Below are 56829 nucleotides of genomic sequence, written 5' to 3' on the forward strand. Positions count from 1 at the left end.
GCTGGTCGGCCTCGACCCCTCGGCGGCCGCTCGCCGCCCGCGCGCCTTCTCCGGAGGACAGCGCCAACGCATCGGCATCGCCCGCGCGCTGGCCCCGGAACCGTCCGTCCTCCTCTGCGACGAACCGGTCTCCGCACTCGACGTCTCCGTCCAGGCCCAGATCGTCAACCTCCTCGCCGAGCTCCAGCGCGAACTCGGCCTCGCCATGCTCTTCATAGCCCACGACCTCGCGGTGGTACGGCAGGTGAGCCACCGCATAGCGGTCATGCGAGAGGGCTGCATCGTGGAGACGGGCCCAGCAGACGAGCTCTGCACCGATCCCCAACACCCGTACACCCGAACCCTGCTGGCAGCCGCCCCCGAACCGGAACCGCGCGCGGCGACCGCACCCGCCGAGGGAGTCCCCGCATGAGCGTCCCGAGCCCTTCCCGCCGCCCGGAGCACGGGAGCCCGCGCCGTGACCCGTACGAAGGCTTTCCCGGACGCGTCGGGCGCACCTTCGCCGAATCCGAACCGGCCTGGCCGCAACCCCGCAGCGCCCCGCCCGGATCGCCCAACATCGTCGTGGTCTACCTGGACGACATGGGCTTCGGGGACGTCGGCCCGTTCGGGTCCGAGGTGCCGACGCCCGTGCTGGACCGGGTCGCCGAGCGCGGGGTGCGGCTGACCAACTACCACACGCAGCCGCTGTGTTCGCCGGCGCGCGCCGCGCTGCTCACCGGCTGCAACCCGCACCGCGTCGGCTACGCGATGGTGGCGAACGCGGATCCAGGCTTCCCCGGCTACGGGATGGAGATCGCCGATGATCTCCCGACCCTCGCCGAGACGCTGCGCGGCGCCGGGTACGCCACGTACGCCGTCGGCAAGTGGCACCTCGCGCGGGACTCCTCCTCGCACGCGGCCGCCGACCGCGCCAACTGGCCGCTGCAGAAGGGCTTCGACCAGTACTACGGGGTGCTGGAGGGGCTCACGAACCTCTTCCACCCGCATCAGCTCGTACGCGACAACAGCCCGCTGGACATCGACGAATTCCCGGACGGCTACTACTACACCGACGACCTCACCGACCAGGCCATCGGCATGATCAAGTCGCTGCGCGCCCACGACGCCGACAAGCCCTTCTTCCTCTATCTCGCGCACAACGCCGTGCACGCCCCGCTCCAGGCCAGGCCGGAGGACATCGCGCGGCACCGCGGCCGCTACGACGCGGGCTGGGACGCGCTGCGCGAGGAGCGCTTCGCCGCGCAGAAGCGCGCCGGGCTGTTCCCCCAGGACACCGAACTGCCGCCGCGCAACGCCGAGTACGGCCTCGACGTACCGGCATGGGAGGACCTGGACGAGGAGGAGCGGCGGCTCTATGCGCGCTACATGGAGGTGTACGCCGCGATGGTCGACAACGTCGACCAGAACCTCGGCCGCCTCCTCGACACCCTCAGCGCCCTCGGCGAACTGGACAACACCATCGTCGTGTTCAGCGCCGACAACGGCGGCAGCGGCGAGGGCGGCGCCGAGGGCTCGCGCAGCTACTTCAGCCGCTTCGCGCACCACCCCGCGCTGCCCGGCGACTGGGAGCCCGACGTGGCCCGCGACCCCGAGCTGATCGGCGGGCCGCGCAGCCTGGTGCACTACCCGCGCGGCTGGGCGATGGCCTCGAACACGCCGTTCCGGCTCTACAAGCGGCACACGTACGCGGGCGGGGTGCGGGTGCCCTTCGTGCTCTCCTGGCCGGCGGGGCTGCCGCGCGACACCGGCCGCGGGGGTGACGACGGGATTCGGGAGCAGTATCAGTACGTGACCGACGTGGCTCCGACCCTGCTGGAGCTGGCGGGTGTCGAGCGCCCCGCGACCCTCGGCGGCCGGCCCGTACAGGAGCAGGACGGCGTGAGCTTCGCGCGGGTGCTCGCCGACCCGGACGCCCCGAGCACGCACGGCGAGCAGTACTGCGAGATGACCGGCAACCGCAGCTACTACCGCGACGGCCACAAGATCGTCACGCTGCACCGGCCAGGCGACCCGTACGACGACGGCGAATGGGCGCTGTACGACATCCGCACCGACCCCACCGAGATCCACGACCTGTCCGGCGAACGCCCCGAACTGGTCGCGGAGTTGGCCGCGGCCTGGGAGAAGGCGGCCTGGCGCAACGGGGTCTTCCCGCTGCCCGACACCTCCGGCGCGCTGGCACGGCGCGGCCCCGGCGAGGAGGGGCTGTCCCGCCCCGTCACGCTCCTGCCCGGCACCCCTGAGCTGGAGCGCTACCGTTCCTCGCGGCTCATCGCCTTCCGCTCCTTCACGGTGGAGGCCGAGCTGGGCCCGTACCGCGCCGGCGAGGAGGGCGTGCTGGTCTCGCACGGCGACCAGGGCGGCGGGTACGGCCTGTACGTGGAGGACGGCCGCCTCCACTTCGCGTACAACGCGTACGGCGCACTCCACGAGACCGACGCGGGACCGCTCGCACCCGGCGACCGCCTGATCCGCCTGACCGCGACCGCCGAGCACGGGCTGCGCTGGCGCTTCACCCTCACCGTCGACGGCACGGAGCGCGCACGCACGGGCCCTGTGCACCAGCTCATCGGCATGGCCCCCTTCCAGGGCATCAGCATCGGCATCGACCGCAAGTCCCCGGTCTCCTGGCCCCTGTACGAACGCCACGGCACCCACCCCTGGACCGGAACCCTGCGCGCGGTGACCTACCGCCCGGGCCCGCTCGGCCCCGACGCGCCGGAGGCACGGGCCGAGGCGCTGCGGGAGGCGGCGGGGGCCTTCGAGTAGGGGCGCGGGCCCTCCGGGGACGCGGGTCCTCCGGCCACTTCCCGCCACCTCCGGGAGGAGGGGAGTGGCCGGTTCCGCGGCTTTGGGCGCGGAGTGCCGGCTGCGAGGATTCCGCTGACGACCCGTCATGGCGCCTGCCGCGCCGCCCCGTTCCCGCCCCTCCGGCCCTTCACGTGCCGAGTGGGGCCCGCTCGTCGCATCGCACGGTGTACCCGAGTCTGTGCCGAGTGCGCGCTCGGCCGCGTGAGGGGAGAGACCGTTGACCGGTTCCGCGCACCACACGCCCCAGCCCGCGACCTCCTTGACGCGGGATCTGAACGCCGCGGTGCACGTCCCGCCACCCGATGAGGACGCCGAGGTCGGACTCGCCAAGCGCGGACAGCTCGTGCCGCTGCCGGCCGACTTCACCGTGCAGCGGGCCGGCGGCCACGCGACGGCCTGGAGCCTGGAGCCGTACGGGTTCCTGACCGGGGACGCCCCGGACACGGTCAACCCGAGCCTGTGGCGCAACGCGAAGCTGAACATGGTGACCGGCCTGTTCGAGGTCGTGCCCGACGCGGTGTACCAGGTGCGCGGCATGGACCTGTCCAACATCTCCTTCCTGGAGGACCCGCGCCGCGTCTCCCGCGAGGTCGTGGTGGTCGACCCGCTGATCAGCGAGGAGTGCGCCGCGGCCGCCTGGCGGCTCTACCGCGAACACCGCGGCGAGCACCGCACCATCCGCGCCGTGATCTTCACCCACTCCCACCTGGACCACTACGGCGGCGTGCTCGGCCTGTTCGAGAACGGCCGGCTGCCCGAGGGCGTGGACATCATCGCCCCCGAGGGCTTCCTGGAGCACTCGGTGAGCGAGAACGTCTACGCGGGCAACGCCATGCAGCGCCGCGCGATGTTCATGTACGGGCCCCTGCTGGAGCGGTCGGCGCAGGGCCAGGTCGACGCGGGGCTGGGCAAGAGCATGTCGGCGGGCTCCTCGGGCCTGCTGCCGCCGACGTACACGGTCACCCCGCGCGTGGCGAGGCCCGGACACGTGGTGCCGTTCGGTCCGGTGAACCTGGAGTTCCAGCTCACGCCCGGCACCGAGGCACCGGCCGAGATGAACTTCTACCTGCCCGACGTGCAGGCGGTCTGCATGGCGGAGAACGCCACGCCCACCCTGCACAACCTCTACAGCCTGCGCGGCGCGCAGGTCCGCGACGCCAAGGCGTGGTCGCAGTATCTGAACGAGTCCGTCGAGTGGTACGCGGGCCGCTCCGAGACCCTCTTCGCCTCGCACTTCTGGCCGCGCTGGAACACCGCGCAGGAGCCCGACGCGATCACCTCGTACCTGACCAGCCAGGCCGACCTCTACCGCTTCCTGCACGACCAGGCGCTGCGGCTGGCCAACCACGGCCGCACCATGACCGAGATCGCCGAGGACCTGGACGCGCAGGTGCCGCGGAGCCTGGCGGAGCACTGGTTCAACCGCGGTTACTACGGCACCGTCAACCATGACCTCAAGGCCGTCTACCAGCGCTATCTGGGCTGGTACGACGGCAACGCGGCCCATCTGCACACCCTGCCGCCCGAGCAGGCCGGTCCCCGGTACGTGGACGCGATGGGCGGCGCGGCGAAGGTCGTGCGGCTCGCCCGGGAGGCGTACGAGAACGCCAAGAGCGCGGAGGACTACCGGTGGGCGGCCGAACTGCTGAGCCACGCCGTGTTCGCCGACCCCACCGGCACCGAGGCGCGCGAACTGGAGGCCGACGTCCTGGAACAGCTCGGCTACCAGGCCGAGAGCGGACCGTGGCGCAACTTCTATCTGGCCGCGGCCCACGAGCTGCGCACACGGCCCGCCGACGGGAGCGCGGACGGGCTGCCCTCGCCGCAGATCATCACCGAGCCCGTGCTGGAGGCGATGCCGCTGGAGATGCTCTTCGACTACCTCGGCATCCGGCTCAACGGCCCCGAGGCGGCGCACCACTCGCTCGCGCTCGGCCTCACCGTCAGCGGCGGTCTGGAGGGCGACCCCAGCCAGTGCGTGGTGCGGGTGCGCAACGGTGTCCTGGTCTTCACCGCAGGTCTCGTCGACGCGGAGAGTACGGACGCCTCGTACACCGTCACCCGCGCGGGCCTGAACCGCCTCGCCGTCGGCGACGCCACCCCCGAACAGCTCCTCGCCGACGGCGAACTGACCGTGACCCAGGGCGCGCTGCGGCCGCTGAACACGCTGAACGGGCTGCTGGAGACGTTCGAGTACTGGTTCGGCCTGAGCACGCCCTGAGCCGGCCGCGTTGGCCGCACCCTTGATCACTCCCCGACCCCGGCACCACCGACCCCGCAGAGGAGAGCCCCATGAGCGGCACCGTCGTCGACGTCACCGACGCGGACTTCGAAGAGAAGGTCGTCAAGGCTTCCGGCCCCGTCCTCGCGGTGTTCCGCACCGAGTGGAGCGCCGTGTGCCGGGCGCTGGACCCGATCCTGGCGGACGTCGCCGAGGAGTATGCGAACCGTCTGACCGTCGCCCGGCTCGACATCGACCAGAGCCCGTTGACGGGCCCGAAGCACAACGTCACCGCGGTCCCCACGCTGTACGTGTTCAAGGGCGGGGCGAAGGTCGGCACCCGCATCGGGCCGTCCACCAAGAACGACGTGGTCAGGCTGGTAACGCCGCACCTGTGACGGCCGTCCCGCACGCGCTGAGGGCGCCGGACCCGCCCGCGACGCGCTACCGTCGGGCCTCGTGATCGTATGGCTGAACGGGACACACGGCGCGGGCAAGACCACGACCAGCGCGCTGGTGCGGGAACTCCTGCCGGAGTCGCGGGTGTTCGATGCCGAGAAGGTCGGCGAGACGCTCATGGACATCACGCCGGGCCTGCCCTGGACGGGCAACTTCCAGGACTGGCCCCCGTGGCGGCCGCTCGTCGTCGACACCGCGCGCCGGGTGCTCGACTACACCGGCGGCACCCTGGTGATGCCCATGACCGTGCTGGTCGAGGCGTACTGGAGGGAGATCAGCGCGGGCCTCGCCGAGCACGGCATCCCCGTACGGCACTTCGTGCTCCACGCCGACCAGGACACCCTCCGCGACCGGATCATGGGGGACACCGTCATGGGCCCTCGGAATTCCGCCTCCACTATCTGGAGCCGTACGCCGAGGCGGCCCGTACGTGGCTGCACGGCGAGGCCGAGGTCGTCGACACCACGCACATCACGCCTGACCAGGCGGCACAGCGGATCGCCAAGGCGGTCCAGGGGTGATGCCCCGTCAGCCCGCCCGTACCCGTCAGTCAGCACGCGGTGCCGCCTCGATGAGGGAGAAGGGGCTGGGCGCCGGCAGCGGGGTGATGGCCGGCGGGCCGAAGCCCGTGGCCTCGCAGAGCGCCGCGAAGTCCTCGGCCGTGCGTTCCCTGCCGCCCAGGTTGACCAGCATGTTGAGGTCGCTGAGGTAGCCGACCACCGCACGCGGGTCGGCGGCAGGGGGCAGCACGGGCTCGATCAGGAGGAGCCTGCCGTGCGGCGGGAGGGCCGCGCGGACGGTACGGAGGATGGTGCGGCACCGGTCGTCGTTCCAGTCGTGGACGACGCTCTTGAGGAGATAGACGTCGGCCTCCTCCGGCACGGAGTCGAAGAAGTCGCCGACGACCGGGGTGAACCGCTCGCTCAGCCCCGCCTCCTCCATCGTCCCCGCCGCCTGCGCCAGCCCCCGGGCGGTGTCGTACACGATCCCGTTCAGCCCGGGGTGCGCCCGCAGCACGGCGGCCAGCAGCGTGCCGTCACCGCCGCCCACGTCGACGACCGTGTGCGCCGCGGAGAAGTCGTAGCCCTCGCACAGCACCGCGGCCGTGGCCCGGGTGACCTCGCCCATGGCCGCGTTGAACCGCGCGGACAGCTCGGGCCGCTGCTCCAGGTACGCGAAGAACGGAACGTCGAAGACCTGCTGGAACGCGGGGTCGCCGGTGCGCACGCTCTCGGCGAGCCACGCGAAGGAGCGCCCCAGGAGCGGTTCGGTGAACAGCCGCGCGAGGCCGGCGAAGGAGTCCGCGGCGTCCTGCCGGAGCAGTTGCCCGGTCGATGTGAGCGCGAAGCGGCCCGGGCGCGTCTCGCGCATCAGCCCGAGCCCCGCCAGGGCGCGCACCAGCCGCAGCAGCGCGTCGGGGTCGGCCCCGCACTCGGCGGCCACTTCGTCGGTGGTCCGCTCCGCGTCCGCGAAGCGGTCGGGCACGCCGAGCCGCACGGCCGCGCCGACCGCGTGCGCGGCGGCGGCGCCGAAGATCAGCCGCATGAGCGCGAGCCGGTCCTCCGCTTCCTGGCCCCTCGAACCCGCCCGGGAATCCGGCATGTCGGCCCCCTGCCACCCGTCGCCCGGACGCCCGGTGCGTCGGGCCGGCCCGGTACCGAGGCTAACCAGGTGCCCCTGAGCGCTCCAGCCCGAAGTGCTCAGGACCGGCGCGGCCACCGCGTGCCGCGGAGCCCGCATGGGAGAGGCTGGGCCGCGTGATGGACAACGAACACGACGACGGACACGACGACGGACACGACAAAGAGCACGCGTATCTCCGACGCTGTGTGGAGCTCGCCGCCGAGGCGTTGGAAGCGGGCGACGAGCCCTTCGGTTCGCTGCTGGCGGCGGCTGACGGCAGCGTCCTCTTCGAGGACCGGAACCGCATCGCCTCGGGCGACCGCACGCGGCACCCCGAATTCGCCCTCGCCCGCTGGGCGGCCGAGCACCTGAGCCCGGAGGAGCGCGCAGCAGCCACCGTCTACACCTCGGGCGAGCACTGCCCGATGTGCTCGGCCGCGCACGCCTGGGTGGGCCTCGGCCGGATCGTGTACGTCAGCTCCGCCCGGCAACTGGCGCGGTGGCTCGGCGCATTGGGGGTGCCGCCCGCACCCGTGGCCGTCCTCCCGATCCAGGAGGTCGCACCCGGAGTGCCCGTGGAGGGCCCCGTACCGGAGCTGGACGAGGAGGTGCACGCGCTGCACCGGCGCTACCACGGCGCGGGCTGGCGGACCCGGGCCAGCGGACCCGGGTGAGCGGGGACCGGGCGCGCGCCTCCGCCGGGGCCGCGCCTAGGAAGACGCCGTGCGGAACCCCGTATGCCCCGAGCTGCTGTCCCCGGTGTTGGCTGTGCGGGCGGCGACCCGGTAGCGGTTGCAGTACGAGCGGTGGCACAGGTACGAGCCGCCGCGCAGCACCCGCGGCGTGTCCGCCGGAGCGCCGGCCGCCTCCGCCGCGCCGTCCCACCGGTCGGCGCACCACTCCCACACGTTGCCCGACACGTTGTGCAGGCCGAAGCCGTTGGGAGGGAACGCGTCGACGGGGGCGGTGCCGCGGTAGCCGTCCTCGGCGGTGTTGCGGGTGGGGAAGGTGCCCTGCCAGATGTTGCAGCGGTGCTCGCCGCCGGGCTCCAGCTCGTCGCCCCAGGGGTATCGCCGCCGGTCGAGGCCGCCGCGCGCCGCGTACTCCCACTCGGTCTCGGTGGGCAGCCGTGTGCCCTCCCAGGCGCAGAACGCCTGCGCGTCGTCCCAGGAGACGTGCACGACGGGGTGGTCCTCGCGGCCTTCGACGCCGCTGCCAGGACCCTCCGGAGCGTCCCAGCGCGCGCCCTCCACGGCGCACCACCACGGCGCGGCGTCCATCCGCGGGGAGATCCGCCGCAGCCTCCCGGGCAGGAACGAGGCGAACACGAAGGACCAGCCGAAGCGTTCGGCCGCCGTGCGGTGCCCCGTCGCCTCCACGAAGGCGGCGAAGCGCGCGGTGGTCACGCAGTGCGCGTCGATCGCGAACGGCGCGACCCGCGCCTCGCGCACCGGCCCCTCGGAGTCCTCCGGGTTCACGTCCCGGTCCTCGCTGCCCATGAGGAAGGTGCCGCCGGGGAGGGCGAGCAGCGAGCCCCCGGCGGTATCAACTGCCTTGTCCAGTACGGGAGTTGGTACGGAAACGGGCTCGGGCCCAGCAGGCTCGGGAGCCCCCGCCGCGCCCCGCCCCGGGGCACAGCACGCGCGCGTACCGCTCACTGCACGGGCCCGTCCTGCTCGAAGGACGACAGGGTCGTGTCGTAGTCGGTCTCGACGTCGTACATCGGCGTCATCCAGTGGTAGAAGTTGTCGCCGCGCTCCCGCAGCAGCCCGTACAGGCGCTGCGTCAGCTCGATCCGTACGGGCTCCATCTCGGGGTGCTCGTAGCGGTTGTGCAGCTCGTCGGGGTCGGCGTGCAGGTCGTACAGCTCGTTGCGGGACTCGGGGTTGATCACCAGCTTGTGGCGGTCGGTGCGGATCATGCGCTGTGGGTACGGGAAGTGGTGGCCGTGGAATTCGGCGAGCACATGGTCCGCCCACTCGGGATGCTCCCCGCGCACCAGCGGCAGGAGGCTGCGGCTGTCCACGGCGGGGGAGGGGTCGGATTCGGCGAGGTCGAGGACGGTGGCCGTGCAGTCGGTCAACGACACGAATTCCTCGCGCACTTGGCCACCCGGCGCCCCGGGGACCCGCAGCAGCCCCGGGATCCGGTAGATGTCCTCGTACATCGCCGGACCCTTGTCGTGCAGCCGGTGCGCGCCGGTGAACTCCCCGTGGTCGGCGGTGAAGAAGACCGCCGTCCTGTCCTCCAGGCCCAGTTCGCGCATGGCGGTAAGGATGCGGCCGATCTGCATGTCGATCAGCTCGACATAGCCCCAGTAGACCGCGACCAGCTTGCGGCTCTCCTCCAGCGACATGGTGTCGAAGGCCCACAGACGGCTGTAATTGCTCTGCACGGGCGGCTTGTCCGCGAAGGTCTCGGCGACCGAGGCGGGCAGCTCGACCAGCGAGGGGTCGTACCTGTCGTAGAACTCCGGCGGCAGGATGTACGGCAGATGCGGCCCGAAGAAGTGCGTGGCCAGGAAGAACGGGGTGCGGTCCGGGCCGCTCTCGTCCTCCGCGTAGCGCTCCAGCATCTCGATGGTGCGGGTCGCGAGATAGTGCTCGAAGGTCGCCTCGACCGGCTGGTCCAGTCGCGCCGCGAGCAGATTGCCCGGGCTCCCGTTGGGCGTGGTGCCGCGCACCGGGTCGGTGATCCGGTACGGGGGAAGGTCCCGCTCCTTGAGGTAGGCCAGGTAGTCGGGGTGGTCCACCGGGTTGTGCCAGCCCGGCAGCGAGGGCCCGTCGAAGCCGTACGAGGCCGCGTCCCGTTTCACGCCACCGTGCCACTTGCCGAGCAGTCCGAGGTTGTAGCCCTCGTCGCGCAGCGTCTCGGAGAAGGTGAACTGACCCTCAGCCAGGTCCTCCTGATAGCCCACGTTCCGCTCGTAGTTGGCCAGCAGCTTGTGCCGGAAGGGCGCGGCCCCCGTCAGCAGGCTGGCCCGCGCCGGGGTGCAGATGGCGGTCGGCGTGTAGCAGCGCTCGAAGCGGGTGCCCGAGCCGGCGAGGGCGTCGAGGTTGGGCGTGGAGACGTGGGGATTCCCGTAACAGCCCAGGGTGTCCACCCGGTGCTGGTCGGTCATCAGGAACAGCATGTTGTGCCGCACAACGGGCCTTTCGTTCGGGTCTGTCGGGGGGCGCGGGGCCCCGGATGCGGGTGCTCGGTGCGGGCGGTCGGCGTGAGCGGCCAGTGCGGGGTGGTCAGCGCGGGCGGTCAGCGCGAGCGGGCCTCGGGGGACGGAGGCTCCTGCGGTGAGGTCCCCGCCGAAGCCCCCGTCGGAGCCCCCATCTGCGCCGCCGCCGGATCCGCGTACCCGGCCAGCAGCGGCGACTCGCGCAGCACGAGCGCGAGCCCGCCCAGCGCGCCGCCCCTGTCGTCCAGTTGGGCCGGGGTCAGCCCGATCCCGCGGTGCACGAGCGGTGCCGAATAGGCGCGGAACGCCTCGCGCGCCGGGTCCAGCAGCCGGGGCCCGAGGGCCGCCACCTCGCCGCCCAGCACGATCCGTTCGGGGTTGACCGTCGTACAGGCGGCGGCCAGCGCACGGCCCACGGCCGCGCCCGCCTGCTCGACCGCGGCGCACGCGCGGTCCTCGCCGGCGGCGACCGCCTCCTGGAGCCGGTCCCTGCTGCGCCGGCCTGCCGCGCGCAGCACGGCGGGCAGCGAGGCGTACCGCTCCAGGCAGCCGCGGCCTCCGCACCAGCAGGCGGGGCCCTGCGCGTCGACGCAGATGTGCCCGATCTCCCCTGCGGCGCCCGAGGAACCGCGGAACAGCCGCCCGTCGACCACGAGCCCGCCGCCCACGCCGTAGGACAGGGCGACGTGCAGCACGTCGGCCGCGCCGGCCGCCGCGCCCCAGACCGCCTCGCCGAGCGCGGTCAGGCGGCTGTTGTTGTCGGCGAGCACCGGGGCGCCCAGCTCCTCGGAGACGAGGTCGGCCAGCGCCTGGCGGCTGCGCGGCGCCGCACGGCGTTCCGCGGCACCGGCCCGGGTGCGGCCGCCGTGCTCGGCGGTCTCGCCCGGGCCCGGCGTGCCGAGGCCGATCCCGGCCACCGCGCCCAGGTCGATGCCGCCCTCCTCGGCGAGCTCGCGCACCGCGTCGGCCGCCGCCCGCGCCCTGGTGCGCACATCGGCGCGGGCCGGGCAGGTGCGGCCGCCCGAGGCGGTCACCTCGTGCGCGGCGTCGGCGAGCACCGCGTAGATCCGCTCCCTGCCGATCTCGATGCCGATGGCCTGCGCGGAACGGGGGTTGAGCGAGAGCCGCTGCACCGGGCGGCCGCGGCCGCCTGAGGGCCTCGGCTCCGGGCCCTCCACGAGGACGCCGTCCTCCAGCAGTCCGCCCACGATGCCGGAGAGCGTCGTGCGGGACAGGCCCGTCAACTCCCCGATCTCGGCGCGGCTCCGCGGACCGCCGGCGCGCAGCAGCGCGAGCACCCGCTCGACGTTGCTCTGGCGCAGTTGCCGCAGCGCGGACTGATTCCTCACCACTCCCATGACCGGCAGCCTGCCCGGGCCCTCTCTTTACGTCAAGAGCATGAACATAAATCGGTGACCTGTGCCGAGCACTCGCGAATTCCGACGAAGCATTGACGTTAATCGGGGGCGGGAGCACCATGACTGGCCGCACCGCACTCCGGCTCTGCTCCCTGTGTGCTTCCGGCGGGCGGTGCCGACTCCCGTGCTGAGCCTCACCCTTCCGGCCCGTCCGACACCACGGTCGACGACCCGAGGAGACCTCATGCCCCATCCAGCAAGCGGCCGGAACACGAAGGCCGGGGAGGCCCCGCCTCCCGCCGCCCGGTCGCCGCGCGCCCTGCTGCTCTACCTGTGCGGCGCGTTCGGCGGGCTGCTGTCCGGCTACGACATGGGAGTGGTCGCGGGCGCCCAGCTCTTCATCACCCGCGACCTGGGCCTCAGTCCGTGGATGCAGGGCGCGTTCGTCAGCTCCCTGATGATCGGCGCCGTCGTCGGCTGCGCCGGCGCGGGCTCGCTGACCGAACGGCTGGGGCGGCGGCCCGTGCTGCTGGCCACCGCCGTGGTCTTCGCCGTCGGCGCGCTGGGCATGGCGCTGGCCCCCGGGCCCTGGGTGCTCATCGTGTTCCGCACCATCGCCGGGCTCGCCGTGGGCACCGCGTCCTCGGTCATCCCCACGTACCTCTCCGAGCTGGCGCCCACCCGGATACGCGGCCGCGTCAGCGCGCTCAACCAGATGATGATCGCCGTCGGCATCTTCGGCGCCTACCTCGTGGACCTCGCGCTCGCCGAACACGCCGCCTGGCGCTGGATGCTGGGCGTCGCGCTGCTCCCCGCGCTGGTGCTGTTCGCGGGCATGTGGTTCCAGCCCGAGACCCCGCGCTGGCTCGCCACCCACGGCCGCACCGAGGAGGCCCGCCGGGTGCTGGACCGCCTGCACGGCCCCGGGGAGGCGGCGCACGAACTGGAGGAGATCGACCGCGCGGCGCGCCGGCACACCGAGGGAGCGGCGGCGCTCTGGCGCGAACGGCCCGTGCGGCGCGCCCTGTTCATCGGCATCACCATGGCCGTGATCCAGCAGGTCATCGGCAGCAACACGATCGTCTTCTACGCGCCCAGCATCCTGAAGGCCGCCGGCTTCGGCGACACCGCCGCGCTGCTCAACAGCGTCGGGCTCGGCGCCCTGTCGATCGTGATGGTGCTGGTGGCCGCGCGCCTGGTGGACCGCGTCGGGCGCAAGCCGCTGCTGCTGACCGGTCTTGTCGCGATGGTCGCGAGCATGGCGGTGCTCAGCGTCGTGTTCTTCCTCGGCGCGCTGGAGTCCACCGGCGGGAAGATCGCCGCGGTCTCCGCGCTCGCCCTCTTCAAGGGCGCCTACTCGCTGAGCTGGGCGCCGCTGCTGTGGGTGATGCTGCCCGAACTGTTCCCGCTGCGGGTGCGCGGGCCCGGCGTCAGCGTCTGCTCCGGCGCCAACTGGGGCGCCAACTTCCTGGTCTCGCTGCTCTTCCCGGTCCTCCTCGCGGCCGGCGCGGGAACGGTCTTCGCGCTCTTCGCGGTGCTGGGCGTGGCGGCCTTCGGCTTCACCTTCCGCTTCCTGAAGGAGACCGCGGGCCGTTCACTGGAACGGCTGGAGTTCGAGGAGGACGCACCGGGAGCCGATCCGGCTCCGCTGGCGCGCGCCGGGGAGGGGTGAGACGAGAGCTGCGGCGGGTCCCCGTACGGTGCCGAGTACGAGGCGACCGTACGGGGACCCGCCGCCGCCCTCACGACGCCAGGCGCTCACCCACCTCCTGAGCCCCGCTCCCGTCGCGTACCGGCTCCCACGGAAACGGCGGGTCCGGGATCTCGCGGCGGAGCACCGGGGCGACCTCCGACTGGAACAGCGCGAGGGAGTCCCGGTGCTGCCGCGCGGAGAGGCCGCTCGCGTCGGCGGGGAGGTGCAGGACGGTGTGGCCGAGCTGCTCGTGGTAGCGGTGCACCTTCTCGATGATCTGCTGCGGGCTGCCGACCAGCGCCGAACTGTGCTCCACGAAGTCCTCCAGCGTGGGGAAGACCGGCTCCAGACCGAGCTGCTTCTGGAACGCCAACTGGCCCTCGTACACAGGCCGGTAGGCGGCGACTGCCTCCTGCGAGGTACGCGCCGCGAAGAAGCCCGCCGACCCGGCGCCCACCACGGCGTCCGCCGGATCCCTGCCGTGGGACTCCCACCGCTCCCGGTAGTGCCGCACCAGCTCGGCGTACGGCCCGATGGGGTGCGTGACGTTCGCGGAGAAGAGCGGGTCGCCGTGGCGCGCGGCGAGTTCCACCGACTCGCGGCTGGTCGCGCTGCCGTGCCACACGCGCACCGGCCGCTGATAGGGCCGGGGCAGCACCTCGGCGCGCTCCAGCGGGGGCCGGAACCGCGGTACCGCGGTCACCTCCTCGTGCCTCCAGATCCGGCGGAACAGCTCGTAGCCCTCCGCGTTGCGCTCCCACTGGTCCTCGGGCGTGACGTGGAACAGCTCGCGCTGCGCCGTCCCGTTGCCCTTGCCGATGATCAGCTCGAGACGCCCGCCGGAGAGGTGGTCCAGCGTCGCGTAGTCCTCGTACGCGCGCACCGGGTCCAGCAGGCTCAGCGTGGTGACCGCGGTGAACAGCCTGATGCGCGAGGTCAGCGCGGCGATGTGGCTGAGCACCACGGGAGGGGACGAGGACAGGAAGGGCCGCTCGTGCCGCTCGCCCACCCCGAAGCCGTCGAAGCCCAGCTCCTCGGCGAGCACCGCGTTCTCGAGCACCTCGCGGAAGCGGTCGTGCACGGGCTTGAGCACCCCGGTGACCGGGTCGGGCGCATGCACGATCAGGGTGATGGCCAGGAACTTCACGAGGCCGCCCGGTGGTTCAGGGGCGCGGCCCCGTCCGGGTGCGCCAGGCCCAGGTGCTCGCGCAGGGTGCTGCCCTCGTACTCCGTACGGAAGACGCCCCACTCCTGGAGCAGCGGGACCACGGTGTCCGCGAAGCGGTCGAGGCCGCCCGGGGTGATGTGCGGGACGAGGATGAAGCCGTCGGAGGCGTCGTTCTGCACGAAGCGGTTGATCGTCTCGGCGACGGTCGCGGGGGAGCCGACGAAGGACTGCCGGTTTCCGGTCTCGATGACGAGGTCGCGGATGGACCAGTTGTTGGCCGCCGCCAGCTCACGCCATTCGCGCGCGGTGGCCAGCGGATCGCGGTACATCCGCACCTGCGCGCGGCCGCGCGCCACGGTGTGCTCGCCCAGGTCGGGGTCGATGTCGGGCAGCGGCCCTTCGGGGTCGTACGAGGAGAGGTCCCGGTTCCACACCCACTCGAGCTGCTTGATCGCGGTGGCTCCGCTGACCTGCTTGCGGCGCACCTCGCGTGCCAGCTCCTCGGCCTCCGCGTCGGTGTCGCCGAGCACGAAGGTGGCAGCGGGCAGGATCAGGAGCTGGTCGGGGGTGCGGCCGTACCGGGGGAGCCGTCCCTTCACGTCCGTGTAGAAGGACTGCCCGGCCTCCAGGGTGCTGTGCCTGCTGAAGATCGCGTCCGCCTCTGAGGCCGCGAACTCCCGCCCCTCCTCGGAGTCGCCCGCCTGGAAGATCACCGGTCGGCCCTGCGGGCTGCGCGGCACGTTGAACTGGCCCTCGATGGCGAAGTGCTGCCCCTGGTGCACGAAGGACCCGGCCTTCGCGTCCCGCAGGAAGGTGCCGGCCGCCTGGTCGGCGACGATCTCGTCGCCCGTCCAGGAGTCGAAGAGTTCGTGCGCGGTGGCCAGGAACTCCTTGGCACGCGAATACCGCTCCTCCTGCGGCAGGAAGCCGCCGCGCCGGAAGTTCTCGCCGGTGAACGCGTCCCAGGAGGTCACCACGTTCCACGCCGAGCGCCCTCCCGAGAGGTGGTCGAGGCTCGCGAACTGCCGCGCCACCTCGTACGGCTCGTTGAAGGTGGAGTTGATCGTGCCGGTCAGGCCCAGCCGGTCCGTGACGGCCGCGAGGGCCGAGAGTACGGTGAAGGTGTCGGGGCGCCCGACCACGTCCAGGTCGTAGATCTTGCCGCCCTGTTCGCGCAGGCGAAGCCCCTCGGCGAGGAAGAGGAAGTCGAACTTCGCGCGCTCCGCCGTCCGCGCGAAGTGCGCGAAGGAGCTGAACTCGATGTGGCTCCCGGCCTCGGGGTCGCTCCACACGGTGGTGTTGTTCACGCCGGGGAAGTGGGCGGCGAGGTGGATCTGCTTCTGGCGCTTGTCGTTGCTCATGGTGATCCGGTCCCTCCGGCTCAGGCGGTGGCGGGCGTCTGGGTGGTCGCCGCGTAGCGGTTGGCGGGGCGGGCGAGCCCGAGGAGCTCGCGCAGCGTGCCGCTCCCGTTCGCCTCGTACGCGTCCCGGAACAGGCCACGGCGCTGGAGCTCCGGCACCAGATCGCGGGTGATCGCCGGAAGGTCCTCGCCGGTCACGGCGGGACGCAGCCGGAATCCGGAGAGCCCGGTGCCGTGCAAGTCCTCCAGCAGGTCGGCAAGCTGGGACGGCGTACCGGTGAAGATCCGCGCATCGCTCGCGTACGGGGCTCCCGCCAGGCCCTCCAGGCGCTCGCGCCGCTCCGTCGCCTCCGCCCCGCTGCCGGCGAGGAAGACGACGAGGTCGCCGAAGACGTGCAGCGGCTCGTCCGTACGCCCCGCCTCGGCCTGCGCGGTGCGGATCTCCTCGACCGCGGCGCGCGCCTGACCGCCGTCGTGCGGGGTGACGAAGGCCAGGTCGGCGGCCAGTCCGGCGAGCCGGAAGGAGTCGGCGCGGTGCGCCAGCGCGCCCACCAGCGGCTGGCCCTGCGGCGGGCGCGGCGTGACCGAGGGGCCCTTCACGCTGAAGTGCCGCCCCTCGAAGTCGATGTAGTGCAGCTTGTCGCGGTCGATGAAGCGGCCGGTGGCCACGTCCCGGATCTCCGCGTCGTCCTCCCAGCTGTCCCACAGCCTGCGGACCGCCTCCACGTAGTCGGCGGCCTCGTCGAACAGTTCGCGCACCACCGCGCGCACCGCCGGGTCGGCCCAGTCGTCGCGGCTGTCGACGTGCAGCGGAGGCAGGGTGCGGCGCCCGAAGTGCGCGTACTCGTTCGCGCGCGCCGAGACCTGCACGCGCACGCCCGCACGGCCCCCGCTCACATAGTCCAGCGTCGCGATCGCCTTGGAGATGTGGAACGGCTCGGTGTGCGTGGCCACCACGCTCGGGATCAGCCCGATGTGGCGGGTGAGGGGCGCGACCCGCGCCGCGGTCAGTACCGCGTCGAGGCGGCCGCGCACCTGGTCGGTGCGGTCGTCGGGTGCCGTGGGGTGGGAGGACTGGAGCCCGAGCCCGTCCTCCAGCGTGACGAAGTCGAGCAGGCCGCGTTCGGCCTCGAGGATCTGGCCGGCCCAGTAGTCGGCGGTGAACAGCTCCGCGGGCCGGGCCGCCGGTTCACGCCAGGCGGCCGGATGCCACCCGGCACCGTCGAGCGCGACGGCCAGCCGGATGTGAGGGGAGACGTCGGGGGAAGAGGGTGCGGACACGGTGAGGGTGCCTTCCTGATCGGCGTACGAGGGTGGCGTACGAGGCCGGCGTACGGAATCGCGTACGGAAGCAGCGCCGCGCACCCGCGCAGGCCATGCCGGAGTGGGCATGCCACGGCGGGCGGGGCGTTGCGGGCTGTGGCTTCGGAACCGGATCAGGAACGACAGAGCGCGCCGGCCACGCGCAGAAGATCGATGTGCGGCCGGGTGTAGAGCCGGACGCGGCGGCGCGGGGCGAGCAGGAGGGAACGGCGCGGGAGCCGTGCGCGGAGAGCGCTCCGCATGCTCCTCACCTCCACCCCTTCGTCCGGCCCTCGCGGATACGTGCACGCGTGCAACCCCCAACAGCCTTGCACGCGGCGCGCATTCCCGCCATGGAGCATTTCTTCCGTACCGCACTTCCGCGCCGCGCATTTGCCTCCCGGGCAACTTTCGGCGGCGGGCTCGACGGGGCGCCCCTTACGTGGGGGATAGTGATCCAGGACGCGGCGGACGGGGACGGAAGGGAGGGGCGTGATGAGCAGGGCTGTGCAGCGCAGCAGCTCGCGCGCCTCGTTCGCGCTGTTCGCCGCCGTACTCGCCTTCCTCGGCGGCATCGCGGGCATCGGCCCCGCGCAGGGCTCGGGGCACGCCGCGCCGCCGGCCGTCGCCTTCCACCTCGGGGCGAACTCCGTACACACGTCGGCCTCCGCGCCCACCGGCGAGGTCTGCGCGCAGGCCGACGAGGGCTGTTCGGCGCCCCGCGCGGCGCCGGCCGCCGCGCACCACGAGCTCGGGAGGGACCGGCCCACTCCGCCGCCCCACCCCGTGGCCGTGCCGTACACCGCGCTGCTGCCCGCTCCCGGCGTGGACGGGTTCAGGACGGTGGTGCCCTCGCGCGAGGGCGCGGCGCCGGGGCACAAGGCAGCGCACCGGGTGCGCGGGCCTCCCTCTTCAACAGGCATCTGACGCAACCCAGTTCATTCCGCTCACCGCGGCGGCGCCCGCCGTGGCGCGGTCGCGGCATGCCTGTTGCCCGATGGAGGCACCATGACGCGTGCTCTGCGCGTGAGAGCGCTCTTGGCGCTCGCTGTCATCGCCCTGTCCGTGGTCGTCACCGTGACCATTCCGGTGCGGCTCGGACTCGATCTGCGGGGCGGTACGCAGATCGTGCTGGAAACCCGTTCCACCCCCGAGGCCCGCGCCGACCGCGAGGCCACCGACCGCACCCTGGAGGTGCTGCGCGGCCGCATCGACGCGCTCGGCGTCAGCGAACCCACCCTCACCCGCTCCGGCGACGACCGGATCATCGCCGAGCTCCCCGGCGTACAGGACCCGAGGGAGGCCGCCGAGGTCCTGGGCCGGACGGCCCAGCTCACCTTCCACGCGGTACGGGGCCCCGCGGCGCCGGAGAAGGGCCAGAACGCCGAGAAGCAGAAGCAGGACCAGAACAAGGAGGAGAAGCGGAAGCAGAACGAGGAGGAGAAGCAGGCCACGGAGAAGACCAAGGCCAAGGACGAGGACGTCCTCGAGGACGAGCAGGGGCAGCCCCTGCGCCTCGCCCCCGCCTCCCTCACCGGCAAGGAGGTCGAGGGCGCCGCGGCCCGCTTCGACCAGGAGGGCGGCTCCGGCTGGCATGTGACCGTCGACTTCGAGGGGAAGGGCAAGGACGGCTGGGCCCGGCTGACCGGCGACGCCGCCTGCCGCCCGGCCGGCGACGAGGCCCGGCGCATCGCCATCGTGCTGGACCGCAAGGTCATCTCCTCGCCGCAGGTGGAGGAGTCGGTGGCCTGCGGCGCGGGCATCTCCGGCGGGTCCACGCAGATCACGGGGCGGTTCGACCAGGCCGAGGCGAAGCGGCTCGCGGTGCTCGTCAACGGCGGCGCCCTGCCGGTGCCGGTGGAGACCGTCGAACAGCGCACCGTCGGCCCGACACTGGGCGCCGACGCCATCGAGGCCAGCGCCTGGGCGGCCGTCATCGGCACGGCGCTGACCGGCCTGTTCGTCCTGTTCGTGTACCGGCTCATGGGAGCCATGGCCGTACTGGCGCTCGCCTGCTACGGGCTCCTGTCGTACGCGGCCCTGGCCGCCGTCGGCGCCACGCTGACGCTCCCCGGGCTGGCCGGTTTCGTGCTCGCGATCGGCATGGCGGTGGACGCCAACGTGCTGGTCTTCGAGCGCGCCCGCGAGGAGTACGCGTCGCGGCGCAGGCCCACGCCGCGCTCCTCGCTGGCCGCCGGCTTCCGCAACGCCATGAGCGCCATCGCCGACTCCAACATCACGACCCTGATCGCCGCCGCGCTGCTGTTCTTCCTGGCCTCGGGCCCGGTGCGGGGCTTCGGCGTGACCTTGGGCATCGGTGTGCTGGCCTCGATGTTCAGCGCGCTGGTGGTCACGCGGGTGCTCGCCGAGTACGCGGCGGGGCGGCCCTCGGTGCGGCGGCGCCCCCACCTCACCGGCATCGCCGGAATCGGCGCGGTGCGCTCGGCCCTGCTGCGTACGGGACCGCACCTGCTGCGGCACCCCTGGCGGTGGCTGGCCGTTTCGGTCGGCGCGGTGGTGCTGGCCGGGTCCGGCATGTTCGTACGGGGTGTCGAGGCCGGCGTGGAGTTCACCGGCGGACGTCTCATCGAGTACGCCACCTCCTCACCGGTGGACCCCGAGAGGGCGAGAGCCGCGCTGACCGAGGCCGGATTCCCGCGCGCGGTCGTGCAGTCCTCGGGGGACGACGACCTCACCGTGCGCACCGACAAGCTGAGCAACGACGAGGCACAGGAGGTCACCCGCACCGTCGGCACCCTCGCCGACACGGTGGAGAAGCAGCGCGACGAGACGGTCGGCCCCAGCCTCGGCGAGGAACTGCGGCGCGGCGCCCTCATCGCCCTCGCCGTGGCCCTGGGCGCGCAACTGCTGTATCTGGCGGCGCGGTTCCGCTGGGTGTTCGGCGCCTCGGCCGTGGTGGCGATGGTGCATGACGTGGTGGTGCTGGTCGGCGTGTTCGCCTGGCTGGGCAAGCCGCTGGACGGCATGTTCCTGGCCGCGCTGCTGACCGTGATCGGCTACTCGGTGAACGACTCGATCGTGGTCTTCGACCGGGTGCGGGAGCTGTGCGGGCAGAAGCGGACCGCACCGTTCCCGGAGCTGGCGAACCGCGCGATCCTCCAGACCGTGCCGCGCACCGTGAACACCGGCCTCGGCGCGGTGTTCATCCTGGCGGCGCTCGCCGTGCTGGGCGGGGACTCGCTCACCGACTTCGCCCTGGCCCTGCTCATCGGCGTCCTGGTCGGCACGTACTCCTCGCTGTTCACGGCGACACCGCTGGCCGCGGTCCTGGAGGAGCGCCAGGAACGGAAGCGGCGCCGGCGCCGCAAGGGCACGGCGGGAGCCAAGCAGCGCGCACCCCAGAAACCCCGCGCACTGACCCGCCGCTGACCCGTCCTCCCACATCCACACAGGGGCCCGCACGCCGTTCACCCGGCGCGCGGGCCCCGCGTTTTCGCCCCGCCTCGCTCAGCGCCACACGACCCGCATCGCCGTCGTCGCCTCCAGCGGGGACGCGCCCGACTGGGCCGCCAGCACACCCGCGCCCTCCGGGCTGCGGGTGAACAGCGGGGCGCCCGCGCTCACATGGGTGTGCCAGGCCGCGGCGTACAGGTCGGCCAGCCGGCGGTTCTCGCCCAGCGCGGTGGGGACCGCGTGGTGGACGACGGGGTTGCGTACGGGTCTGCGTACGAGGGCCAGGGCGGCGGTACGGAGGCCGGGCGCGGCGAGCAGATAGCGGGGCAGCACATAGCGCGGGGTGCCCACGGGGGAGACCGCCTCGTCCAGGGCCGTCGCGAAGAGGCGGGAGGAGGCGGCGGGGACGCCGGTCAGCTCGACGCGGTAGGCGCCGGTTTCGTCGGGGGCGCAGGAGACCGCATCGGCCCCGCGTTCCACCAGGCCGGCGGCGTGCAGCCCGTCGGCCACGGCGTACGCGATCCCCAGCAGCACCGGCGCCTCGCCCGCGCGGCGCAGATGGCGGCGCGCGGCGACGGTACGCGCCGAGGCGTAGGCCCCGGCCGCCGGAAGCGCGGCGGTCAGCACGATCAGCGGCCAGGACGGTGCCGCCAGCGCGCCGGGTGCCGCGCCGCACACCGCGCCCACCCCTGCCGCCTGCAGCGCGGGACCCGGCGGGAAGCGCGCGGGCAGGACTCCGCGTTCGGCCGGAACCGCGGGCGGGGGAGCGGCTGGTGGGGCCTCGCGACGGACTCCGGTACGTGTACGGGGCAGGGTCACGCGGAGTGTGTGGGCCAGCTCGTCCTCGTACGGCGCGCTGATCCGCCACCTCTCGCGTACCCGGGAGCGGGCGGCCGCGCGGTGCAGCATCGCCGCGTTGAAGCGGTCGAACTCCTCGCGCGGCGGCGGCGCGTACGGGGACAGCTCGGGGTGTACGTGGGAGACCCCGGCCATGATCTCCCCGGCGTCGGTGAGGCCGAGGTAGCCGTCGTGCTTGCGCACGAAGCGCGCCCAGTCGCCGTGCCCGCGCGGGTGGCCGTCCGCGACGCACACCACCGACCAGGTGTGGGCGACCTTCTCGGGCCGGCCGGGATCCTGGCGCAGCGCGCGCCCGCGGGTCTGTACGACGGCCGTGGCGGTGGTGGCCTCGGTGAGGTCCACCAGGGTGTTCACCCGGCGCGCGTCCCAGCCCTCGCCGAGCATGCCGCGGGTGCCGACGAGCGCCCGGCTGCCGCCGGACTCGAAGAAGCGGGTGGCGAGGGCGGTCCATCTGCGGCTGGTCCAGCGGCCGTTGCCGGATCCCGGGCCGGAGGAGCCCGCGCTGATGACCGTGACCAGGCCCTCCGCTTCGGCCGTGCCCGTCGTGAGCGAGAGCGCGGGGTCGCTCTCCCGGCAGAAGTCGGCGAAGCGCTCCGCCGTGCCCGGCGCCGCGGCCACCGTCCGGCCCGTGACCAGCAACGGAGCGAGGGACGCCGTACGCGGGTCGGCGCACAGCTCGGCCAGCACCAGCAGCGAGGAACCCGCCTGCGCGTCCAGCACCTCGCCGAGCCGCGCGGGCAGCGTCGCCGTCGCCCGCTCGTGATCGCACAGCACCACGGCGCGCAGCCCGTCGCCGAGCGCCGCCTCCTCGGCGTGCAGGATCTCCCGTACGGCGTCCGTCTTGGCCGCGCTGCGCGCCAGCACCCGGTCGACGGGGGAGCGGCTGCTGCGGACGCCGCGCGCGGTGAGCTGGTAGCCCACCCCGGGCAGCGCGGCGCGCACCGCCTGTTCGGCCGCCGCGTCGCGCGGATCCCCGCTGTGCCGCAGGCAGTTGCGCACCCAGTCGTCCAGCAGCACGACCCAGTCGGCGGCCTCCGGCGCGTGCCGGTGCTCCTCGCGCGGCCGCGCGCCCTCGGGCAGCGCGAGCAGCCCCGCGTGGTGGAACCGCAGCGCTGCGGCGGCCAGTTCGGGCTTCTCCCGCTCCAGCTTCGGCCAGGGAAGGGCGCTCCCGGACTCCGGGCCGGGGCCACTGCTACGCCGTACGATCCGCTCGTCCAGCCAGCTCAGGAAGGGGTGCGCGGCGAACCCGGGATCGAGCAGTCCGGTCGTCAGCTCCGTGAAGCGCTCCGCCTCCGCCGCCAGCCAGTCCGCCTCGGCGGCGGTGGGCGCGGTGAGCCAGCACAGTTCCGCGTACGGGGCGAGATGCCCCTCGCGTACGGCCGCGGGAATCGAGGGCCCGCGCACGGCCGGCCCGAACAGCTCCTCCACCAGCGCCGCCTGCGCCGGGGTGAGCCGGTCGGGCGGGGTGGCGGTCAGGCCGATGACGGTGGCCTCGGGCAGTTCGCGCAGCAGCTCGGCCAGCAGCTCGCCCCAGGTGTCGAGCAGGTGGTGGCACTCGTCCAGCAGCAGGGTGCAGCGGCCCAACTGCCGCAAGGAGTCCACGAGTTCGCGCCCTTGTGGACGCAACCGGTGCAGATGCCGGACCGCCTTCTCCTCCTTCTGCTCCGCTCTCCCGCCGTCCTCGGCGACCTCGGCGTCCGGGTCGAAGGAGGCCAGCGACTGGTACGTGAGCACGGTGACGGGGGAGGAGAGCGCCCGGTCGGTCCCCGCGGGAACGGTCCCCTCCGCCCCGCCCGCATCGGTGAAGGCCCGCCACTCGCGCAGCCACTGCCCCTGGATCGCGGTGTTCGGGCAGAACACGACGACCGGGTCACCGCGGCGCCGGGCCGCCTCCAGCCCGGTGAGGGTCTTGCCGAGCCCCGGCGGCAGCACGACCCACGCACGCCGCCGCCCCTCGGCGACCGCGCCGGCCAGCCCCGCGAGCGCGGCGTCCTGATGCACGCGCAGCGGGTGGGGAGGACGCAGCAGCGCCATGGGGTGGGTGGAGCGGGACATGTCCGTACGGTACGGGGCGGGGCCCGCGGGCGCGGCGGCGGGCAGCCGGCCCGGGCGCGACGGCGTACCGCTCCCGGCGGGGCCGGGTACCAGTCCGCGGAACCGCTCGGCTCACCATCCCGCGAACCCCGGCAGCACCTCCTTCGCGCGAGCGATCTCCTCCGTCAGCGGGTGGTCCTCCGCGACCAGCGGGAGCGCCTTCTCCGCCGTGCGGTAGGCCTCGGCCACGGCGGCGTCGGGCAGCTCCGTGTCGCCCATGCTCAACGCCCGTACCGCGCCCAGGAGTTCGCAGGCCAGCACCGTGCGGAAGGCGCCGACGGCGGCCGAGGTGCTGCGCGCCGCCTGGGTGGAGAAGCTGGCGTGGTCCTCCAGGCCGCGCGAGATGACCGCTGTGCCGAGCGTGACCGGGGCCGCGGCGTGCCGCAACTGGCTGAGCGCGTCGTGCGCGGCGTACTCCAGGATCATCACGCCCGAGCTCCCCGGCGGACCGGCCGACAAGAAGGGCGTCAGCCCGGTGAGTTCGGGCTCGACCAGGTCGCTGAGCCGCGCCGCCGAGAGCTCGGCGACGTGGTGCAGCGCGGCCCGCAGGTGGTCGAGGGCGAGCGCCAGGTACGCGGTGGAGAAGTGGCCGTGGTGGTAGGCGTTCTCGGTGTCGATGTCGATGAGCGGGTTCTCGGCGGCAGCGTTCAGATCGGTGCCGAGGATGGTCTCCAGCGAGTCGAGCGCGTCCAGCGCCGGGCCCTGGACCTGCGGGAACGCGCGCAGCCCGAACGGATCCTGGATCCGGCTGCCGGGTCCAGGATCGCCGTCGCCCCACAGGATCCGGCGCATCTCGGCGGCGCAGCGCAGCGATCCCGGATGCGGCCGCCGCGCGTGCACCCGCTCCGAGAAGGCCTCGGGGGAACCGCCCAGCGCGCAGTACGACAGCGCGGCCACCGCGTGGCTCGCGTAGAGCAGTTCCCGCAGGTCGTGCCAGGCCAGTACGGATTCGGCGAGGGTGGCCGCGTTGCTGGAGATGAAGGCGAGCGCGTCCCCGGGGCTGATCGGCACGGGGTCGAGCGAACCGACCGCCCACGGCCGCCGCCCGGCGAGGGTGAGGCCGATCTCGGCGAGCGCGGTGAGGTCGCCGGTGCCGATCGAGCCCTCGGCGTGCACATGCGGGACGGCGCCCACCCGCAGCGCGGCCTCCAGTGCGTGCAGCAGCCGCGGGTGAACTCCGCTTCCCGCCGCGGCCAGTTGGTTGAGCCGGATGAGCAGCGTGGACCGTACGAGAGCGGGCGGGGCCGAGGCGCCCGTACCCCCTGCGTGGCTCTCGAGCAGTCGCAGACCGTGCCGGTCGGCGCTGTCGGGGTCCACGACGTGGTGACGGTTGGCGCCGACGCCGGTGGTGCGTCCGTACACCGCGCGCTTGGCGCCGATCTCCCCGGCCACCCGATAGGCGCGGTGGGCGCGTTCGAGCGCGGCCGGGTCGAGCGTGGCCGAGGCGCTGTGCCGTGCCACGCGCACGACGTCCGTGCAGCGGAGCCGGTGGCCGTCGACGTGGACGAGGCTGCGGTTGGTCATGCTCACCCCTTGACAGGAACATATTCAACTCTGAGGGTGCATGAAACCCGCCATTCACGGGGGTTGGCAAGGACATCGGGAACGGAAATCCGGAACGGAACTCGCGGCGGTCCGCCGCGCGATGCGCCGTGCCCGGCGAGGGGAGAACCCGTGAGCAGCACCCCGGAGGAGAGCGAAACGGAAGCAGCGGGGGAGGGCGGGCGGCCGCCGGACACCCGGCGGTCTCCGGCCACGCTGGAGCCCCCGGGCGGTCCCGATGGTCCCGACCGCCGGGACACCTCGGCCGTCCCCGGCTCCCGGGACACGTCCGCCGTCCCCGGCCCCCGGGACGGCTCGGTCACCCTCGACGACGCTCCCCTCAACCGCTTCCACCTCAAGATCACCGCGCTGACCTTCGGCGCGAACTTCTCCGACGGCTACCACCTCGGCATCGTCGGCATCGCGCTCACCCTGATCGGCCCGCAGATGGGTCTCGGGGCCGCCTGGGAGGGCCTGTTGGGCGCCTCGGCGCTGCTCGGGATCTTCGCCGGCAGCATCGTGCTGGGGTGGGCGGCCGACCGCTGGGGCCGCCAACTCCTCTATCTGCTGGACTTCCTGCTCATCGCGGTGGCCTCGGCCGCGCAGTTCTTCGTCACGGAACCCTGGCAGCTCTTCGTGCTGCGCCTCCTGATCGGCTTCGGCATCGGCGCCGACTACGCGCTCGGGCCCACGCTGGTCGCCGAGTTCTGCCCGCGCCGCTACCGCGGCGGACTGCTCGCCTCCCTCACCGCCATGTGGACCGTCGGCTACACCGCGGCCTACTTCTTCGGCAACTACCTCGTCGGCTTCGGCGGCGAGAGCTGGCGCTGGCTGCTGGCCTCCAGCGCGCTGCCCGCCGTCTTCGTCCTGGTGATGCGCATCGGCACGCCCGAGTCACCGCGCTGGCTGATCAGCAAGGGGCGCGTCGAGGAGGCCCGGAAGGTGGTGGCCCGGCACATCGGCCCCGGCATCGACTTCGGGCAGCTCCTCCACCGCTCCGAACCCGCCGAGTCCTTCGACTACCGGGAGCTCTTCAGGGCGCAGCACCGCACCCACACCCTCTTCGGCGTCCTCTACTACAACTGCCAGGTCATCCCGTACTTCGCCATCTACACCTTCCTGCCGCTGGTGCTCGCGCGGGTGGGTCTCGGCGGTGAGGACTTCCTCGGCAACGGGCTGCTCAACCTGTTTCTGCTGCTGGGCGGCGTGGCGGGCCTGTGGTTCGTCTCGCGCTTCTCCCGGCGCGGCTTTCTGGTCGGCTCCTTCGTGGTGATGGCTCTGGCCCTGGCGCCGATCGGCGTGTGGCCGCACGCGCCCACGGTGCTGCTCTTCCCGCTGTTCCTCGTCTTCACCTTCACGATGTCCGCCTCCTCCAACCTCGACCAGGTGTATCCGCCCGAGCTGTTCCCCACCGCGCTGCGCAGCTCCGGCGTGGGCCTGCTCAACGGCCTCAGCCGCATCGGCTCCGCGATCGGCACCTTCCTGCTGCCGCTCAGCCTGTCCGCCTACGGATTCCCCGCGTCGATGCTCGCCCTGACCGCCCTGCTGGTCCTCGGCGCGGTGGTCTCCGTCGCATGGGCCCCGGAGACCAAGGGTGCAGCACTGCACTGACAACGGCGGCTACGGCGGCGAAAGGGGAGGTCAGCGGGCCGGGAGAGCCGGCGGGCGAGGAGGGCCGAGGCTCCGGGGAGGTCAACGGGCCCGAGGCCAACTACCCGTCGGCGCCCGGCTTTCCGGGCCCCGCCGCCCCCGTACGCCCCGGCCGCGGCACCGACCCCACCTGCGCCCGGTCGAGCCCCGTCCCGGCGAACTTCTCCGCCACCGCGCGCAGGATCCGTGTCATCGCCTGCGCCGCGGGCGTCGCGGCCCGCCGGGACGGCCGGGCCAGGAGGATGCGGCGTACGGGGGTCGGCTCGTCGGAGGTGAGCGGCAGCAGCCGTACGTCGCTGCGCCTGCTGGTGAGGGCGAGCCGCGGCGCGATGGCGATGCCGAGCCCGGCGGCGACCATGGCCTGCGCCTCCTGGTAGTCGTGCGAGGCATAGGCGATGCGCGGCTCGAAACCGGCCCGGTGGCACGAGCGGCGCAGCACGTCCGCCACGGGGTGGTTGTCCGCCCTGATGATCCAGTCCTGGTCCGCGAGGTGCGGCAGGTGCGCGCGCGGACGCTCGCGCAGCGGCGAATCGGCGGGCACCACCAGCACGGTGGGATCGTCCAGGAGGTGGGTGAGGGTGAGGGAGCCGTCCTCGATGCGGTTCCAGTCGTAGTCCCACAGCAGCGCCTGCTCGCACTTGCCGGTGTGCAGCATCTCCAGCAGCTCGTCGAGCACGCCCGCGCGCACCACCGTACGGATCGCCGGATGGCGGCGGCGGAAGCGGGTCAGCGCCAGCGGCAGCAGCGAGGCGCTGGCGGTGGGGAAGGAGCCGAGCTGCAAGGTGCCCTGGTTGAGGTGCGCGTGCGACTCCAGGTCGGCCTCGGCGGCGCGCAGTTCCCGGCGGATCACCCGGCCCCTGGCGACCAGCGCCGCGCCGGCCGCCGTGCTGCGCACCCCGCGCGGCAGCCGCTCCAGCAGCGGCTGTCCCGCCTCGCGCTCCAGCAGGGAGAGCTGCTGGGAGGCGGCCGAGGTCGTCATGCCCATCTCCTCGGCCGCGGCGGTCAGCGAACCGCGCTCGGCGGCCTCGGTGAGCAGGAGCAGTCGGCGCACGTTCAGCATGGGGCGCGAGTTTAGCTGTGCTTAAGCAGAGTGAAGAACACTGCCATTGTGGTGAACCCGCACCTCTGCCACGGTCATTTGCGTTCACCGGGCGGCAAGCTCACTGCCACCCGCGCCACACCGAGGCGGCGCCCCGCGACAGCAGAGGCGGAGGCGTCGCCGCACAGAGGCAGAAGGAAGTCGCACGTGCGCATCCCCGCGACCCTGGTGCGTGGCGGCACCAGCAAGTGCTGGCTGTTCAGCCAGGTCCACACCCCCGCCGACCGCGCCGGCATCGAGCGGCTGCTCGTCGCCGCCTACGACGCGGCCGATCCCGTACAGCTCGACGGCGTCGGCGGCGCCACCCCCACCACCTCCAAGGCCGCCGTCGTCGGAGCCTCGCCCCGCGCGGGCGTGGACATCGACTACCTCTTCGCCCAGGTCGGCATCGGCACCGGCGTCGTGGAGTGGGGCTCCAACTGCGGCAACTGCGCCACCGCCATCGCCCTGTACGCGGTCGCGAAGGGGCTCGTGCCGATCACCGGCGACCGCACCCGCGTCGTCATGCACAACGCCAACACCGGCGCCCTGCTCGAAGCGGTCGTGGACACCACGGGCCGGCGGGTGCACGAATTCGGCGAGCAGACCGTTCCCGGAACGCGCTCCGGCGGCGTCGGCGTGGGCCTCACCTTCCTCGACCCCGCGGGCGGCACCACCGGAAAGCTGCTGCCCACGGGCACCGCGTCCGAACTGCTGCCCGCGCCCGGCGAACTCCCCACGAGTGCGCTACGAAGCGCCGACGCCCGCTCCCTGCGCGTCAGTTGCGTCGACGCCGGCGCCCCCGTCGTCCTCGTGGACGCCGCCTCCGCAGACCGTACGGGGGCCGAGCCGCTGGACCGGGTGCGCGCGGACGTGCCCTGGCTGCGGGCGGTACGGCATGCCGCGGCGGCCCGGATGGGTTTGCAGATGCAGGGCTCCACGGACGGCGCGGCCCTCGCGCGCGAGGAAGCCCCCGCACCCTCCGACGCCGTTCCCAAGGTGGGACTCGTGGGCCCGCCCGCCTCTTACACCAGCACGCTCGGCGAGCACATCGCCGCCGAGGACCACGAGCTGACGGTGCGGATGCTGTCCATGAACGCCCCGCACCCGGCCATCGGCCTCACCTCGGCCGTCGCCATCGCCGCCGCCGAGCTGGTGCGGGACACCGTGGTCGCCGCCGCCTCCTCCCGTACCGGCGAGTGGCTGCGCATCGGCACCCCCGCCGGAGTCGTCCCGGTCCGCTGCACCGAGCACACCCCCTCGGGGCCCGGACGGGTCACTGTGCAGCGCGCGGCCCGCATCCTCGCCGAGGCCGAACTCTCCGTACCCGAACCCCTCGCCCCGGCCGCCGCCTGATCCCAGAGCCTGGCCGCCGGGCCCGGCCGCCGGGCCTGATCCCCAACAGGCCCGAACGCACGGCCGATTCGCACCCCCCACCCCCAGTCTGCCGCCCCCCTCTGCCCCGCCCCCCCCGTGCCCAGTGAGGACAATGATGTCTCCTGACGTGATAGCCATCGGCGCGCTGCTGGTGATGTTCGTCGTGGGAACCGTGCTGCCGATCAACCTCGGCATCCTGGCCTTCGTCGCGACCTTCGCCGTCGGCACCGCCTCCCTCGGACTGAGCGAGGAGGAGATCTTCCGGGGCTTCCCGGTGGACCTGTTCGTGACCATCGTCGGCGTCACGTACCTCTTCGCCGTCGCCCGCCGCAACGGCACCATCGACCTGCTCGTACGGGCCGGGGTGCGGCTCGTACGCGGCAGAGTGGCGCTCATTCCATGGGTGCTGTTCCTGGTCGCCGCCGCGCTCACGGCGTTCGGCACCTTCACCCCGGCCGCCGTCGCGATGCTGGTGCCCGTCGGCATGAACTTCGCCTTCCGCTACGGGCTCAACCCGCTCATGGTCGGCATGCTCGTCATCAGCGGCGGCCACGCGGGCGCCTTCTCGCCGCTCGCCGTCTCCGGCGCGCTGGTGCTCAACATGGTCGACGACGCGGATGTGCCCGCGGTCTCCCCGGCCGCGCTGTTCTTCGCCAGCTTCGCGATCAACCTGCTGCTCGCGGCCGTCACGTATGCCCTGCTGCGCAAGCGGGGCGCGCCGTCAGGCGACGGTGAACAGCCGGAGGGAGAAGCCGCGTCGAACGAGGAGAGCGCGGCCCCCGTGTGCTGGCGGCAGGCCACCACCCTCGTGCTGCTCGCCCTGCTCGTGGTCGGCGCGCTCGTCTTCCACCTGGAGATCGGCGTCCTCGCGCTGGCCGCAGGCGCGCTGCTGACCCTCCTGGACATCAAGCGCCAGGAGAAGGCCGTCGACGGCGTCAGCTGGAACACCCTGCTGCTGGTCGCGGGCATGATGACCTACATCGCGATGCTGGAGCACGCCGGAGTCATCGACACCATCTCGCGGCACGCGGCGGGCATGGGAACGCCGCTGGTGGTGGCCCTGCTGCTGTGCTTCACCGTCGCGATCACCTCGGCTTTCGCCTCCTCGACGGCGATCCTCACCGCGGTGATCCCCATCGCGATCCCGCTGCTGCTCTCGGGACACCTCAGCACCGCGGGGCTGGTCGGCGCGCTGGCGGTGTCCACCACCATCGTGGACGTCTCGCCCTTCTCCACCAACGGCGCGCTGGTCCTGGCCAACGCGCGCGGGGTGGACCGCCAGCGCTTCTACCGCCAGGTCATCGGCTACACCCTCGGCACCGTGGGCCTGGGCCCGCTGGTGGCCTGGGGCGCCCTGGTCCTGCCCTTCTCGTAGGGCGTCATGCCGTAGGGGATCACCCGCGGCCCACCGTACGCCCGAAAAAGCCGGTCAGGGCCGTGCGTTGGGCCGCGATGGCGCGGTGCGGGGCGATCGTGCCGATGAGCTCGGTGACCGTCCCGCGGGGCAGGTCCAGTGCGCGGGCGATCTGCGGGACGACGGCGACGGCGTCGGTGTACGTCGCGTGCGCCGCGCCGCGCAGGACCAGCTCCTCGCGCGGCCGCCCGGTGCTGTGCTCCCACAGGGATGCCCAGGAGGGCATCGTACGGCGGGAGTTGCCGTCCTTCCCCGCCAGCAGGAAGGGCCGGTCCAGACCCTCGGCGGCGACGGGGGAGAGGTGCCCGGGCTCGCTGTCCTCCTGTACGTAGGCGAGCACCCCGTCCAGGTCGGCGCCCGCGCCGATGCGCCGGTCCTCGTACATCGCCTGGAGCGCGGCGAAGCCGCCGGCCGACTGCCCGAACGCGCCGACGCGCGCCAGGTCCAGCACCCCGAGCAGATCCGGGGGCAGCGCGCCCGGCAGCGCGTCCAGCACGAACCGCAGGTCGGCGACCCGCACTTCGAGGGTCTTGCGCAGGAGCGCGCGCACCTTCTCCGGGTCGCCGCCCGTCTTCTCGAACTCCTCGGGCAGCACGGTGCGTTCCACGCGCCCGCCGGGGAACTCCACCGCGCTCCCGTCATAGGTGTGATCGACGGTCACCACCGCGTACCCGTGCGAGGCCAGCGCGTCGCACAGCGTGCTGCCGAAGCAGCGCGGATCGCCCACGCCCGGCGAATAGAGCAGTACGGGCCAGGGGCGGGGGCCGCGGCGTACGGGGGCTCCGGTGCGGGCGTGGGTGAGCGTGGCGGCCCAGTCGACCTTGCCGGCCGGTACGCCGCCGAGGTTGTTCAGCGCGTCGAATCCGGCGGCCTCGCCGGGCAGGAACTGCGGAGCGCGCCGCCCGCCACCCGCACATCTGGCGGGATAGCGCACGCTGACCATGAGTTCGCGCACGTGCCCCGCTGCATGCCAGGGATCGCCGCGCGAGATGTCCACGAGCCGCCGGGAGAGCGTGCCGACCTCGTACGGACCGCCGGGTGCCGGAAGTCGCAGGCGTACGCGGCCGGAGCGCGGGGCGGTGGGCTGCGCCGCATGGGCTGTTCCGGAGGCGGCGGTCAGGGCGAGGGCGGCGGCCGAGAACACGGCGGCGCGGCGTGAGAGCACGGCATCTCCCGGAGGTGGGCGCGGACGGGACCACCTCACCCTTCCGTCCCGCGCGCGCCGGGCCCATACGGCAATCGGGCCATTCGGTACGGGGGTTGGCCCCCGTGACGCGGGGGACGTTTCCCCTACGGGGCAGGAGTGAGTGGCCGATGCAGCCGTTCCGGTGGAGCGGACACTTGCGCAACCTTTAAAGTGATCGTCGTGTCGAACACGATCGGTGAGCCGGAGAGCAGCCGTGCTGCGGAGAGAAACGCGGGGAGAAACGGTGGGGCGGAGATCATGAGCCCGCAGGAGCCGAGCGGAGGACCGGGCGAGGGGGTGCGCGGGGAGCCGCGGGTGGGCCCGCGCGACGAGCAGGCCGTGCTCGACGGCGGCCCCGCCGACGGCATGCGTGTCCGCGTGACGGGGCGTCCCCAGGTCATGCAGGTCGGCTACCCGTGCGCGGTGGAGGAGCCGCGCGACGGCGTACGCGTCGAGGCCCTGTACGTGTACCGCCTGGACCCCAAGTCGGCCGACGGGCCGCTGCGTTACGGATTCGACCGCGCCAGTCCTTGAGTCGGGCCGGTCCATGAACCGTGCCGGTCCTTGAGGGCGCCTGAAGTGAGGGCGCCTGAAGTGAGGGTCCGGTGGGGGATCACGGAGCGGCCGGACCGCGCGATCCCCCACCGAACCCTCAGCGCTCTCAGGGGCGCCCGGAACTCCCTCAGGCGCGCCCGGAGTTGATGCCGCGCCGGATGCGTCCGCCCCTCGCGGTGGCCGCGGCCTCGCCGCCGCGGGTCTCCTCGCCGCGGACCTCCTGGCCGCAGCGCCGGAGGACGTAGGGGCGCAGCCCGCGCTCCAGGAGTGCGCGCTGCCACGCCTCGCGGGCCCGCGCCACCTCGGGGTCGGCGGCAGCCGCGGCCGAGCGCTCGGGCGCCGAGCCGTTCCGCACCGCCGCGGTCAGCACCCACAGCAGTCCCACCAGCACGGTGACCAGGGCGACTGCGGCGGCGATCAGGCCCACCGTCACCAGGTTCCCTGCGAGGGCCTGCTGTGCGCCGGCGAGCCGCAGCACGAGCCCGAGCAGCAGGAAGAGCACGGCGGCGACGGCCGTGAGGCTTGGCACCAGCACACCCAGCGCGGGCAGCACGCCGCCGGTGCGGGCCGCGCTCCCGGTGGCGCGCGGCGAGGGGAGGGTCATGGTCTTGCGGGCGCGCAGCCTGCGGTAGTCGCGGTATTCGCGGGCCGCGACGGACGCGATGGCCGCGCGCTCCCCGAGCGCCCCTGACCGCAACTGATCGGTGTCAGGGGCCTCTTCCGCCCGCTGCACCGCCTCCCTTACCTCTTCGGACTCCAGTGTCTGGTCCAGGATGCGCTCGAAGTCGGGCCGGTCGGCCTTCTTGAGATCTTCTGGAACGCGCACGAGAAATGCCCCCCGATGCATGCGAGACGACGTCGGCTTGCCGGTACCGCCCGGTCACACCACCGGACGAAACGAACCCCAGAAGGCCAGGTTAGTGCAATGCTTGCTACATTGCGCAACTGTGCGCCGTACGGTGGGTGTTGAAAGCCGGGGTATCAGGTGCTGCGGGCCCGGTGCCAGGGGTGCGCAGAGAGTTCCGTGCGTCGGCCAACTTTCCTCACACCGACGTTTCCTGGCGCCGACGTCCGTCACGGCAGGAGCCGTTGCTCCTTCGCCACCGCGACGGCTCCCGCGCGGGTGTCCACGCCGAGCTTGTCGTAGATGCGCCCCAGGTGCGTCTTGACCGTCGCCTCGCTCAGGAACAGCGCCTTGGCGATGTCCCTGTTGGACAGGCCCCGCGCCAACTGCCCGAGGATGTCCCGCTCACGGGCGGTCAGCGTGGGGCGCGGGCTGCGCATGTTGGTCATCACCCGCTGCGCGACGGGCGCGGACAGCGCGGTGCGCCCCTCGGCCGCGCTGCGGATCGCGGCGAACAGCTCCTCGGGCCGCTCGGCCTTGAGCAGATAGCCGGTCGCGCCCGCCTCGATGGCGCGGGTGACGTCCGCGTCGGTGTCGTACGTGGTCAGCACCAGTACGTGCACGGCCCCACCGGACTCGGCCGTGATGCGGCGGGTGGCCTCCACGCCGTCCATGCCGCCGCCCAGCTGAAGGTCCATCAGCACCACGTCGGGGGAGAGCCGCGCCGCGAGCGCCACGGCCTCCTCCCCGCTGCCCGCCTCGCCCGCCACCGTGATCCCGGGCGCGCTGGACAGCAGAGCGAGCAGCCCTGCACGCACCACGGCGTGATCGTCGCAGAGCACCAGCCGTACGGCGTCGGCACCGGCGAGGGCGGGGACGGAGTCCGCTGGCGAATCCGAGCTGGTCATGACGCGGGAACCTCCATGGAACCGGAACCGTTACTCGTACGCAGCGGTACGGCGGCCGACACCACCGTGCCGTCGCCCGGCGCGGACTCGACGGTGAGGGTGCCGCCGAGCTGGCGCACCCGTGCGCGGATCGCGGGCAGCCCGTGGCCGCGCACCCCGGCCGAGCGGGCGGCCACCGCCTCCGCGTCGAAGCCCGCGCCGTCGTCCGCGACGTCCAGGCGCACCTGGTCGCCGAGGAAGGTGAGGGTCAGCGCCGCGCGGCCGGCGCCCGAGTGCTCGCGCACATTGGCGAGCGCGCCCTGCGCGATGCGCAGCAGCGCGGACTCGATGCGGTCCGGCAGCGCCCGGTCCGCCGGGGAGCCGTCGACATGGCACTCCACCTGGCAGGAGCCGTCCGACTCGCGCGCCGCCAGATCGCGCAGCGCCGCCTCCAGGCCACCGCCCCCGGCAAGGCCGGCGGGGGAGAGGTCGTGCACGAAGGCGCGGGCCTCGGCGAGATTGCGCCCGGCGACCTCGGCCGCACCGCGTACATGCTCCCTGGCCCGGTCCGGTTCGCTCTCCCACACGCGGTCGGCGGCCTGGAGCAGCATCTGCTGACTGGACAGGCCCTGGGCCAGGGTGTCGTGGATCTCCATGGACAGCCGCTGCCGCTCGGCGAGTGTGCCCTCGCGCCGCTCGGTGGCGGCGAGTTCCCGCCGGGTGCGGATGAGATCGCCGATGAGCGCGGCCTGCCGCACCGCCTGCCGGTCCATGTACGCGAAGACCGCGGTGGCCAGCGCCGCGACGGCGGGCGGTCCCACCACCAGATCCAGGTCGAAGCGCTGCGCCAGCCGCAGTTGGGCGAAGACCACGAACCCCGTGAACAGCGCCACCAGCACGTACGCCGCCGGCAGCGGCAGGGTGCGCAGCGCCGTGTAGAAGAGGGGCACGGCGCACCACGCGAAGCTCGGTGCGAGCGCCACCAGTACCGCCCACACCACGACCAGCGCGCACAGCCACAGCAGGCGGGGGAGCGGGGGCCGGCCGCGGCCGGGCGACAGCCGCACGGCGTCGATGGGGCCGGCCAGGTCTTCCGCGGTGTCCGACCGGTGCTCCGGCGCCTCGGGCACGGCGAAGACCGGTCCGCCGAGCACCTGCCCCAGTACGTAGAGGAGCGCGAGGACACCGGCCAGGGCCAGCACCGCCGGCGCGTCCGGCGCGTCGCCGTGCCGGGTCGCGTAGCGGGCCAGCGCGGAGCCGAGCAGCAGGAAGAACGCCAGGTGCACCACGAGCGCGGGCCACAGGACCCACCCGCCCGGCGCTCCCACTGGCCTGCCGCCGCCGGAGGCGGAACGGCTGCTCGACGGCATGAACGCTCCTTTCCGGCGTGTGCTCTGTGTGTGCTGCGGCTTCTGAGCTGGGGAAACACTTCCATTGTCGCTCTGTGCGCGAGCGGTGGGGTCAACCGTTCGGATGACCCGTGCTGCGGGCCCCGAGGCGCAGGGTGGAGGGGCGGCGCCCGTGCCTCCCGCCCCGTACGCTGCCGTCCCGCGCGCACGCCACGCCCCACCCACACTCCCCACCCGCACGCACGCAAGCACCACAGCAGAACCCAGGAGTCACCCCATGCCCAAGAAGGCAGCGTCCCCCGCCGACCGCGCCCTGCTGGAGGCCGCGCGCAGCGGCGGTGCCGAGGCCGTGCGCACGGCGCTGGCCGACGGCGCCGACCTGGAGGCGCGGGACGTCCACGGCCGCACCGCGCTCCTGCGCGCCGCGCTCGCCGACCGCGTGGAGGCCGCGCGCGAACTGGTCGCCGCAGGGGCCGACGTCAACGCCCAGGACGCGCGCCACGACAGCGCATGGCTGGCCACCGGGGTCACCGGGAGCGTGCCGATGATGCGGGCGCTGCTCCCCGGCGGCCCCGACGTGACGCTCACCAACCGCTTCGGCGGGGTCTCGGTGATCCCCGCGAGCGAGCGCGGCCACGTGGAGTACGTACGCGCCGTACTGGCCGAGACCCGCATCGACGTGAACCACGTCAACAGGCTCGGCTGGACCGCGCTGTTGGAGGCCGTGATCCTCGGCGACGGCGGGCGCACCCACCAGGAGGTCGCCGAGATCCTGCTCGCCGCCGGCGCCGACCCGCTGCTCCCGGACGGCGAGGGCGTCACGCCCCGCGCCCACGCCGAGCGCCGCGGCTTCCACACCCTCGCCGACCTGCTGCGGCGGGCCGAGGACGGAGCCGGGTGCCCAGGGGAGGACGGAGCCGGGGACGTGGCCGGTCACGCGGCCGAGGACGGAGCCGGGCGCGGCGAATAAAGCGGTCGCGGAGCACCGTGCCGCTGAGGCTAGAGTGGGTGTTCGGCTCCGCGCGTCCGGGGGAGACGGGGGAGGGGGCTTTCGACGACGGCGCGCGACGGCCGGTACGAGCTGCCGACGGAGCGGTTCCGCGACGCATCGCGAGCCCGCAAGGACGTGAACGGCCCCGGGATGCCGTAGGCCGTACGCACGGACCGCGGACGTCCCACGGCGCAGGCGAACACCGGGGACGCCCCCGGGATGTCGTACGCCACATCGGGAATGCCGCACCCCGCCCGTCCGCTCTTGTGCCCGAACGCGGCTCACCCGAGCCCACCATGCTCGACGCCCGGCGGTTCCCCGCTCCCCGAGGAGCCGCGGTGCCGTCACCGGCCATGTACGACTCCTGTGAGGTGTGCTTCTCCATGACCGACCCCGTCTCTACCGGGGCCGCGGACTCCGCGCGTGCCCAGATACCGGCGCGCGCCGCCGTCTTGATCGCCGTGCTGGTCGCCTCGGCATTCGTGATGATCCTCAACGAGACGATCCTGAGCGTCGCGCTGCGCGACCTCACCGTGGACCTGGACGTCTCCACCACCACCGTGCAGTGGCTGACCAGCGGCTTCCTGCTGACCATGGCGGTGGTCATCCCCATCACCGGCTTCCTGCTGGAACGCTTCACCGCCCGGCAGGTCTTCCTCGCCTCGCTCACCTTCTTCAGCCTCGGCACGCTCGTCAGCGCCCTCGCGCCCGGCTTCCCCGTGCTGCTGGCCGGCCGCGTCGTCCAGGCCTGCGGCACCGCCGTCATGATCCCGCTCCTGATGACCTCGGTCATGCGCCTCGTACCCTCCGAGAAGCGCGGCGCGACCATGGGCACCATCAGCATCGTCATCGCGGTCGCCCCCGCCATCGGGCCCACCGTCGGCGGCGCGATCCTCGGATCGCTGGGCTGGCGCTGGATGTTCTGGATCGTGCTGCCCCTCGCCCTCGCCGCGCTGGCGGTCGGCGCGGTGCGGATGCGCCTGGACAGCGAGACCCGCAAGGTGCCGCTCGACGTGCTGTCGGTGCTGCTGTCCGCCATCGGCTTCGGCGGCGTTCTGTACGGGCTGGCCTCGGTGGGCGAGTCCGGCGGCGGCGAGCACGCCGTCGCGCCGTGGATGCCGATCGCCGTGGGGCTCGTGTCGCTGGCCGTCTTCGTCCTGCGTCAACTGCGGCTCCAGCGCCAGGACCGCGCGCTGCTCGACCTGCGCCCCTTCACCAGCCGCACGTTCTCCGTCGCGCTGGTCCTCTCCGCGCTGCTGTTCATGTGCCTGCTGGGCATCGGCTCGATCCTGCTGCCGCTGTACCTCCAGACCGTGCTGCACACCAGCACCTTCACCAGCGGCCTCGCGGTGCTGCCCGGCGGCCTGCTGCTCGGCCTGCTCGGCCGGCCCGTCGGGCGGCTCTTCGACCGCTTCGGCGCCCGGCCCCTGGTGATCCCCGGCGCGCTGGCCATGGCGGTCTCGCTGTGGCTGTTCACGCTGCTCGGCTCGCACTCGTCCCTCGGCGCGGTCATCGCGGCCCACATCCTGCTGATGGCGGGGCTCGGGCTGATGATGACGCCGCTGATGACGGAGTCGCTGGGTTCGCTGCCCGACCACCTGCACTCGCACGGCAGCGCCATCCTCGCCACGCTCCAGCAGGTCGCGGGCGCCTTCGGCACCGCCGTGTTCGTCACCGTCGCCTCGCTGGGCAGCTCTGCGGCCTCCGGATCGCCGGACGCCGACGGCCTGCGCACCGCGTTCATGGCCGCAGGATGCATCGGCGTGCTCGCCTTCGCGGCCTCCCTCTTCCTGCGCGGCAAGGCCCGCACCGCCGCCCCCGCCGAGGCCGTACGGGAGACCGGCAGCGGCGAGGGGGAGCGCGACGCACGGACCCCGAGCACGGTGGGGCCCGAGGCGTAACCCCTGGTCCCGCACGGGAATTCGCCGGTACGGCATGAGAACGCCCCTGTTCGTCACTCGACGGGCCGGGGCGTTCTCGCGTACGGGGCTACGGGTTCGATGCCTGACGCTCACTCCGCTCCGGGCGGCACGGGCGTGGCCTGGTGGTAGTACATCCGCCACCCCGCCCGCGCATCCCTCCTCCAGAGCGAACTGCGCCGCGCATGCACGCCGCCGATCCTCGTCTCGTACGTCAGATGCACCAGGCCCGGCGCGAGCGGCACACCGGTCAGCCGCTCCGGTACGCAGGCCGGCTCGTCTCCCTCGGCGCCCGGCAGTCCGGGCAGGTCGTCGAGCATCTGCGCGTAGGTCCAGCGCCGCCCCGAGGAACCGACCTCGACGAAGTCCGGGTCGAGCAACTCCCGCGCCAGCGCGGGCGAACGGCGCACCCGCGGCTCCAACAGCCGCAGTTCCGCGGCGATCGCCTCCCGTACGGCGGTGTCGTGCCTAGCACCGGCATGTGTGTCCTCATCCATGGCTCTATGCTCGCGCTCTGAACGGCCGTTCCCGGCCCGCCGGTTGCGTTGTACCGAGCCCCTGCACCCCTCATGACCTCCGGCCCCATCCATCCCGGAAAGGGATCCGTCACCCATGCCCCTCAGACCGGCAGATCCGGACCCGAACGCTCTGCACCCGATGCCCGAACAGCCCCGCGTGGTGCTGCTCAAGCCGCTGGTGACCTCGCCGTTGATCGAGGTCGGGGAGTTCTCGTACTACGACGATCCGGACGACCCGACCGCGTTCGAGACCCGCAACGTGCTCTACCACTACGGGCCCGAGAAGCTCGTCATCGGGAAGTTCTGCGCGCTGGGCGAGGGCACGCGGTTCGTGATGAACGGCGCCAACCACCGCATGGACGGCCCCTCCACCTTCCCGTTCCCCGTCATGGGTGGTCCCTGGGCCGAGCACTTCGACGCCTGGCTTCGCGATCGCTCCACCCCGCGCACCTGCCCCGCTCACCCCCCTCGACCGGGAAGCGCCGCTCGACGACCTGGACCCTTTACGCGACCTGACCGGCGGGGCACACGTGGTCGCCGTCGGCGAGAACTCCCACTTCACCCTCACGCTCGGAGCGCCCGACTCGGAGGGGACGCCGCCGACACCCTCCGCCGCTCCGGCCCCCCAGGCCCCCTGAGCACGTGTGATAGACGACGAGGATGACCCTGAGCACAGATGTCGTGGTGATCGGCGCCGGGCTCACCGGCGCCTCGGCCGCCTGGGCCATCAGCCGGGCCGGGCGTTCCGTCGTGTTGCTGGAGGCCCGTGGGTTCGGGCACCGGCAGGGGAGTTCGCACGGGACGGAACGGATCTTCCGGCGGGTCTACCCCGACCCCCACTACCTCGCGCTGACCGGGCAGGCCGAACGGAGCTGGCACACCCTCGAGGCCGACGCGGGTACGCACCTGCTCCGCGTCACCGGCGGCATCGACCACGGCGCGGGCCGCGATGTGCCGGACCTCGCCCGCCTGCTGACGGCGGAGGGCGTACGCCACGAAGTGCTCACTCCGGAGCAGGCCGCGGAGCGCTGGCCCGGATTCGCCTTCGGCGGCCCCGTACTCCACCAGCCCGACGCGGGGGTGATCGACGCGGACGCGACCGTCGCCACCCTGCTGGAAACGGCGCGGCGGCGGGGCGCCCGTACCCTCGAACACGCCCCGGTGGAGGCCGTCGAGACGGCCGGCAACCACGCCGTCGTGCACCCCGCGGGCGGCGCCGAGCCCATCCTGGCGCGCCGGGTCGTGCTGGCCGTGGGCGGCTGGCTCCCGGAACTCGCGCCCGGAATCCCCGTACGGCTGCCGCCACTTGAGGTCACTCAGCAGCAGGTCTACCACTTCGCGCAGCGCGACCCGCGGGCCGTGTGGCCGACGCTGGTGCACGACGAGGGCATGCTCGTGTACGGGCTGCCCTCCGGCGCGGACGGCGGCCCGCGCCCCGCCGTCAAGGTCGCCCGCCACCACGGAGGCACCCGGACCACCGCGAGCGGCCGCACCGGCGTGGTGGATGCCGCCGACCGGGAGCGGGTGACGGCGTACGTACGGGACTGGCTTCCCGGCCTGCACCCCGAACCGGTGGCGGAGGCGACCTGCCTCTACACGAGCACGGCGGACGAGGACTTCGTACTGGACCGGCGCGGCCCGCTGGTCGTGGCCTCGCCGTGCTCGGGGCACGGGGCGAAGTTCGCGCCGCTGCTGGGGGAGATGATCCGGGATCTGGCGGTGTACGACGCCGCGGCACACCCCCGCTTCGCCCTCGATCGTCCGGGGCCGGCGCGACCGGTGGGACAGCGGGTGTGACACCGGGGATGTCGCGGGCGCTGAGAGGTGCATACGCGGGAGTACCACCCGGACACCCCAACGACGTGGCGAGGGTAGGAAGTTGAGCGGCAATCGGTTAGACGGAGAAGGGCCCGTGGGCGGAGCGGGCCGCGATCGTTCCGTACTGGACCGCGACGAACACCGCTGCCGATGGCGCGAACACGGCGCGGTCTGCGGCCGCCACGCGGACCGCATAGGCCCGATAGGCCCCGTGGGCCTCACCACGGAACAGCGCCCCGAGCACTGGCAGGCGCTGTGCGCCGAGCACTTTCGGTCGCAGGGCGCCGGACCGGGGGCGCTGTTGCCGCCGCCGGCGCTTTGGCCGCACGGGCCATAGGGGCGACTTCGGTGTGGCCCCGGCGCCCATGCACACCTGTTCACACCTGCTCCGTGGGCTGCCGGGGCTCGTCCTCCACGACCTCGGCGAGCCCGCTGACCTGGCCAAACGGCGATTGTCGTACCCGGGTGGCAGGATCTCTTACGTGAACGAGAATCCCTCTGTGAACGAGAATTCAAGCGCGACGCACGACGACGTGCCCCTCCCGCAGGCCCCCGAGCGCGGCATGCCGCCCCTGAAGGCGGACGAGCGGGAAACCCTGTCCGGCTGGCTCGACTTCTACCGGGACACCCTCGCCCTCAAGTGCCAGGGCCTGACCGAGGAGCAGCTCAGCACGGTGGCGCTGGCCCCCTCGGAGCTCACGCTGCGGGGACTGGTGCAGCACATGGCCGAGGTCGAACGGAACTGGTTCCGCCGCGTGCTGGCCGGCGAGGACGCCCCGCCGATCCACGACCCGGAGGCCGACCCGGACGCCACGGACGGCGGCTTCGCGCTCTCGGCCGACGGCAGCTTCGCGCAGGCGTTCCGCACTTGGCAGGGGGAGATAAAGACGGCCCGGGCGAACTGCGCGGCCCGCGGCCTGGAGGACACCGTCCCCTTCATGGGCGGCGAGGTGACGCTCCGGTGGATCCACTCGCACATGATCGCCGAGTACGCCCGCCACTGCGGCCACGCCGACCTGCTCCGCGAACACATCGACGGCCAGACGGGGGTGTAGGGGACTGCCGACGTAAAGGGTGCGGGGCGTGCGCGGGCTCGGCGCCGTTCAGCGCAGGACGACCATCACGGCCGCGGCGAGCATGATGCCCGCGGAGACGCACACCATGACCTCGCGCAGGATCCACGCGAGGCGTGACTCTCCCGTGCCCTGAGAGAAAGGTTCCTGTCGAGGACGGGGCGGGGGAGTGCGCTCGGTTTCGCTGAGGGCGGGCTCCAGCCAGTACGCACCCCACAGCCGTGCTCCGTTCGTGCTCGCCTCAAAGGGTTCCATGCACGGAACAACGTTTCTTCGCCGCGCGCGGAACGGCACCGAAGCACTCCGCAACCGAATCGAGATCCGCACCGAACTGCCCGCGGTCGGCAGCCTCTTGGCACGCGCGGGAGCCGGGACGATCCTGCTGTCCCGGCTCCCGTACGGACCTGCGTCGCCGACTGGCGACTACTGACGGCCGGAGGTGACGGCCTCCGCTTCGTCCGTCGCCACTCCGTCCGCGTCGGAACGGGTGGCGAGGTGACGGCGGACCCAGAGGAAGTAGACGGCCGTGAGGAGGGCCAGCCATACGACGCCGACCACCAGGGCGACGCGGGTGCTCTCGTACACGCCCAGCACCACCATCACCCCGGCCATGAAGACGAGCGTGGCGATCTGCCCGTACGGCCAGAAGGGCGCGGGGAACTTCAGCGCGGCCTGCTCCTCGGCCGACATGTCACGCCGGGCCTTCACCTGCGTCAGCACGATCATCACCCACACCCAGACGGTGGCGAAGGTCGCGATGGAGGAGATGATCAGGAAGATCTGGTCGGGGATGAGGTAGTTCATCAGGACGCCCAGGAGGAGCGCGCCGGTCACGATGACGGTGGTCACCCACGGCACGCCGCTGCGGGTGAGCCGGCGCATGACGGCGGGGCCCTGCCCGCGCTCGGAGAGGCCGAACATCATGCGGCCCGCGGCGAAGATGTCGCTGTTGATGGCCGAGAGCGCGGCGGTGAGGACGACGAGGTTCAGCACGGCGGCCGCCGACTTGAGGCCGACGCCGACGAAGATCTCCACGAAGGGGCTGCCCGAATTCCCGACGGTCTGCCAGGGGTTGACCGTCATGATGACGGCGAGGGTCAGCACGTAGAAGAGGATGATCCGCACCGGGATGGAGTTGACCGCGCTCGGGATGGTCTTCTCCGGCGCGTCCGCCTCGCCCGCCGTGACGCCGATGATCTCCGTGCCGCCGAAGGCGAACATGACGACGGCGAAGGAGATGATGAAGCCGTGGGCGCCGTTGGCGAAGAAGCCGCCGTTCTCCCACAGGTTCGAGATGCCGACGTGTGCCTGGCCGCTGCCGATGCCGAAGACGATCACGGCGATGCCCGCGAGGATCATCGCGATGATCGCCACGATCTTCACCAGCGAGAGCCAGAACTCCAGCTCGCCGAAGAGCTTGACGCTCACGAGGTTGAGCGCCCCGATGAGCAGCACGGCGGCCAGCACCCAGATCCAGCGCGGCACGTCGGGGAACCAGAAGGCCATGTAGACGCCCACGGCCGTGATGTCGGCGATGCAGACGATGACCATCTCGAACGCGTACGTCCAGCCGGTCGTGAAGCCGGCCAGCGGGCCGAGGTGCTTCGTGGCGTACTCGCCGAAGGAACCGGCGCTCGGGTTGCTGACGGCCATCTCGCCGAGCGAGCGCAGGACGAGGAAGACGGCGGCGCCGCCGATCAGATAGGCCAGGAGCACGGCGGGCCCCGCGGCCTTGATGGACTCCGACGACCCGTAGAAGAGGCCGGTGCCGATCGCCGAACCCAGGGCGATGAAGCGGATGTGCCGGGACCTGAGCCCTCTGCTCAGCGTCTTCTTTTCAGTGGCCAACTGTGCCCTCCCATGGGACCAGCAGAGATGTGAGGTGTCGGGCGATCGTGTGGGAGGTGTGGGGCCTCGTGGCCGGGAACGCCGTGCACCGTGGAAGCACCCTGTATATTCCTGTATAGACAGGCGTTGTCAAGAGGTTGTCCGGTGAATGAACATCAGGTCGCGCGCCGAGTCTTGGTCGCGCGGTCCTCACATGGCCCCTGACGGGACCTCTCACCCAGTCGTTCACTGCGCGTCGAAGCCGCCCTCGAGCCGGTAGCGGGAGCCGGGGTGGAGCAGCCGCGCGATGCTCACCAGCGCGCCCTGCGACCAGGTGCGGCGGTGTATCAGCAGGCAGGGCTCCGAGCGGTCGACGCGCAGGAGATCGCACTCCTCCTCCGAGGGCAGCACCGCCTCGACGATGTGCTCGCCGCGGTCGAGCGGAGCGACCTCGGACAGGAAGGTGTACGGGGTACGGGTGGTGAAGTCCTGTTCCAGATAGCCGGGCGCGAAGGCCGGGTTGACGTAGCGGTCCTCGAGCTGGATGACCACGCCGTCCTCGCTGTGCACCACGCGCGAGTGGTAGACGGGCCGCCCCCTGGCGACGCCGAGTTCCGCGCCGGCGGAGGGTCCGGCCGGCTCCTCGCGTACGGAGAGCACGCGCGCGTCGTAGCGGTGGCCGCGGCGGCGTACCTCCTCGGCGATGTTGTGCACCTCGACCAGTCCGGAACTGCCCTTGACCTGCGCCACGAAGCTGCCCACGCCCATGACCCGGCGGATCAGCCCCTCGGCCGCCAGCTCGCGCAGCGCGCGGTTGACCGTCATCCGCGAGAGGCCGAGCGAGGCGACGAACTGGCTCTCCGAGGGCAGCGCGTCGCCCTCGCGCCAGCGGCCGCCGGCGATCTGCCCGGACACCAGATCCTTCACCCGCTGGTACGCGGGGCCCGCGTTCGGCGCGCGCTCCTCGTACAGCCGGGCGAGATCCGCAGCATTTACGGCCAAGCCCCTCACCACTCCCGTCGCTGTCCGTTCCCGCGTGCCGCCGCCCAGGAATTGTAGGCGAGGCCGAAACGGTGCTTTGAGGCGGATAAGCGCTGCTCAGCGGCGGGCGGACGGTTTGTGGCGATGCGCGTGCGGCAGGCCGGTGACGAGGGTGACGTGGCCGGAACGTGGTGTGGACCGTCCCGGCGCGGGCTGTCCCGGGGCGGTCAGCAGCGGGGGATGGTGGTGAGGTTCTTCGCCCAGCGGGCCGCCACCCAGCCGCGGCCGTCGGCCGTCTTGTACCAGAGCGAATTGCCCTTCACGTTGCTGCCGTTGACCTTGCAGGTCACGCGGAACGTCCGGCCCGAGGACAGTGAGCCGGCCTTCCGGTAATTCACGCCGGGGCCGCTGCGAATGTTCAGCGCGGTGCGGGAGACGACGCGCGCATTGTTCTTCCGCTTCTGGCACGTGTCGCATTTCCCGGGCGAGCCCTGCGGGTCGACCCGCAGCAGCGGGGTGGTGTGCGTGGGAGGGCCTTCCTCGTGGTGGTCGTGCGCGGAGAGCAGAGCTTCGGTGAGCGTGGCGAGTTCGGCGCGGGCGGGTGCCTCGGGTTCCCAGTGGGAGGAGCCGTACGGGTCGTCCAGCAGGGCGCGCAAGGGGAGGCGCGGCGGGAAGTCGGGGGTGAACATCACCAGGCGTGCCCGTAGTTGGGGCGCGGGGGAGTAGCGGTGCACCTGATCGGGGCGTACCCACAGGACCGTGGCGGGCCGGCAGTCGTGCCCGACGAAGTCGATCATGTGGGCGCCCTCGCCTCCGGTGTCGAAGAGGAGCAGGTGGAAGTCGAGGCGCTGCGGTACGCCGACGCGGTGGCCGTCGAGCGTGCCGATGTCCATGCCCAGGGCGGGGCAGTGCGGGTTGCGGCAACCGAGATCGCTGATGGTCCCGGCTCCCCGCCCGCCGTGTCCGCCGGCTCGGGCTCCGAGGCGCAGCGCTCTGAGCAGGCCCCGGCTTCCAGGCCGGTGCCGGGTCCGGTACGAGAAGGCACCCCGCCGCTCACGATCAAGGTCGGCCCCGCCCGCGGCGCCCCCAGCCCTCCGCGGGTGCAGGACGGCGACATCTCGCCGTGGACGGCCGCCTGACCCCCGTACGGGAGCCGCCTCTCGGTCATGGCCGAACAAAGATCCGTAAACATCAGGTAATGTCGATAGTTCGCGGCTTGCGGAGATCGATGACGACTCGTACGGGAATGTCCGAAGCGAATCCGTCATCGGGGCCGGACCAGAGCGAGATCCGGAAGCCGCGCCAGGACTCAGTACCAGCAAACCCAGCACCAGCAAACAGGGAGGACCGGGATGGAGGTGGGTCGTGCTTTCGCGGCGGCCGCCGGTGCCGTCCTCGGCGGGCGTCCCGCGCGCAAGGGCGCGGTGCGGGCGCTGCTCGCCGTCCCCCTGGCGAAACCGGTCGGCGACCTGCTGGTCCGTATGGTGTGCCGGGCCCCCGGCGCCGGAAGCGGGCACTCCGCGGCGGCGGGCGCCCTCGCCGTGGCCTCCGCCGGCTCCACGCCGCGCGCGGTCACGTTCGCCGCGGCCGCCGTGGCCGGAGCGGGCCTGGGCAAGCGCGCGCTCTCGGCGGAGCACGGGGCGCGGGAGGCCGGTGCGGGCGCCGCGGCCGGACTCCTGTGCGGATACGCGGCCCGGCGGCTATGGCGCCCCTCCGGCGCTGATCACCCGGCGGCCACGGGGCCCGTGCGGTACCCGAGCCCCGGCACGCAGGGCGCTGGAGTCGCCGTGGTCGTCAGCCCCGGCGCCCGGCGCAGCCGGCGGGCCGCGGAGGCGGTGCGCGCCGCCCTGCCCGAGGCGGAGCTGCGGTTCCCCGGGGCGGGCGCGAGCCTCCCCGAGGTACGGGAAGTGGCCGCGCGCGGCGCCCAGGCTTTGGCGGTGGCGGGCGGGGACGGTTCCGTCGCGGCCGGCGCCGCGGCGGCGCGCCGTCACCGCGTACCGCTGCCGGCCGTCCCGGCGGGCACGTTCGACGACTTCGCCCGCAGCCTCGGCCCGGCCACGCCGGAACAGGCACTCCGGGGCCACCGCGCGGGCACCGCTGCCCTCGTACGCGTGGCCCCGGCGACGGACAGCGCCCAGGACCGGGGCGTGCTGAACACCCTGGGCTTCGGCGCGTACCGCAGGCTGGTCGAACACCGTCGCAGCCGCGAACGCCTGTGGGGAAAGTGGCCGGCGGCGCTGGCGGGCCTGGCGTCCGTACTGCGCCACCGGCCGGAGACCGTACGCGTCGACGGTGTGCCGCACCGGGTGTGGCCGGGGTTCGTCGGCGTCGGGCGCTACCGCTCGCACGGTCTGACCCCCGCGCACCGGGAACGGCTCGACGAAGGCGTCCTCGACGTGCGGCTCCTGACCGCCCCGGCTCCAGAGGAGCGGGGAGACGGGTCACGGCTGAGGGCGCTGTGGGGCGCGCTGGCCGGACCGTACGGAGGGCCGAGCCGTTACCTCGCGTGGACGGCGGAGACCCTCACGCTCCAGCCGGAGGAGGACAGGCCGCTGATCGTCGACGGCGAGCCGGTGACCCCCGGCGGGCCGGTCACGATCACGGCCGGGGACACGGAGATCACCGTCTTCCGTCCCGCCTGATCCTCCGCCCCTGCCTGACCCAGGCCGTGCCGCCGCGAGGCACGGCGCCCCACCCCCAGAGCCGCAGGCCACGCCTCGGCCATCCCGCGCGACGCCCGACGACGAGCGTGCGCGCGGCACCGGACGACGGCCGACGACGCCCGTGCTCCGCATCACCACCTGCCACGTACTGCCCACGGCAGCCAGCACCACCTCAGGAGCACCCGTGCCCCTTCGCAGCCACCAGAGCACGACCCTCGACCGCGGTACGAGCCTTGAACGCGGCACGACCGCCGATCACGGCGTGACCGTTGACCGCGGTGCGACCGCCGACCGCGGTGCGACCGCCGACCGCGGTGCGACCGCCGAGCACGGTGCGACCGCCGAGCACGGCGTGACCGTTGACCGCGGCACGACCGCCGATCACGGCGTGACCGCCGACCGCAGTGTGATCGCCCGCCACGGCGTGACCGCAGACCGCAGCGTGACCGTTCACGCCGACACGCCCCCGCGCGGCGACACGCCCCTTCACGGGACCCCGCAACACGACAGCCCCCAACACGCCGCACTCGCACCCCGCTCCGTCGCCGTCGTCTGCGGTACGCGGCCCGAGCTGATCAAACTCGCGCCGCTGGTACGGCTGCTGGGCCCGGCGGCCCAGGTGCTGCACACGGGGCAGCACTACGACGAGGAGCTGTCGGGGCGGTTCCTGGAGGAACTGGGGCTGCCCGAGCCGGTGTTCCTGGAGGGCGTCGGGGGACGCGCACGCGCCGGGCAGCTCGCCGCGGCGCTCGACCAGCTCGACGCGCTCTTCCTGGACGAGCCGCCGCGCGCCGTCGTCGTGCACGGCGACACCAACGCGGCGCTTGCCGGCGCGCTCGCGGCCAACAGCCGCGGCATCCCGCTGGTCCACGTCGAGGCCGGGCTGCGCAGCCACGACCGGCTGATGCCCGAGGAGCACAACCGCGTGCTCATCGACCGGCTCGCCGACCTGCTGTGCGCGGCGACCGAGGACAATCGGCGCAACCTGCTCCAGGAAGGCATCCCGGACTCCCGCATCGCCGTCACCGGCAACACCATCGTGGAAGCCCTCGACGGCGCGCTGCCCGGCGCGAAGGACCGCGCACGGACGCTGGCCCGGCATGGCCTGACCGCTGACGGCTACGTCCTCGCCACCGTCCACCGCCCCGAGAACACGGACGAGCCCGCCGCGCTCGGCGCGCTCCTCACCGAGCTGGACGCCCTCGCCGGCGACGGCACTCCCGTGGTGCTGCCGCTGCACCCCCGTACACGGGCGCGCATCGCCGACGCCGGGCTGATGCCGCTGCTCGCGCGGCTGCAGGTGACGGACCCGCTGGGTTACGGGGAGTTCCTGGCCCTCGCCCGGCACGCGGCGCTGCTCGTCTCCGACTCCGGCGGCGTACAGGAGGAGACCACCGTGCTCAAGCGGCCGCTGATCGTGGTGCGGCGCTCCACCGAGCGCCCGGAGGCCGTGCCGTTCGCCCAGCTCACCGAGCCGGGGCCGGAGTTGGGACGGCTCGCGCGCGCCCGGCTCGCGGCCGACGCCTGCGTGCTGGAACACCTCGCGGCGCTGCCCAGCCCCTTCGGGGACGGCGAGGCGTCGCGCCGCATCGTCGCGGGGATCGCCCGCCTCGCCACCCGCTCCCCGCACACCGTGGCGGCCTGACATGACGATGCCGACCATGACGATGCCGACCTTGAGCTGGCCGCTGCTCGTGCCCGCGCTGCTGCTGGTGTGCTTCCTGCTGTACTGGGCCGGTTCGCGGTACGCGCTGGCGCGCCGTGCCACCGGCGTACCGCGCGAGGCGGGCGAACCCGGCGCCTTCGACTGGCACTTCTTCGTGCCCTGCCGGGACGAGGAGGCCGTGGTGGGCACCACGGTGCACCGGCTGCGCACGGACTTCCCCGCGGCGCACGTGTGGGTCACCGACGACGCGAGCGAGGACCGCACCGCGGAGATCGTCGAGCGGCTGGCCCACGACGATCCGCGCGTCCACCTCGTACGACGTCGCCTCCCGCACGCCCGCACCGGCAAGGGCGCCGCGCTGAACGCCACGTACGAGGCGCTGAACCGGCACCTGCCGGAGGGCGCCGACCGCTCCCGGGTGATCGTCTGCGTCATGGACGCTGACGGCCAGCTCGCCGGGGACGCTCCGGAGCAGGTGAGCGGGGACGGCGGCTTCGGCGATCCGGAGATCGGCGGGGTGCAGATCACCGTGCGGATGCGCAATGTCGAGGACACGCGCCCGGTGCCGGGCGCTGGACGCGTACGCAACGCCTTCGCGCGGCTCCTGGTGCGCATGCAGGACATCGAATTCGCGGTGTGCAACGCGGGAATGCAGCTGCTGCGCGCCCGCACGGGGTCCGTCGGGCTGGGCGGGAACGGGCAGTTCACCCGGCTCTCCGCGCTCGACGCGGTGGCCGCCGCCGAACGCCACCCCTGGAACGGGCGCGCCCTGCTGGAGGATTACGAGCTGAGCCTGCACATGACCCTCAACGGCCACCGCGTCGCGCACAACCCGCACACCTGGGTCAGCCAGGAGGGCCTGCCCTACCCGCGCCGGCACCTGACCCAGCGCTCCCGCTGGGCGCAGGGCAACTTCCAGTGCATGCGCTACGCCCCGCGCATCGTCTCCTCCCGCCACTACCGGGGCCGCGGCGTCCTGGAGACCCTCTACACCTTCCTCCAGCCCTTCGCGCACCTCGCGATGCTGGTGTGGTGCGGGCTGCTCTTCGCCGGGCTCGCCTCCGAGGCCGTGCACCACGGGAGCGCGGGACACCGCGAACACCTCCTGGCCACCTGGCCGTTCCTCCTCGCGCTGGCCGCGGTGTCCGTCGTCCCGTTCCTGCTGTGGGGCCTCGCCTACCGCCGCGAGTACGCCTCCGACCGCGCCCGCGCCACGGGGCTGCTGTGGGGCATGGCGCTGTGGCTGTACGCGTACCACCTGTTCCCCGCGTCGGCCCGCGGGATCACCCGCATCCTGCGCGGCCGCAACGGCTGGGCGAAGACGCGCAGGAACGCGGAGGCGGAGAGCGGTGCGGACGCGGAGAGCGGTACGGAGACGGAGAGCGGTGCGGAGGCGGCGGCTCGCACCGCGGCGTAGCGGCGCGGGAGTCGACCTCCCGGCCCCGTCCTCTCTTCCGGCCGCCGGCTCAGCCTCCGCTCCGGCAGCGCTGCCACTGCCGGACGATGTCGTACAGCCAGTAGGCGACCGCGGCGAACACCAGCCAGGTCCAGAAGGACGACAGGTCGGGGTGCAGGATCGCGTCCGCTCCCGCGACCAGCACCACCGGCAGGAAGAGGACCGAGGACCGCAGGTCGCGCAGGGTGGCGCGGTGGGGTCGCCCCGGCCCGTCGGCCAGCCGGAGCGCGTGCCGGTGCACGGGACCGAACCGCTCGTACGCCCCGCCGCCCGCGGCCGCCACGTGTCCGCGCGCCTCCTCCACTCGGGTACGCGCCTGTACGGGTCTCAGTCCATGGCGGCCGCGCAGGAGGCCGTACAGGCGGCGCAGCCACGCCTCGTCGTCCCGTCGCAGGGCCCGCTCATCGCCCTCGAACCACCGGTCCGCGGTCGCCGACGGGAGCTTCCACGCCGCCGCGGCGAGCAGCAGGGCCACGGCGCCCGCGATCGGCGCGGGGCAGGTGAACAGCGCGTGCTGGGGCAGCGTCGTGATCGCGAGGGCGGCGCAGGGGATCGCCAGCACGATCGCGCCGACGCACGCCCGCGCGCCGCCGAGCCGCCCGGCGGAGCGCAGGGCGAGGGCCGTGCCGGCCAGCAGCGTGCCCGTGAGGATGAGGAGCGTGGCCGTCGTGGCGGCCCAATTGACCGGTAACCAGGGGCCTTTGCGCAACCAGGCGAACCCGGTCAGGAGCACCCCGCTGATCCCCACGGTCGCCGCGCCGCGTTTGAACCATTCTCCCGGGGTGCTGTCCTGGAGGTCCCGTCTGCTGCGGTGTTCCTCGCCGAACTGCGCGGCCCGTTCCGCCCGTTCCGGGGTCGTCTCGACGGCGAAGTCCGGTGCCTTCTCTTGTGCGGTGCTCATCGCTCTCGTCTTGTTCACTCGTCAATCTCCGTTATTCCGGACTCCATTCTAGTGCTGGGCGCACGAGGCTCTGCTCGCGCTGCTGCTGGTCTGTGTTCTCCGACGCACTCCGCCACCGAAGGAATTCAACGGACTCACGGGTCGAATGTCCCGGCAACTGCTTGTGTACGACGAGAGGTTCCGGCTTCTGCGCCGTCGCTTGCTCGGCGACAACGCCGAACCCTTGACCGTGCGTGACCTGGTCGAACCCGTCCGTATGGCCGTGGAAGCTGACAAGGACCGTTCGGATGCCAGAAGGAACCGGCTTTCCCAGCCGACGCCCGCCATTCCCGACGCCATTTACTGGTTCATGCTCATCACGCTGGCCGTCGCGGTCCTGGCGCTCGCCTTCTGCCTTCCCTATCGCGGTGGCGGTACCGAAATCGTCACGCTCCTCGTCGTCACCGCCCTGATGACCGCGTCACTGCTCATCATCCGCGACGTCGACCGCCCCTTCGGCGGTGCCATCACGGTGAACGCCACCTCCATGAGCGTCACCGAGAAGGACATCTCCGCGGACTTCGCCTCCACGTACGGAAAGGGGAAACTCCCCTGCGACGCACAGGGCCGCGCCGCCTGACCGGCTGAGCGCGAGCCCGATCTCTTCAGCGCATGCTGCGGAAGTTCTCCGCCGGGACCCGTACGGATTCGCCCGAGGTGAAGGCGACGGTCACGCCGTCGGGCTGCCAGCGGACATCGCGGATGTGCGGCTCGGCGGAGCCGAAGTGGAGTTCCACGGGGTAGTAGTAGTCCTCCGCGCCGGGGCCGAGCCGCAGCTCGTAGCGTGTGCCCGTCAGTTCGGAGATCCGCATCAGGTACAGGTCGCTGGACCGCCGCGCACCCCCGGACTCGTAGGTCACCCCCGACGCCCCTGACGTCTCCTTGTGCAGCACGTCCCTGCTCAGGGCGATGGACTGGCCGGCGAAGAAGAGCACGGCCGCCAGCAGCGCGAGCAGCACCACGGCGCAGGTGAGAAGGGTGACGGCGGGCGAGAACCGGCGTATGCGGGTGGACACGGCGGGCGGACTCCCTGAGAGTTGCGGGTGATCGGTGACCGGCCCACTCCTACCAGGCGAACCCCGCCCGCCGCGCGCCCCGTTGGCGCAATGCCCCACCTGTCAGGCGGCGGGCAGGATGTCGACCGCGCCGAGATGCCCCGTACGTCCGGAGATCCGCAGGTCCAGGCGCCCGTCGGCGACCTTCACGCCGGTGAAGGTGCGCACCGCCGCCTTGCCGCGCGCCGCGTCCAGCCGGCCCGGTGCCCCGCCCTCCACGGCCACCGAGGTGTGCACGGCGCCGGCAGCATCGGCGGCCTGCACTCGGACGTCGTACCGCCCCTTCGGAACCCGCGCGTGGAATCCGTACGCGACGCCGTGCCCGAGCGCGTGCCCGGACGGTGGCCCGGACGCGTGCCCGGACGTGTGCTCAGACCCGCGCCCGACCCCGTGCCCCGCCCCGCGCCCGGCGACGAAGTCCCGCCGCAGCGCGTTCAGTCCGGACCGCGGCCCGCGATCGCGCGCCGTGAGGCGCCCCGCGCCGCTGAGCCCGTAGCCGCGGGCCGCGGTGTACGGGGTGCGGTCCGTGACCGGGGTGTACGAGGAGGCGGTGGGGGAGCCGCGCGGCCCGAAGTCGTACACCGCCGAGACCGTGGGCCGCACGTACCGGGCCAGTTGAGGCACCCGTTCCCGCAGGTCGCGCGCGAGGAGGCGGGCCATGTGGAGGGCGCCGTACGCCTGGAAGTGGGTGCGGTCGGCGACCCCGTCGGGGCGGCCGGGGTACTGGCCCGGCCTGGTGTAGAGGAACACGTCCTTCGCCGCCTCGGCGCCGAGCGAGTCCAGGTAGCGGCGGCTGCTCGACCCCAGGTCGACCAGCGGAACGTGCTCCTCCCTCGCCACTTCGGCCGCCTTGTCCGCGTACGCAGCGAAGGCGCGGCGGAAACGGCCCGTCGCCGGGTCGACGTCGCGCTGCGAGACCGGCGTGATCACGACGGGGGTCGCGCCGCGCCGCTCGGCGCCGCGGATGTACGCGGTGCGCAGCAGCTCCTTGTACTGCTCCGGCGTCGTGTGCCGCTCCGGCGGGTCCGCCAGGGAGTCGTTGTGCCCGAACTGCACGAGCAGGACGTCGCCCGGACGGATGCGCTCCAGGATCGTCCGCAGCCGCCCCTCGTCGACGAAGGAGCGCGAACTGCGGCCGCCCATGGCGTGGTTGGCCACCCTGACCCGGGGCGAGAGGTAGCGCCCGAGCATCTGGCCCCAGCCGGCCTGCGGCGCGTAGTCGGCGGTGTAGGTCTGCGCGGTCGAGTCGCTCGCGATGTAGACGGTGGGTGCCTGGGCGCCGTGCGCCTCGGCGGCGTACGCGGCGCTCCCCGCCGGGGCAGGGAGCGTCGCGGCCAGTCCGGCGGCGAGCACGCTGAGCAGGTGGCGGACGCGTCGTCTTCGCCCGCGCAGGGGTCGTGTCATGACTGCATGATCACCCGCATGCGGCGGGAGCGCCGGATGAGCTGGGCCGGAGGGCGGGACGCGCGGGTACGCCGAGGTCGTGATCGCGCGCGGGCCCGGCACAGCGCGGCACCGCACGCACCGCCGCCCGGGCGCGATGATGCCCGGCGATCCCTCCGTACGCCATGGCCCGTACGCAAGCGTCCGGACGCACGGCCGGGCGTCGGGCGGAGACCTCCGGCCCCGCGTGCGGGAGCCCGCGACGGGTGACCCCGCGCGCCCTGGCGATCAGCGGGCGGCTGCGGCAACGATGCGGCGTCCCTGTCCCGTACGGCGCGCCCGGACCGCGGCCACGCGGCTCCGCACCGGCGCGCGTCCCGCCGGAAGGCACCTCAGCGGAAGGCACCTCATGGGTTCACACGCGGCCGACGTACCCCGGCGCCGGCGGCTGCTCGCCGCCGTGCTCGGCCTCCTCCTCCCCGCAGGACTCCTCGCCGCCGCCCTGCTGTACGCCACCTCGGCACCCGGAGCCGAGGGCACGGCGGAGGCCGAGGCCGAGCCCGGGGCGCGGACACAGGCGCAGGCGCAGGCCGGCTGCCGTTCCGCCTCCGCGTACCTGCCGCGCGGGGACTGCGGCCCGTTCCGGCAGGTGCTCGCGGAGGACTTCAACGGCGACCGTGTACGGCTCGGCGGCTTCAGCGGCTGCGACCACGCGGCGGAGACCAGGGCCGCGTACTGCTCGGGCCTGAGCGGCGAGTACCGGCGTAACTGGTGGGCCTATCCCGCGGGTTGGCGCGATACGGCGAACGACCGCGGCCGCGAGGTCACCGGCGTCTACCACCCCGAGGACACGGTGAGCGTCGGCCCCGCGTCCGACGGCGACGGGCGCATGCGCATCCGCATGTGGCGCCCGCGCGACGGAGGCCCGGTGCACGCCTCGGCGGTGGTGCCGCGCGCGGTGATGCAGACGAAGTACGGCAAGTACAGCGCCCGCATCAAGGTCACCGAGCTCAGCCCGGGCTACAAGTCGGCCTGGCTGCACTACGGCGGCGGCTGCGAGATGGACTACCCGGAGGGGGAGTGGACGGGGCAGCTCACCGCCTTCCACCACCCCTGCGGCGGCGGCAGGCAGGGCTACTTCCCGGCGAGCGTCGACTGGACCCGCTGGCACACGGTCACCACCGAGTGGACGCCCGGACATGTGCGCTTCCTCCTGGACGGGCGCCAGATAGGACACGACACGCGCGACGTGCCCGACCGCCCGCTCTCCTGGGTCCTCCAGAACGAGAGCGCCCTCGAGGGCCCCGTCGCCGCCCCGGGCAGCAGCGCCCAGTTGGAGATCACCTGGATCGCCGCGTACGTGTACGGGAGGTGAGCGGTACGGGGTCGGGGCCGGGCCAAGCGGTGCGCTGCGGGCGCGTGTTGGCGATCATGTGCGGATGACCGAGAACACCTCGCCCGCCGCGCCGCCGGTGCAGCGGCTCCCGCACTACACGAAGGCCGACCAGGCGGAGATCCTCGGCGACGGCGACGACCCCTTCGGCGTCGCCGGAACCGGTATCGCCTTCCAGCCCAAGGACGAGCACTTCGGCATCAGGGCCGACGGCAGGCTCGTGGCCCACGCAGGCCTGCTGCGGCTGCCCGTCCGCGTCGGCGACACCCGTACGGAGGTGGTCGGCGTCGGCGGGGTGGCCGTCGCACCCGACATGCAGGGCCGGGGCCTGGCGCGACGGGTGGTCGGCGCCGCGCTGGAGCACGCACGCACGATGGGGCCGCGGCACGCCCTGCTGTTCTGCCGCGCGCCCCTCGTACCCCTGTACCGGCGCCTCGGCTGGCACCCGCTGGACACGGACGTCCTCGTCGAACAGCCCCCGGCCCGGGTGGTGACCATGCCGCTGCACACCATGATCACGCCGCTGCACGCGGAGGCGCGCTGGCCCGCGGGCGCGGTACGGCTGCTCGGGCGGCCGATGTGAGGCGGGGTGCGCGGCCATCAGCGGCGCGGCGTCCAGCAACCGGCTTCACCGGCACCTCACGAGCGAGCCGATCACGCGCCGAAGCCACCGCGCACGCCGCGCACAACGCGTCCAGCCCTCACAGCGCGGTCCGACCCCCGATCTTGGGGAGGAGCGGTACGGCGCGGTCCCAGCGCTCCATCTCGCAGCCGTTGGAGCGGTCGTAGTCGGCGTTGACCGGGCGGCCGCGCCAGGTGCCCTCCACGTGCGCGGTGGCCGGACCGCCGTAGATCATCGGGCAGTCGGCGTCCGGCGACACCGGCGCGAAGGTGTCCTTGCCCCAGGTGGTCACCTCGTCCAGACCGTCGCATGCGCCCTTGGCCTCGGGGTGGTTGCCGCCCGTCGGATGGCACTCCAGCACGAAGGTGCCGTCGCGGCCCGGCACCCCGGAGTCGGCGACGGTGACCACGAGCCGGTCGCCGCTCACGGGATGTGCGGGCAGGTCGCCCCGTACGGAGGCCGAGGCGAGCGGCGCGGCCGCGACCAGGGCGCCGGAGACGGCGGAGGCGGCGGCGCAGGCGGTCAACGCGGTGGCGGCGCCGGGGAGTCGGGAGAGCGTGCGGAACGGCATGGGGGGCTCCGGATGAGGGGCGGATCTTGGTCATGCGCACGCCTGCGCGCACGCGCTCCCTCTAACGCGCAGGCCGGTGCGACGTCACGCGTACGGCCGAAAAGCGCCCCTACGCCGTGTCCTCGGGCTCGGCCGTCCGCACCCCCGTACAGGAGACGATCTCCTCGTGCCCCTCGGTGAGGAAGAGGACGAAGTGCCAGCTCCGGTCCTCGGCGGTGATCTGCCCGAGGGAGACCGGGAGGCGGTGCGCGTCCAGCCGGTTCACCGCGTCTTCGAGGCCGAGGGTGCGCTGTCCCGTACGGCGGGTGTGCCGGAGCCGGCGCCCGTAGATCCTGGCCAGGTGCCGGGCCGGGACGGCACCCTCCCAGACGGCGAAGTTCCCGGTGTCGCCGAGCGCTTCGCGCGCCGCCTCGGCGGCCCGGGTGCCGTTTCCGGCCAGCAGCCGGTCGAGCTCCGAGCGGTCCATGCCGCCGCCGTGCGCCGTCACCGGGCACCACCGTCCGCTTCCCGGTCCGGCTCGCCCCCGGTGTACTCG

Annotated in this window: 48 protein-coding genes and 2 pseudogenes (2 of these 50 only partly in view); 24 read left to right on the forward strand and 26 right to left on the reverse strand. The window is 73.2% G+C overall.

What is annotated here, in order from left to right; genetic code table 11:
- From ABEE00_RS05040 to ABEE00_RS05060, 5 genes and pseudogenes are all read left to right on the forward strand, one after another.
- Positions 1-412: the end of an ABC transporter ATP-binding protein gene (locus ABEE00_RS05040; protein ID WP_345743996.1), read on the forward strand. Its footprint begins 1538 nt before the window's first position; only the last 412 of its 1950 coding nucleotides appear in the window; the start codon falls outside the window, past its left edge; the stop codon is at positions 410-412.
- Positions 409-2772, forward strand: coding sequence for an arylsulfatase (locus tag ABEE00_RS05045; RefSeq protein ID WP_345743997.1), 2364 nt, complete (start codon positions 409-411; stop codon positions 2770-2772). Before ABEE00_RS05040 ends, ABEE00_RS05045 begins: the two co-directional genes overlap by 4 nt.
- A 259-nt stretch (positions 2773-3031) precedes the next feature.
- Positions 3032-5035: an alkyl/aryl-sulfatase gene (locus ABEE00_RS05050; RefSeq protein ID WP_345743998.1), complete on the forward strand. Its 2004-nt coding sequence runs from the start codon at positions 3032-3034 to the stop codon at positions 5033-5035.
- A 71-nt stretch (positions 5036-5106) separates the two neighbouring features.
- Complete coding sequence (locus ABEE00_RS05055; protein ID WP_345743999.1) at positions 5107-5433, forward strand: thioredoxin family protein; 327 nt, start codon at positions 5107-5109, stop codon at positions 5431-5433.
- A 61-nt stretch (positions 5434-5494) separates the two neighbouring features.
- A pseudogene (locus tag ABEE00_RS05060) lies at positions 5495-6015 on the forward strand (P-loop nucleotide/nucleoside kinase family protein).
- A 25-nt stretch (positions 6016-6040) separates the two neighbouring features.
- On the opposite strand, the gene ABEE00_RS05065 reads toward ABEE00_RS05060, so the two are convergent.
- Entirely contained in the window at positions 6041-7096 is a 1056-nt protein-coding gene (locus ABEE00_RS05065; RefSeq protein ID WP_345744000.1) for a methyltransferase, read from the reverse strand.
- Positions 7097-7254: 158 nt separating this feature from the next.
- Here ABEE00_RS05065 and ABEE00_RS05070 point away from each other — a divergent pair, with 158 nt between their 5' ends.
- A complete protein-coding gene (locus tag ABEE00_RS05070) occupies positions 7255-7791 on the forward strand; it encodes a nucleoside deaminase (RefSeq protein WP_345744070.1) in 537 nt (178 codons plus the stop codon).
- 36 nt (positions 7792-7827) lie between these two features.
- On the opposite strand, the gene ABEE00_RS05075 is transcribed toward ABEE00_RS05070, so the two are convergent.
- The 3 genes from ABEE00_RS05075 to ABEE00_RS05085 form a co-directional block, all read right to left on the reverse strand.
- On the reverse strand, positions 7828-8775 hold the full coding sequence (locus ABEE00_RS05075; RefSeq protein WP_345744001.1) for a formylglycine-generating enzyme family protein: 948 nt from the start codon (positions 8773-8775) through the stop codon (positions 7828-7830).
- Positions 8772-10238, reverse strand: a complete 1467-nt coding sequence (locus ABEE00_RS05080; RefSeq protein ID WP_474775247.1) for a sulfatase family protein — start codon at positions 10236-10238, stop codon at positions 8772-8774. Before ABEE00_RS05080 ends, ABEE00_RS05075 begins: the two co-directional genes overlap by 4 nt.
- Before the next feature lie 131 nt (positions 10239-10369).
- Positions 10370-11647, reverse strand: coding sequence for an ROK family transcriptional regulator (locus ABEE00_RS05085; protein ID WP_345744002.1), 1278 nt, complete (start codon positions 11645-11647; stop codon positions 10370-10372).
- A 244-nt stretch (positions 11648-11891) separates the two neighbouring features.
- Between ABEE00_RS05085 and ABEE00_RS05090 the strand changes: the two genes are divergently transcribed.
- Complete coding sequence (locus ABEE00_RS05090; RefSeq protein ID WP_345744003.1) at positions 11892-13319, forward strand: sugar porter family MFS transporter; 1428 nt, start codon at positions 11892-11894, stop codon at positions 13317-13319.
- 70 nt (positions 13320-13389) lie between these two features.
- Here the strand turns inward: ABEE00_RS05090 and ABEE00_RS05095 are convergent, their stop codons facing one another.
- The 4 genes from ABEE00_RS05095 to ABEE00_RS35765 form a co-directional block, all read right to left on the reverse strand.
- Positions 13390-14487, reverse strand: a complete 1098-nt coding sequence (locus ABEE00_RS05095) for an LLM class flavin-dependent oxidoreductase (protein ID WP_345744004.1) — start codon at positions 14485-14487, stop codon at positions 13390-13392.
- Positions 14484-15869, reverse strand: coding sequence for an NtaA/DmoA family FMN-dependent monooxygenase (locus ABEE00_RS05100; protein WP_345744005.1), 1386 nt, complete (start codon positions 15867-15869; stop codon positions 14484-14486). Before ABEE00_RS05100 ends, ABEE00_RS05095 begins: the two co-directional genes overlap by 4 nt.
- Positions 15870-15889: 20 nt before the next feature.
- Positions 15890-17149: an LLM class flavin-dependent oxidoreductase gene (locus ABEE00_RS05105; protein ID WP_345744006.1), complete on the reverse strand. Its 1260-nt coding sequence runs from the start codon at positions 17147-17149 to the stop codon at positions 15890-15892.
- A 155-nt stretch (positions 17150-17304) separates the two neighbouring features.
- Entirely contained in the window at positions 17305-17754 is a 450-nt protein-coding gene (locus ABEE00_RS35765) for a putative leader peptide (RefSeq protein ID WP_451918494.1), read from the reverse strand.
- On the opposite strand from ABEE00_RS35765, the gene ABEE00_RS05110 reads away from it, so the two are divergent.
- On the forward strand, positions 17666-18097 hold the full coding sequence (locus ABEE00_RS05110) for a hypothetical protein (protein WP_345744007.1): 432 nt from the start codon (positions 17666-17668) through the stop codon (positions 18095-18097). The two genes, ABEE00_RS35765 and ABEE00_RS05110, sit on opposite strands and share 89 nt — an antisense overlap.
- Before the next feature lie 81 nt (positions 18098-18178).
- A complete protein-coding gene (gene secD, locus ABEE00_RS05115) occupies positions 18179-20560 on the forward strand; it encodes a protein translocase subunit SecD (RefSeq protein ID WP_345744008.1) in 2382 nt (793 codons plus the stop codon).
- Positions 20561-20638: 78 nt separating this feature from the next.
- Here the strand turns inward: secD and ABEE00_RS05120 are convergent, their stop codons facing one another.
- Both ABEE00_RS05120 and ABEE00_RS05125 read right to left on the reverse strand, forming a co-directional pair.
- On the reverse strand, positions 20639-23497 hold the full coding sequence (locus ABEE00_RS05120) for a DEAD/DEAH box helicase family protein (protein WP_345744009.1): 2859 nt from the start codon (positions 23495-23497) through the stop codon (positions 20639-20641).
- A 111-nt stretch (positions 23498-23608) separates the two neighbouring features.
- Positions 23609-25060 carry an aromatic amino acid ammonia-lyase gene (locus tag ABEE00_RS05125; protein WP_345744010.1) on the reverse strand — a complete coding sequence of 484 codons (1452 nt, stop codon included), beginning with the start codon at positions 25058-25060 and terminating at the stop codon, positions 23609-23611.
- Positions 25061-25210: 150 nt separating this feature from the next.
- Here ABEE00_RS05125 and ABEE00_RS05130 point away from each other — a divergent pair, with 150 nt between their 5' ends.
- Complete coding sequence (locus ABEE00_RS05130) at positions 25211-26689, forward strand: MFS transporter (RefSeq protein ID WP_345744011.1); 1479 nt, start codon at positions 25211-25213, stop codon at positions 26687-26689.
- Positions 26690-26789: 100 nt separating this feature from the next.
- Here the strand turns inward: ABEE00_RS05130 and ABEE00_RS05135 are convergent, their stop codons facing one another.
- A complete protein-coding gene (locus ABEE00_RS05135; protein ID WP_345744012.1) occupies positions 26790-27788 on the reverse strand; it encodes a LysR family transcriptional regulator in 999 nt (332 codons plus the stop codon).
- A gap of 186 nt (positions 27789-27974) precedes the next feature.
- Between ABEE00_RS05135 and ABEE00_RS05140 the strand changes: the two genes are divergently transcribed.
- The gene (locus ABEE00_RS05140; RefSeq protein WP_345744013.1) at positions 27975-29162 is read left to right on the forward strand and encodes a PrpF domain-containing protein; all 1188 of its coding nucleotides are present in this window, start codon (positions 27975-27977) and stop codon (positions 29160-29162) included.
- A gap of 133 nt (positions 29163-29295) precedes the next feature.
- Positions 29296-30558: an SLC13 family permease gene (locus ABEE00_RS05145; protein ID WP_451918495.1), complete on the forward strand. Its 1263-nt coding sequence runs from the start codon at positions 29296-29298 to the stop codon at positions 30556-30558.
- 19 nt (positions 30559-30577) lie between these two features.
- Here ABEE00_RS05145 and ABEE00_RS05150 read toward each other — a convergent pair whose 3' ends face one another.
- Positions 30578-31762, reverse strand: a complete 1185-nt coding sequence (locus tag ABEE00_RS05150; protein WP_345744015.1) for an alpha/beta hydrolase family protein — start codon at positions 31760-31762, stop codon at positions 30578-30580.
- A 279-nt stretch (positions 31763-32041) separates the two neighbouring features.
- Between ABEE00_RS05150 and ABEE00_RS05155 the strand changes: the two genes are divergently transcribed.
- The gene (locus ABEE00_RS05155; protein WP_345744016.1) at positions 32042-32317 is read left to right on the forward strand and encodes a hypothetical protein; all 276 of its coding nucleotides are present in this window, start codon (positions 32042-32044) and stop codon (positions 32315-32317) included.
- Between the two features lie 148 nt (positions 32318-32465).
- Here ABEE00_RS05155 and ABEE00_RS05160 read toward each other — a convergent pair whose 3' ends face one another.
- From ABEE00_RS05160 to ABEE00_RS05170, 3 genes are all read right to left on the reverse strand, one after another.
- The gene (locus tag ABEE00_RS05160; RefSeq protein ID WP_345744017.1) at positions 32466-33164 is read right to left on the reverse strand and encodes a hypothetical protein; all 699 of its coding nucleotides are present in this window, start codon (positions 33162-33164) and stop codon (positions 32466-32468) included.
- Positions 33165-33412: 248 nt separating this feature from the next.
- The gene (locus ABEE00_RS05165; RefSeq protein WP_345744018.1) at positions 33413-34090 is read right to left on the reverse strand and encodes a response regulator transcription factor; all 678 of its coding nucleotides are present in this window, start codon (positions 34088-34090) and stop codon (positions 33413-33415) included.
- Entirely contained in the window at positions 34087-35439 is a 1353-nt protein-coding gene (locus ABEE00_RS05170; RefSeq protein WP_345744019.1) for a sensor histidine kinase, read from the reverse strand. Before ABEE00_RS05170 ends, ABEE00_RS05165 begins: the two co-directional genes overlap by 4 nt.
- Before the next feature lie 256 nt (positions 35440-35695).
- On the opposite strand from ABEE00_RS05170, the gene ABEE00_RS05175 reads away from it, so the two are divergent.
- Both ABEE00_RS05175 and ABEE00_RS05180 read left to right on the forward strand, forming a co-directional pair.
- Entirely contained in the window at positions 35696-36388 is a 693-nt protein-coding gene (locus ABEE00_RS05175) for an ankyrin repeat domain-containing protein (protein WP_345744020.1), read from the forward strand.
- Positions 36389-36747: 359 nt separating this feature from the next.
- Positions 36748-38310 carry a DHA2 family efflux MFS transporter permease subunit gene (locus ABEE00_RS05180; RefSeq protein ID WP_345744021.1) on the forward strand — a complete coding sequence of 521 codons (1563 nt, stop codon included), beginning with the start codon at positions 36748-36750 and terminating at the stop codon, positions 38308-38310.
- A gap of 110 nt (positions 38311-38420) precedes the next feature.
- Here ABEE00_RS05180 and ABEE00_RS05185 read toward each other — a convergent pair whose 3' ends face one another.
- The gene (locus tag ABEE00_RS05185) at positions 38421-38825 is read right to left on the reverse strand and encodes a nuclear transport factor 2 family protein (RefSeq protein WP_345744022.1); all 405 of its coding nucleotides are present in this window, start codon (positions 38823-38825) and stop codon (positions 38421-38423) included.
- Positions 38826-38940: 115 nt separating this feature from the next.
- Between ABEE00_RS05185 and ABEE00_RS05190 the strand changes: the two are divergent.
- From ABEE00_RS05190 to ABEE00_RS05200, 3 genes and pseudogenes are all read left to right on the forward strand, one after another.
- Positions 38941-39264: pseudogene (locus ABEE00_RS05190) on the forward strand (LbetaH domain-containing protein); the annotation flags it as partial.
- A 242-nt stretch (positions 39265-39506) separates the two neighbouring features.
- Positions 39507-40643, forward strand: coding sequence for an FAD-dependent oxidoreductase (locus ABEE00_RS05195; RefSeq protein ID WP_345744023.1), 1137 nt, complete (start codon positions 39507-39509; stop codon positions 40641-40643).
- A gap of 584 nt (positions 40644-41227) precedes the next feature.
- On the forward strand, positions 41228-41719 hold the full coding sequence (locus ABEE00_RS05200) for a DinB family protein (protein ID WP_345744072.1): 492 nt from the start codon (positions 41228-41230) through the stop codon (positions 41717-41719).
- 48 nt (positions 41720-41767) lie between these two features.
- Here ABEE00_RS05200 and ABEE00_RS05205 read toward each other — a convergent pair whose 3' ends face one another.
- The 4 genes from ABEE00_RS05205 to ABEE00_RS05220 all read right to left on the reverse strand — a co-directional run bounded on the left by ABEE00_RS05205 (position 41768) and on the right by ABEE00_RS05220 (position 45438).
- Positions 41768-41992, reverse strand: coding sequence for a hypothetical protein (locus ABEE00_RS05205; RefSeq protein ID WP_345744024.1), 225 nt, complete (start codon positions 41990-41992; stop codon positions 41768-41770).
- A 168-nt stretch (positions 41993-42160) separates the two neighbouring features.
- Positions 42161-43585, reverse strand: coding sequence for an amino acid permease (locus ABEE00_RS05210; RefSeq protein WP_345744025.1), 1425 nt, complete (start codon positions 43583-43585; stop codon positions 42161-42163).
- A 225-nt stretch (positions 43586-43810) separates the two neighbouring features.
- Positions 43811-44566: a histidine utilization repressor gene (gene hutC / locus ABEE00_RS05215; RefSeq protein ID WP_345744026.1), complete on the reverse strand. Its 756-nt coding sequence runs from the start codon at positions 44564-44566 to the stop codon at positions 43811-43813.
- Between the two features lie 206 nt (positions 44567-44772).
- Positions 44773-45438 carry an SH3 domain-containing protein gene (locus tag ABEE00_RS05220; RefSeq protein ID WP_345744027.1) on the reverse strand — a complete coding sequence of 222 codons (666 nt, stop codon included), beginning with the start codon at positions 45436-45438 and terminating at the stop codon, positions 44773-44775.
- Between the two features lie 459 nt (positions 45439-45897).
- Here ABEE00_RS05220 and ABEE00_RS05225 point away from each other — a divergent pair, with 459 nt between their 5' ends.
- The 3 genes from ABEE00_RS05225 (at position 45898) to ABEE00_RS05235 (ending at position 50291) form a co-directional block, all read left to right on the forward strand.
- Positions 45898-47187, forward strand: coding sequence for a diacylglycerol/lipid kinase family protein (locus ABEE00_RS05225; protein WP_345744028.1), 1290 nt, complete (start codon positions 45898-45900; stop codon positions 47185-47187).
- A 205-nt stretch (positions 47188-47392) separates the two neighbouring features.
- Complete coding sequence (gene wecB / locus ABEE00_RS05230) at positions 47393-48853, forward strand: non-hydrolyzing UDP-N-acetylglucosamine 2-epimerase (RefSeq protein ID WP_345744029.1); 1461 nt, start codon at positions 47393-47395, stop codon at positions 48851-48853.
- Between the two features lie 16 nt (positions 48854-48869).
- The gene (locus ABEE00_RS05235; protein ID WP_345744030.1) at positions 48870-50291 is read left to right on the forward strand and encodes a glycosyltransferase; all 1422 of its coding nucleotides are present in this window, start codon (positions 48870-48872) and stop codon (positions 50289-50291) included.
- Positions 50292-50340: 49 nt separating this feature from the next.
- Here ABEE00_RS05235 and ABEE00_RS05240 read toward each other — a convergent pair whose 3' ends face one another.
- On the reverse strand, positions 50341-51231 hold the full coding sequence (locus ABEE00_RS05240; protein ID WP_345744031.1) for a hypothetical protein: 891 nt from the start codon (positions 51229-51231) through the stop codon (positions 50341-50343).
- A gap of 145 nt (positions 51232-51376) precedes the next feature.
- On the opposite strand from ABEE00_RS05240, the gene ABEE00_RS05245 reads away from it, so the two are divergent.
- On the forward strand, positions 51377-51850 hold the full coding sequence (locus tag ABEE00_RS05245; RefSeq protein WP_345744032.1) for a bestrophin-like domain: 474 nt from the start codon (positions 51377-51379) through the stop codon (positions 51848-51850).
- Between the two features lie 25 nt (positions 51851-51875).
- Here the strand turns inward: ABEE00_RS05245 and ABEE00_RS05250 are convergent, their stop codons facing one another.
- Both ABEE00_RS05250 and ABEE00_RS05255 read right to left on the reverse strand, forming a co-directional pair.
- Positions 51876-52286 carry a hypothetical protein gene (locus ABEE00_RS05250; protein ID WP_345744033.1) on the reverse strand — a complete coding sequence of 137 codons (411 nt, stop codon included), beginning with the start codon at positions 52284-52286 and terminating at the stop codon, positions 51876-51878.
- A gap of 102 nt (positions 52287-52388) precedes the next feature.
- A complete protein-coding gene (locus ABEE00_RS05255; RefSeq protein WP_345744034.1) occupies positions 52389-53729 on the reverse strand; it encodes a rhamnogalacturonan acetylesterase in 1341 nt (446 codons plus the stop codon).
- Positions 53730-54117: 388 nt separating this feature from the next.
- Between ABEE00_RS05255 and ABEE00_RS05260 the strand changes: the two genes are divergently transcribed.
- Positions 54118-55083: a glycoside hydrolase family 16 protein gene (locus ABEE00_RS05260; RefSeq protein WP_345744035.1), complete on the forward strand. Its 966-nt coding sequence runs from the start codon at positions 54118-54120 to the stop codon at positions 55081-55083.
- A 64-nt stretch (positions 55084-55147) separates the two neighbouring features.
- Positions 55148-55684: a GNAT family N-acetyltransferase gene (locus ABEE00_RS05265; RefSeq protein WP_345744036.1), complete on the forward strand. Its 537-nt coding sequence runs from the start codon at positions 55148-55150 to the stop codon at positions 55682-55684.
- A gap of 118 nt (positions 55685-55802) precedes the next feature.
- On the opposite strand, the gene ABEE00_RS05270 is transcribed toward ABEE00_RS05265, so the two are convergent.
- From ABEE00_RS05270 to ABEE00_RS05280, 3 genes are all read right to left on the reverse strand, one after another.
- Complete coding sequence (locus tag ABEE00_RS05270) at positions 55803-56294, reverse strand: SSI family serine proteinase inhibitor (protein WP_345744037.1); 492 nt, start codon at positions 56292-56294, stop codon at positions 55803-55805.
- A gap of 109 nt (positions 56295-56403) precedes the next feature.
- Positions 56404-56781, reverse strand: a complete 378-nt coding sequence (locus ABEE00_RS05275) for a hypothetical protein (RefSeq protein ID WP_345744038.1) — start codon at positions 56779-56781, stop codon at positions 56404-56406.
- A protein-coding gene (locus ABEE00_RS05280) for a GbsR/MarR family transcriptional regulator (protein WP_345744039.1) crosses the window boundary here: on the reverse strand, positions 56778-56829 show its 3' end. Its footprint extends 515 nt past the window's final position; 52 of the gene's 567 nt are visible here — the last part of the coding sequence; the start codon falls outside the window, past its right edge; it ends in the stop codon at positions 56778-56780. Before ABEE00_RS05280 ends, ABEE00_RS05275 begins: the two co-directional genes overlap by 4 nt.

Origin of the sequence: Streptomyces odontomachicola (assembly GCF_039605595.1) — a bacterium.
Classification (GTDB): Bacteria; Actinomycetota; Actinomycetes; order Streptomycetales; family Streptomycetaceae; genus Streptomyces.

Coding starts and splice junctions, on each gene's coding strand:
- ABEE00_RS05045 (WP_345743997.1), top strand. CDS start 409: ATGAGCGTCCCGAGCCCTTCCCGCCGCCCGGAGCACGGGAGCCCGCGC.
- ABEE00_RS05055 (WP_345743999.1), top strand. CDS start 5,107: ATGAGCGGCACCGTCGTCGACGTCACCGACGCGGACTTCGAAGAGAAG.
- ABEE00_RS05065 (WP_345744000.1), bottom strand. CDS start 7,096: ATGCCGGATTCCCGGGCGGGTTCGAGGGGCCAGGAAGCGGAGGACCGG.
- ABEE00_RS05070 (WP_345744070.1), top strand. CDS start 7,255: ATGGACAACGAACACGACGACGGACACGACGACGGACACGACAAAGAG.
- ABEE00_RS05080 (WP_474775247.1), bottom strand. CDS start 10,238: ATGACCGACCAGCACCGGGTGGACACCCTGGGCTGTTACGGGAATCCC.
- ABEE00_RS05085 (WP_345744002.1), bottom strand. CDS start 11,647: ATGGGAGTGGTGAGGAATCAGTCCGCGCTGCGGCAACTGCGCCAGAGC.
- ABEE00_RS05090 (WP_345744003.1), top strand. CDS start 11,892: ATGCCCCATCCAGCAAGCGGCCGGAACACGAAGGCCGGGGAGGCCCCG.
- ABEE00_RS05100 (WP_345744005.1), bottom strand. CDS start 15,869: ATGAGCAACGACAAGCGCCAGAAGCAGATCCACCTCGCCGCCCACTTC.
- ABEE00_RS05110 (WP_345744007.1), top strand. CDS start 17,666: ATGAGCAGGGCTGTGCAGCGCAGCAGCTCGCGCGCCTCGTTCGCGCTG.
- ABEE00_RS35765 (WP_451918494.1), bottom strand. CDS start 17,754: ATGCCCGCGATGCCGCCGAGGAAGGCGAGTACGGCGGCGAACAGCGCG.
- secD (WP_345744008.1), top strand. CDS start 18,179: ATGACGCGTGCTCTGCGCGTGAGAGCGCTCTTGGCGCTCGCTGTCATC.
- ABEE00_RS05120 (WP_345744009.1), bottom strand. CDS start 23,497: ATGTCCCGCTCCACCCACCCCATGGCGCTGCTGCGTCCTCCCCACCCG.
- ABEE00_RS05125 (WP_345744010.1), bottom strand. CDS start 25,060: ATGACCAACCGCAGCCTCGTCCACGTCGACGGCCACCGGCTCCGCTGC.
- ABEE00_RS05135 (WP_345744012.1), bottom strand. CDS start 27,788: ATGCTGAACGTGCGCCGACTGCTCCTGCTCACCGAGGCCGCCGAGCGC.
- ABEE00_RS05145 (WP_451918495.1), top strand. CDS start 29,296: ATGATGTCTCCTGACGTGATAGCCATCGGCGCGCTGCTGGTGATGTTC.
- ABEE00_RS05155 (WP_345744016.1), top strand. CDS start 32,042: ATGAGCCCGCAGGAGCCGAGCGGAGGACCGGGCGAGGGGGTGCGCGGG.
- ABEE00_RS05165 (WP_345744018.1), bottom strand. CDS start 34,090: ATGACCAGCTCGGATTCGCCAGCGGACTCCGTCCCCGCCCTCGCCGGT.
- ABEE00_RS05170 (WP_345744019.1), bottom strand. CDS start 35,439: ATGCCGTCGAGCAGCCGTTCCGCCTCCGGCGGCGGCAGGCCAGTGGGA.
- ABEE00_RS05175 (WP_345744020.1), top strand. CDS start 35,696: ATGCCCAAGAAGGCAGCGTCCCCCGCCGACCGCGCCCTGCTGGAGGCC.
- ABEE00_RS05185 (WP_345744022.1), bottom strand. CDS start 38,825: ATGGATGAGGACACACATGCCGGTGCTAGGCACGACACCGCCGTACGG.
- ABEE00_RS05195 (WP_345744023.1), top strand. CDS start 39,507: ATGACCCTGAGCACAGATGTCGTGGTGATCGGCGCCGGGCTCACCGGC.
- ABEE00_RS05200 (WP_345744072.1), top strand. CDS start 41,228: ATGCCGCCCCTGAAGGCGGACGAGCGGGAAACCCTGTCCGGCTGGCTC.
- ABEE00_RS05205 (WP_345744024.1), bottom strand. CDS start 41,992: ATGGAACCCTTTGAGGCGAGCACGAACGGAGCACGGCTGTGGGGTGCG.
- ABEE00_RS05220 (WP_345744027.1), bottom strand. CDS start 45,438: ATGGACATCGGCACGCTCGACGGCCACCGCGTCGGCGTACCGCAGCGC.
- ABEE00_RS05225 (WP_345744028.1), top strand. CDS start 45,898: ATGGAGGTGGGTCGTGCTTTCGCGGCGGCCGCCGGTGCCGTCCTCGGC.
- ABEE00_RS05235 (WP_345744030.1), top strand. CDS start 48,870: ATGACGATGCCGACCTTGAGCTGGCCGCTGCTCGTGCCCGCGCTGCTG.
- ABEE00_RS05240 (WP_345744031.1), bottom strand. CDS start 51,231: ATGAGCACCGCACAAGAGAAGGCACCGGACTTCGCCGTCGAGACGACC.
- ABEE00_RS05245 (WP_345744032.1), top strand. CDS start 51,377: ATGTCCCGGCAACTGCTTGTGTACGACGAGAGGTTCCGGCTTCTGCGC.
- ABEE00_RS05255 (WP_345744034.1), bottom strand. CDS start 53,729: ATGACACGACCCCTGCGCGGGCGAAGACGACGCGTCCGCCACCTGCTC.
- ABEE00_RS05260 (WP_345744035.1), top strand. CDS start 54,118: ATGGGTTCACACGCGGCCGACGTACCCCGGCGCCGGCGGCTGCTCGCC.
- ABEE00_RS05265 (WP_345744036.1), top strand. CDS start 55,148: ATGACCGAGAACACCTCGCCCGCCGCGCCGCCGGTGCAGCGGCTCCCG.
- ABEE00_RS05270 (WP_345744037.1), bottom strand. CDS start 56,294: ATGCCGTTCCGCACGCTCTCCCGACTCCCCGGCGCCGCCACCGCGTTG.